Annotated in this window: 49 protein-coding genes (2 of these 49 cut by a window edge); 22 read left to right on the top strand and 27 right to left on the bottom strand. The window is 64.4% G+C overall.

Features of this window, described 5'->3' with window-relative positions; translation table 11 throughout:
- Positions 1-1,081 carry the 5' portion of an ABC transporter ATP-binding protein gene (locus PVZ78_RS10640; protein ID WP_009049798.1) on the bottom strand. The gene continues 14 nt to the left of window position 1, outside the view, so 1,081 of the gene's 1,095 nt are visible here — the first part of the coding sequence; its start codon is at positions 1,079-1,081; its stop codon lies beyond the left edge, outside the window.
- A 327-nt stretch (positions 1,082-1,408) separates the two neighbouring features.
- Here PVZ78_RS10640 and PVZ78_RS10635 point away from each other — a divergent pair, with 327 nt between their 5' ends.
- On the top strand, positions 1,409-3,259 hold the full coding sequence (locus tag PVZ78_RS10635; protein WP_273828664.1) for a sigma-54-dependent Fis family transcriptional regulator: 1,851 nt from the start codon (positions 1,409-1,411) through the stop codon (positions 3,257-3,259).
- A gap of 81 nt (positions 3,260-3,340) precedes the next feature.
- Here PVZ78_RS10635 and cysS read toward each other — a convergent pair whose 3' ends face one another.
- The gene (cysS, locus tag PVZ78_RS10630) at positions 3,341-4,723 is read right to left on the bottom strand and encodes a cysteine--tRNA ligase (protein ID WP_273828663.1); all 1,383 of its coding nucleotides are present in this window, start codon (positions 4,721-4,723) and stop codon (positions 3,341-3,343) included.
- An 18-nt stretch (positions 4,724-4,741) separates the two neighbouring features.
- Positions 4,742-6,439, bottom strand: coding sequence for a glutamine--tRNA ligase/YqeY domain fusion protein (locus PVZ78_RS10625; RefSeq protein ID WP_009049801.1), 1,698 nt, complete (start codon positions 6,437-6,439; stop codon positions 4,742-4,744).
- Positions 6,440-6,716: 277 nt separating this feature from the next.
- Between PVZ78_RS10625 and PVZ78_RS10620 the strand changes: the two genes are divergently transcribed.
- Complete coding sequence (locus tag PVZ78_RS10620; RefSeq protein ID WP_007929634.1) at positions 6,717-7,220, top strand: peptidylprolyl isomerase; 504 nt, start codon at positions 6,717-6,719, stop codon at positions 7,218-7,220.
- On the top strand, positions 7,217-7,972 hold the full coding sequence (gene lpxH, locus PVZ78_RS10615) for a UDP-2,3-diacylglucosamine diphosphatase (RefSeq protein ID WP_038633659.1): 756 nt from the start codon (positions 7,217-7,219) through the stop codon (positions 7,970-7,972). Before PVZ78_RS10620 ends, lpxH begins: the two co-directional genes overlap by 4 nt.
- Before the next feature lie 156 nt (positions 7,973-8,128).
- Here the strand turns inward: lpxH and PVZ78_RS10610 are convergent, their stop codons facing one another.
- The 7 genes from PVZ78_RS10610 to PVZ78_RS10580 all read right to left on the bottom strand — a co-directional run bounded on the left by PVZ78_RS10610 (position 8,129) and on the right by PVZ78_RS10580 (position 19,204).
- The gene (locus tag PVZ78_RS10610; RefSeq protein ID WP_009049803.1) at positions 8,129-9,658 is read right to left on the bottom strand and encodes a DHA2 family efflux MFS transporter permease subunit; all 1,530 of its coding nucleotides are present in this window, start codon (positions 9,656-9,658) and stop codon (positions 8,129-8,131) included.
- A 65-nt stretch (positions 9,659-9,723) separates the two neighbouring features.
- On the bottom strand, positions 9,724-10,926 hold the full coding sequence (locus PVZ78_RS10605; RefSeq protein WP_041986262.1) for an efflux RND transporter periplasmic adaptor subunit: 1,203 nt from the start codon (positions 10,924-10,926) through the stop codon (positions 9,724-9,726).
- A gap of 15 nt (positions 10,927-10,941) precedes the next feature.
- On the bottom strand, positions 10,942-12,411 hold the full coding sequence (locus PVZ78_RS10600; RefSeq protein WP_273828662.1) for an efflux transporter outer membrane subunit: 1,470 nt from the start codon (positions 12,409-12,411) through the stop codon (positions 10,942-10,944).
- On the bottom strand, positions 12,412-12,885 hold the full coding sequence (locus PVZ78_RS10595; protein ID WP_009044607.1) for a MarR family winged helix-turn-helix transcriptional regulator: 474 nt from the start codon (positions 12,883-12,885) through the stop codon (positions 12,412-12,414).
- Between the two features lie 206 nt (positions 12,886-13,091).
- Complete coding sequence (locus PVZ78_RS10590) at positions 13,092-16,766, bottom strand: translocation/assembly module TamB domain-containing protein (RefSeq protein ID WP_273828661.1); 3,675 nt, start codon at positions 16,764-16,766, stop codon at positions 13,092-13,094.
- On the bottom strand, positions 16,763-18,490 hold the full coding sequence (locus PVZ78_RS10585; protein ID WP_273828660.1) for an autotransporter assembly complex protein TamA: 1,728 nt from the start codon (positions 18,488-18,490) through the stop codon (positions 16,763-16,765). The genes PVZ78_RS10590 and PVZ78_RS10585 overlap by 4 nt, the downstream gene beginning before the upstream one ends.
- A gap of 63 nt (positions 18,491-18,553) precedes the next feature.
- Positions 18,554-19,204, bottom strand: a complete 651-nt coding sequence (locus PVZ78_RS10580; protein WP_273828679.1) for a GNAT family N-acetyltransferase — start codon at positions 19,202-19,204, stop codon at positions 18,554-18,556.
- Positions 19,205-19,427: 223 nt separating this feature from the next.
- On the opposite strand from PVZ78_RS10580, the gene xthA reads away from it, so the two are divergent.
- Positions 19,428-20,240, top strand: coding sequence for an exodeoxyribonuclease III (gene xthA / locus PVZ78_RS10575; RefSeq protein ID WP_016701913.1), 813 nt, complete (start codon positions 19,428-19,430; stop codon positions 20,238-20,240).
- A gap of 56 nt (positions 20,241-20,296) precedes the next feature.
- Here the strand turns inward: xthA and PVZ78_RS10570 are convergent, their stop codons facing one another.
- On the bottom strand, positions 20,297-20,623 hold the full coding sequence (locus tag PVZ78_RS10570; protein WP_009049811.1) for a YegP family protein: 327 nt from the start codon (positions 20,621-20,623) through the stop codon (positions 20,297-20,299).
- Positions 20,624-20,873: 250 nt separating this feature from the next.
- Here PVZ78_RS10570 and PVZ78_RS10565 point away from each other — a divergent pair, with 250 nt between their 5' ends.
- Positions 20,874-22,256, top strand: a complete 1,383-nt coding sequence (locus tag PVZ78_RS10565; RefSeq protein WP_273828659.1) for a phosphate ABC transporter substrate-binding/OmpA family protein — start codon at positions 20,874-20,876, stop codon at positions 22,254-22,256.
- A 93-nt stretch (positions 22,257-22,349) separates the two neighbouring features.
- Here PVZ78_RS10565 and PVZ78_RS10560 read toward each other — a convergent pair whose 3' ends face one another.
- Positions 22,350-23,579 (bottom strand): acyl-CoA dehydrogenase, encoded by a 1,230-nt coding sequence (locus PVZ78_RS10560; protein ID WP_009049813.1) that lies wholly within the window; start codon positions 23,577-23,579, stop codon positions 22,350-22,352.
- A gap of 177 nt (positions 23,580-23,756) precedes the next feature.
- Here PVZ78_RS10560 and PVZ78_RS10555 point away from each other — a divergent pair, with 177 nt between their 5' ends.
- The 3 genes from PVZ78_RS10555 (at position 23,757) to PVZ78_RS10545 (ending at position 26,313) form a co-directional block, all read left to right on the top strand.
- Positions 23,757-24,683, top strand: coding sequence for a LysR family transcriptional regulator (locus PVZ78_RS10555; protein ID WP_009044615.1), 927 nt, complete (start codon positions 23,757-23,759; stop codon positions 24,681-24,683).
- A 168-nt stretch (positions 24,684-24,851) separates the two neighbouring features.
- A complete protein-coding gene (locus tag PVZ78_RS10550; protein WP_007929654.1) occupies positions 24,852-25,256 on the top strand; it encodes a MerR family transcriptional regulator in 405 nt (134 codons plus the stop codon).
- Positions 25,257-25,413: 157 nt separating this feature from the next.
- The gene (locus tag PVZ78_RS10545; RefSeq protein ID WP_273828658.1) at positions 25,414-26,313 is read left to right on the top strand and encodes a hydroxymethylglutaryl-CoA lyase; all 900 of its coding nucleotides are present in this window, start codon (positions 25,414-25,416) and stop codon (positions 26,311-26,313) included.
- 656 nt (positions 26,314-26,969) lie between these two features.
- On the opposite strand, the gene PVZ78_RS10540 is transcribed toward PVZ78_RS10545, so the two are convergent.
- Positions 26,970-28,664: an AMP-binding protein gene (locus PVZ78_RS10540; RefSeq protein WP_273828657.1), complete on the bottom strand. Its 1,695-nt coding sequence runs from the start codon at positions 28,662-28,664 to the stop codon at positions 26,970-26,972.
- Between the two features lie 253 nt (positions 28,665-28,917).
- Here PVZ78_RS10540 and PVZ78_RS10535 point away from each other — a divergent pair, with 253 nt between their 5' ends.
- The 4 genes from PVZ78_RS10535 to PVZ78_RS10520 all read left to right on the top strand — a co-directional run bounded on the left by PVZ78_RS10535 (position 28,918) and on the right by PVZ78_RS10520 (position 34,568).
- Entirely contained in the window at positions 28,918-30,081 is a 1,164-nt protein-coding gene (locus PVZ78_RS10535) for an isovaleryl-CoA dehydrogenase (protein ID WP_016701919.1), read from the top strand.
- 106 nt (positions 30,082-30,187) lie between these two features.
- Complete coding sequence (locus PVZ78_RS10530; RefSeq protein ID WP_009049817.1) at positions 30,188-31,792, top strand: carboxyl transferase domain-containing protein; 1,605 nt, start codon at positions 30,188-30,190, stop codon at positions 31,790-31,792.
- A gap of 17 nt (positions 31,793-31,809) precedes the next feature.
- Positions 31,810-32,625, top strand: coding sequence for a gamma-carboxygeranoyl-CoA hydratase (locus PVZ78_RS10525; protein WP_016701921.1), 816 nt, complete (start codon positions 31,810-31,812; stop codon positions 32,623-32,625).
- Positions 32,625-34,568, top strand: coding sequence for an acetyl/propionyl/methylcrotonyl-CoA carboxylase subunit alpha (locus PVZ78_RS10520; RefSeq protein WP_273828656.1), 1,944 nt, complete (start codon positions 32,625-32,627; stop codon positions 34,566-34,568). The genes PVZ78_RS10525 and PVZ78_RS10520 overlap by 1 nt, the downstream gene beginning before the upstream one ends.
- Positions 34,569-34,624: 56 nt before the next feature.
- On the opposite strand, the gene PVZ78_RS10515 is transcribed toward PVZ78_RS10520, so the two are convergent.
- Entirely contained in the window at positions 34,625-35,290 is a 666-nt protein-coding gene (locus PVZ78_RS10515; protein ID WP_009049820.1) for a LexA family protein, read from the bottom strand.
- A gap of 131 nt (positions 35,291-35,421) precedes the next feature.
- Between PVZ78_RS10515 and PVZ78_RS10510 the strand changes: the two genes are divergently transcribed.
- Positions 35,422-35,763 carry a DUF6124 family protein gene (locus PVZ78_RS10510; protein ID WP_009049821.1) on the top strand — a complete coding sequence of 114 codons (342 nt, stop codon included), beginning with the start codon at positions 35,422-35,424 and terminating at the stop codon, positions 35,761-35,763.
- Positions 35,764-36,275: 512 nt separating this feature from the next.
- Entirely contained in the window at positions 36,276-37,427 is a 1,152-nt protein-coding gene (locus PVZ78_RS10505) for a M14 family metallopeptidase (RefSeq protein ID WP_273828655.1), read from the top strand.
- 39 nt (positions 37,428-37,466) lie between these two features.
- Here the strand turns inward: PVZ78_RS10505 and PVZ78_RS10500 are convergent, their stop codons facing one another.
- Entirely contained in the window at positions 37,467-37,913 is a 447-nt protein-coding gene (locus tag PVZ78_RS10500) for a winged helix-turn-helix transcriptional regulator (protein ID WP_009049823.1), read from the bottom strand.
- A 97-nt stretch (positions 37,914-38,010) separates the two neighbouring features.
- Between PVZ78_RS10500 and PVZ78_RS10495 the strand changes: the two genes are divergently transcribed.
- A complete protein-coding gene (locus PVZ78_RS10495) occupies positions 38,011-39,222 on the top strand; it encodes an MFS transporter (protein WP_273828654.1) in 1,212 nt (403 codons plus the stop codon).
- Between the two features lie 38 nt (positions 39,223-39,260).
- Here PVZ78_RS10495 and PVZ78_RS10490 read toward each other — a convergent pair whose 3' ends face one another.
- Both PVZ78_RS10490 and PVZ78_RS10485 read right to left on the bottom strand, forming a co-directional pair.
- A complete protein-coding gene (locus PVZ78_RS10490) occupies positions 39,261-39,800 on the bottom strand; it encodes a cytochrome b (protein ID WP_273828653.1) in 540 nt (179 codons plus the stop codon).
- Complete coding sequence (locus PVZ78_RS10485; RefSeq protein WP_101282842.1) at positions 39,797-40,882, bottom strand: catalase family peroxidase; 1,086 nt, start codon at positions 40,880-40,882, stop codon at positions 39,797-39,799. Before PVZ78_RS10485 ends, PVZ78_RS10490 begins: the two co-directional genes overlap by 4 nt.
- Positions 40,883-41,063: 181 nt before the next feature.
- On the opposite strand from PVZ78_RS10485, the gene PVZ78_RS10480 reads away from it, so the two are divergent.
- Together PVZ78_RS10480 and PVZ78_RS10475 are read left to right on the top strand one after the other, a co-directional pair.
- Positions 41,064-41,570 carry an RNA polymerase sigma factor gene (locus PVZ78_RS10480; RefSeq protein ID WP_009044629.1) on the top strand — a complete coding sequence of 169 codons (507 nt, stop codon included), beginning with the start codon at positions 41,064-41,066 and terminating at the stop codon, positions 41,568-41,570.
- Complete coding sequence (locus PVZ78_RS10475) at positions 41,567-42,322, top strand: anti-sigma factor family protein (protein ID WP_009049827.1); 756 nt, start codon at positions 41,567-41,569, stop codon at positions 42,320-42,322. The genes PVZ78_RS10480 and PVZ78_RS10475 overlap by 4 nt, the downstream gene beginning before the upstream one ends.
- A 216-nt stretch (positions 42,323-42,538) precedes the next feature.
- Here the strand turns inward: PVZ78_RS10475 and PVZ78_RS10470 are convergent, their stop codons facing one another.
- The 7 genes from PVZ78_RS10470 to PVZ78_RS10440 form a co-directional block, all read right to left on the bottom strand.
- Positions 42,539-43,528, bottom strand: a complete 990-nt coding sequence (locus PVZ78_RS10470; protein ID WP_038633673.1) for a Csu type fimbrial protein — start codon at positions 43,526-43,528, stop codon at positions 42,539-42,541.
- A 32-nt stretch (positions 43,529-43,560) separates the two neighbouring features.
- Complete coding sequence (locus tag PVZ78_RS10465) at positions 43,561-45,918, bottom strand: fimbria/pilus outer membrane usher protein (protein WP_273828652.1); 2,358 nt, start codon at positions 45,916-45,918, stop codon at positions 43,561-43,563.
- 115 nt (positions 45,919-46,033) lie between these two features.
- Positions 46,034-46,825, bottom strand: coding sequence for a fimbrial biogenesis chaperone (locus PVZ78_RS10460; RefSeq protein WP_028682799.1), 792 nt, complete (start codon positions 46,823-46,825; stop codon positions 46,034-46,036).
- A 27-nt stretch (positions 46,826-46,852) separates the two neighbouring features.
- On the bottom strand, positions 46,853-47,353 hold the full coding sequence (locus PVZ78_RS10455) for a Csu type fimbrial protein (protein WP_009049831.1): 501 nt from the start codon (positions 47,351-47,353) through the stop codon (positions 46,853-46,855).
- 4 nt (positions 47,354-47,357) lie between these two features.
- Positions 47,358-47,891, bottom strand: coding sequence for a Csu type fimbrial protein (locus tag PVZ78_RS10450; RefSeq protein WP_009049832.1), 534 nt, complete (start codon positions 47,889-47,891; stop codon positions 47,358-47,360).
- 20 nt (positions 47,892-47,911) lie between these two features.
- The gene (locus PVZ78_RS10445; protein ID WP_009049833.1) at positions 47,912-48,451 is read right to left on the bottom strand and encodes a Csu type fimbrial protein; all 540 of its coding nucleotides are present in this window, start codon (positions 48,449-48,451) and stop codon (positions 47,912-47,914) included.
- Positions 48,452-48,551: 100 nt separating this feature from the next.
- A complete protein-coding gene (locus PVZ78_RS10440; protein WP_443218355.1) occupies positions 48,552-49,052 on the bottom strand; it encodes a Csu type fimbrial protein in 501 nt (166 codons plus the stop codon).
- A gap of 309 nt (positions 49,053-49,361) precedes the next feature.
- Between PVZ78_RS10440 and zapE the strand changes: the two genes are divergently transcribed.
- Positions 49,362-50,507, top strand: a complete 1,146-nt coding sequence (gene zapE, locus PVZ78_RS10435; protein WP_273828650.1) for a cell division protein ZapE — start codon at positions 49,362-49,364, stop codon at positions 50,505-50,507.
- A 93-nt stretch (positions 50,508-50,600) separates the two neighbouring features.
- The gene (locus tag PVZ78_RS10430; protein WP_273828649.1) at positions 50,601-51,914 is read left to right on the top strand and encodes a leucine-rich repeat-containing protein kinase family protein; all 1,314 of its coding nucleotides are present in this window, start codon (positions 50,601-50,603) and stop codon (positions 51,912-51,914) included.
- A gap of 84 nt (positions 51,915-51,998) precedes the next feature.
- Here the strand turns inward: PVZ78_RS10430 and PVZ78_RS10425 are convergent, their stop codons facing one another.
- Both PVZ78_RS10425 and PVZ78_RS10420 read right to left on the bottom strand, forming a co-directional pair.
- Positions 51,999-52,703 (bottom strand): YebC/PmpR family DNA-binding transcriptional regulator, encoded by a 705-nt coding sequence (locus PVZ78_RS10425; protein ID WP_009049837.1) that lies wholly within the window; start codon positions 52,701-52,703, stop codon positions 51,999-52,001.
- A 360-nt stretch (positions 52,704-53,063) separates the two neighbouring features.
- Positions 53,064-53,927: a LysR substrate-binding domain-containing protein gene (locus PVZ78_RS10420; RefSeq protein WP_273828648.1), complete on the bottom strand. Its 864-nt coding sequence runs from the start codon at positions 53,925-53,927 to the stop codon at positions 53,064-53,066.
- Between the two features lie 128 nt (positions 53,928-54,055).
- Between PVZ78_RS10420 and PVZ78_RS10415 the strand changes: the two genes are divergently transcribed.
- The 3 genes from PVZ78_RS10415 to PVZ78_RS10405 all read left to right on the top strand — a co-directional run bounded on the left by PVZ78_RS10415 (position 54,056) and on the right by PVZ78_RS10405 (position 56,843).
- The gene (locus PVZ78_RS10415) at positions 54,056-55,162 is read left to right on the top strand and encodes a 2-aminoethylphosphonate--pyruvate transaminase (protein WP_273828647.1); all 1,107 of its coding nucleotides are present in this window, start codon (positions 54,056-54,058) and stop codon (positions 55,160-55,162) included.
- Positions 55,163-55,295: 133 nt separating this feature from the next.
- Entirely contained in the window at positions 55,296-56,123 is an 828-nt protein-coding gene (gene phnX, locus PVZ78_RS10410) for a phosphonoacetaldehyde hydrolase (protein ID WP_041986309.1), read from the top strand.
- A gap of 171 nt (positions 56,124-56,294) precedes the next feature.
- The gene (locus tag PVZ78_RS10405; RefSeq protein ID WP_009049841.1) at positions 56,295-56,843 is read left to right on the top strand and encodes a cytochrome b; all 549 of its coding nucleotides are present in this window, start codon (positions 56,295-56,297) and stop codon (positions 56,841-56,843) included.
- Here PVZ78_RS10405 and PVZ78_RS10400 read toward each other — a convergent pair.
- On the bottom strand, positions 56,840-57,018 hold the end of the coding sequence (locus tag PVZ78_RS10400; RefSeq protein ID WP_273828646.1) for a 1-aminocyclopropane-1-carboxylate deaminase/D-cysteine desulfhydrase. The gene runs 742 nt beyond the window's last position; the window shows 179 of its 921 coding nt (coding positions 743-921); its start codon lies beyond the right edge, outside the window — the gene reads right to left on this strand; the stop codon is at positions 56,840-56,842. The two genes, PVZ78_RS10405 and PVZ78_RS10400, sit on opposite strands and share 4 nt — an antisense overlap.

Below are 57,018 nucleotides of genomic sequence, written 5' to 3'. Positions count from 1 at the left end.
CGACGCGTCGCCCCGGCGCCTGGACCAGACGGCCCTGGGCATCGAAGACGAACAGTTTGTGGGTGGGGATATAAATGCGGATCGGCGCGTCGACGTCATATTCGTGCACGCCGGGCAAGTGCAGCACCAACAGGAATTGTTCGTTGCGCACATGCAGGAAGGTTTCCGAGCCGCTGATTTCCGCGACCTCGACGGTCACCGCAAGCTCCAGGTCGTCGTCGTTGCTCGGCACCAGGGAGATATGGCTGGGCCGCACGCCAAAGCGGAACTCGCCCTCGCCGACCGGGCGCAGATCGACGTTCAGCGGAAAGTGCACGAAATTGGCGAAGCTCACTTCATTGCCGGCGATGCGCCCCGGCATCAGGTTGATCGGCGGTTCGGAGAACAGCTCGGCGGCCAGCACCGTCTGCGGCTGGTGATAGACCTCGGCGGTCTTGCCGCTCTGCACCAGGCGCCCCTCGTGGAGGATGGTGGTGGTGCCACCCAGGGCCAGCGCCTCGTTGGGTTCGGTGGTGGCGTAGATGGCGATGGTATGGCGGGCCTGGAACAGCTCGCGCATCTCCTGGCGCAGCTCTTCGCGCAGCTTGTAGTCGAGGTTGACCAGCGGCTCGTCGAACAGGATCAGCTCGGCATCCTTGACCAGCGCCCGGGCCATCGCCGTGCGCTGCTGCTGGCCGCCGGACAGCTCCAGCGGATGGCGCTGCAGGAACTTCTCGATCCGCAACATCTTCGCCGTCTCCAGCACCTTGCTCTCGATCAATTGTGCAGCGACGCCGGCCTGGCGCAGCGGCGAGGCGATGTTCTCGAACACGGTCATGGTCGGGTAGTTGATGAACTGCTGATAGACCATCGACACGTTGCGCAGCCGCACCGGGCGCCCGGTGACGTCCACGCCATTCATCAGGATGCGTCCGCTGGCGGGCTTGTCGAGCCCGGCGATCAAGCGCATCAGGCTGGTCTTGCCGGACAGCGTACGTCCCAGCAGGACATTGAAGGAACCGGGTTCAAAGCGCAGCGAGATGTCATCGATCCAGGTCTGGCCCTCGACGACACGGCTGACGTGTTCCAGCGTTAATGACATGGCTCGGCCTTTTTTATTATTGGAGTCAAGCGACCGGAGCAGCAGAGCGACTTTCGTGCCAGAACCGCGGCAGCAAACCAAGCCACTGATAAGCCTGATATTTATTCCAAGACAGGTTATCCGCGGGTTCATAGCTGAACAGAAATGAACAACCCGCACTGAACAACTGAACAGTCCGGCGGTTGACAATGAACAAGAGTGAACAACACTGGATGGACGTTTTTGCCGGCAAGATTGCTTCTTGTAGCCGCTGCCGCGGGCTGCAACTACAAAGGCCAGGCCATACGCCAATAACAACAATAAAAGCGTTTTCAGAGACCTACCGCCATGAGCGCACCTGCCTCACCGCTGTCTCACGAGACCATCATCAAGGACTCCTGGAGCCGCTGCCGGGCCTTTGGCCTCAGCCACCAGAGCGCCCCCGCCTTCGATCAACTGCCCGCCGAGCGCATCGCCCAGTTGCTGGAAAGCCAGCATGCCCTGGTGCAGACCACCCACCAGGAAGTCCTGCCTTACTACGAGAACATCCTCAGCAACTCCAATTGCCTGATCATGCTCGCCGACAACCAGGGCCAGGTGCTGACCTCCTGGGGCACCCAGCGTTTTATCGAGCCGAGCCTGGCCCGTGGTTTCAGTGCCGGCGCCAGCTGGCTGGAACACTGCAGCGGGACCAACGCCATCGGCACCGCCCTGGCCTGCGAGCAGGCGGTGCATATCGAGCACGATGAACACTTTCTCAAGGCCAACCGTTTCATGACCGGCTCGGCCGCGCCGATCTTCGATGCCGAGCGCCGGGTGATCGCGGTGCTGGATGTCTCCAGCGACAGCTACCTGCCGCCCTCCCACACCCTGGGCATGGTCAAGATGATGAGCCAGACGGTGGAGAACCGGCTGATCCTCAACCTGTTCGAAGGCCGGCATTTCCAGCTGACCTTCAACACCGGCCTGAACAACCTCGACAGCCAGTGGGCCGGCCTGCTGATCTTCGATGAAAGCGGCCAGGTGCTCTCGGCCAACCGCCGCGCCGACAACCTGCTGGGCATCAGCCTGTCGCGGGTCGGCATCGAGAGCCTGTTCAAGGTGTCCCTGCTTGAGTTGCTCAACCAACCCGAAGGCCTGCCCTTCGCCCTGCAGGCCGCCGGTCGCAACCGCTTCCATTGCCTGCTCAAGCGTCCAAGGCAGGTGCCGATCCAGGCCCGGGTCTTCGCCGAGGCACCTGCTCGCCCGTCTCCCGCCAACGCCGATGCCATCGGCCTGAGCACCCTGCACTTCGGCGACAGCCGCGTGGAGAAAGCCGTGCGCCAGGCCGAACGGCTGCTGGAAAAGGACATTCCGCTGCTGATCCACGGCGAAACCGGGGTCGGCAAGGAAGTCTTCGTCAAGGCGCTGCACCAGGCCAGTTCGCGGAGCAAACAGGCGTTCATTGCCGTCAACTGCGCAGCGATCCCCGCCGAACTGGTGGAGTCCGAGCTGTTCGGCTACGAAAAAGGCGCCTTCACCGGCGCCAACCAGAAAGGCAGCATCGGCCTGATCCGCAAGGCCGACAAAGGCACGCTGTTCCTCGACGAAATCGGCGACATGCCCCTGCCGACCCAGGCCCGCCTGTTGCGGGTGCTGCAGGAGCGCTGCGTGCAGCCGGTGGGCAGCAGCGAACTGTTCCCGGTGGACATCCGCATCATCTCGGCGACCAACCGCTCCCTGCGCGAACAGGTGCAACTCGGGCGCTTCCGCGAGGACCTGTATTACCGCATCGGCGGCCTGACCCTGGAGTTGCCGCCCCTGCGCGAACGCAGCGACAAGCAGGCGCTGTTCAAGCGCATCTGGGAACAGCACCGCGAGCCCGGCCAATGGGCCGGGCTCAGCCGCGAAGTCCAGGACCTCTTCGAGCGCCACCCCTGGCCGGGCAACCTGCGCCAGGTCAGCAGCGTGATGCAGGTGGCGCTGGCCATGGCCGAAGACCAGCCGATCCGCGCCGAGCACCTGCCGGACGACTTTTTTGTCGACCTGGACATGGAGCCAGCCGCCAGCCACGAACCGCCCGGCGACATCGCCCTGGAAGACAGCGCCGACCTGCACCGCCAGCTCAAGGCCGTGGGCGGCAACATTTCCCAGCTGGCGCGACGGCTGGGGGTGAGTCGCAATACCCTCTATAAAAGATTGCGTCAGCAGGAGGATTGATCCCCCACCCCCTCCATCCCCAAATGGCAAGCAAACAAAAACCCGCACAAGGCGGGTTTCTGTTTGTAGCCAGTACCGCGATCAGTCAGCCAGACGCCAAGTAGTCCCGCCCTTGCCGTCTTCCAGCACCACGCCCATGGCGGTGATCTGGTCGCGGATGCGGTCAGACTCGGCCCAGTCCTTGTTGGCACGGGCCGCCAGGCGCGCCTGGATCAGCGATTCGACCTGCGCCGCGTCGACCCGGCCGGCGGCACCGGCCTGCAGGAAGTCGTCGGCTTCCAGTTGCAGCACACCCAGCACATCCGCCAGTTCCCGCAGGCGAGCCGCCAGACCGGCCGCCGCATCAAGATCGCTCTCGCGCAGGCGGTTGATCTCGCGCACCATCTCGAACAGCACCGCACAGGCTTCCGGGGTGCCGAAGTCGTCATTCATCACCTCGGTGAAACGCTCGACGAAGGCTTCGCCACCGACGGCCGGCACGCTCGGCAGGCCCTTGAGGGCATGGTAGAAACGCTCCAGGGCGCCCTTGGCGTCCTTGAGGTTGTCTTCCGAGTAGTTGATCGCGCTGCGGTAGTGGCTCGACACCAGCAGGTAACGCACCACTTCCGGATGGTACTTGTCGAGCACGTCGCGAATGGTGAAGAAGTTGTTCAAGGACTTGGACATCTTCTCGCCATTGATGCGGATCATGCCGCAGTGCATCCAGGCATTGGCGTAGGTCTTGCCGGTGGCCGCCTCGCTCTGGGCGATCTCGTTTTCATGGTGCGGGAACTCGAGGTCGCTGCCGCCGCCGTGAATGTCGAAGGTCTCGCCCAGGCAGCAGGTCGACATCACCGAGCATTCGATGTGCCAGCCCGGACGCCCGGCGCCCCATGGCGATTCCCAGCTCGGCTCGCCCGGTTTGGCGGCTTTCCACAGCACGAAGTCCAGCGGGTCCTGTTTCGACTCGTCGACTTCGATGCGCGCGCCGATGCGCAAGTCTTCGATCTTCTTGCGCGACAGCTTGCCGTAACCCATGAACTTGGCCACGCGGTAGTACACGTCGCCGTTGCCCGGCGCGTAGGCGTAGCCCTTGTCGATCAGGGTCTGGATCATCGCGTGCATGCCGGCGATATGGTCGGTGGCACGCGGCTCCATGTCCGGCTTCTTGATGTTCAGGCGCGCTTCGTCTTCGTGCATCGCCGTGATCATGCGCTCGGTCAGCGCTTCGAACGACTCGCCGTTCTCGTTGGCCCGATTGATGATCTTGTCGTCGATGTCGGTGATGTTGCGCACATAGGTCAGGTCGTAACCGCTGAAACGCAGCCAGCGGGTCACCAGGTCGAAGGCGACCATGCTGCGACCGTGGCCCAGGTGGCAGTAGTCGTACACGGTCATGCCGCACACGTACATGCGCACCTTGTTGCCATCGAGCGGCTTGAAGACTTCTTTGCTCTTGGTGAGCGTGTTGTAGATCGTTAGCACAAGGAGTTCCTTAACTGATCACTGACCCCAGGAGTCGCGCAGGGTCACGGTACGGTTGAATACCGGTGCGCCCGGTTTCGAGTCCTTGATATCCGCGCAGAAGTAACCTTCGCGCTCGAACTGGAAACGGTCTTCCGGCTGTGCGTTGCCCAGCGAGGGTTCGGCACGACAACCAGTGAGGACCTGCAGGGAGTCAGGGTTGATGTTGTCCAGGAAACTTGCGCTGTCTTCGGCCTTCTCCGGGTTCGGCGAACGGAACAGACGGTCGTACAGGCGCACTTCGCACTCGACGCTGGCGGCGGCCGGCACCCAGTGGATCACGCCCTTGACCTTGCGGCCTTCCGGGTTCTTGCCCAGGGTGTCCGGATCGTACGAGCAACGCAGCTCGACGATGTTGCCGTCGGCATCCTTGATCGCCTCGTCGGCGCGGATCACGTAGCTGCCGCGCAGGCGCACTTCGCCGGCCGGCTCCAGGCGCTTGTAGCCCTTTGGCGGCTCTTCCATGAAGTCGTCGCGGTCGATGTAGATTTCACGGGCGAACGGCAGTACCCGCACCCCCATGTCTTCTTTCGGGTGGCGCGGCAGTTCGAGGTTCTCGACCTGGCCTTCCGGGTAGTTGGTGATCACCACCTTCAGCGGACGCAGCACGCACATGGCGCGCGGGGCGCTGTGGTCGAGGTCGTCACGGATGCTGAATTCGAGCATGCCGAAGTCCACCACGCCGTCGGAACGGTTGGTGCCGACCATCTCGCAGAAGTTGCGGATGGATTTCGGCGTGTAGCCACGACGCCGGAAGCCCGACAGGGTCGACATGCGCGGGTCGTCCCAGCCGTTGACGTGCTTCTCGTCCACCAGTTGCTTGAGCTTGCGCTTGCTGGTGATGGTGTAGTTCAGGTTCAGGCGGCTGAACTCGTACTGGCGCGGCTGCGCCGGCACCGGCAGGTTCTCGAGGAACCACTCGTACAGCGGACGGTGGCTTTCGAACTCCAGGGTGCAGATCGAGTGGGTAATGCCTTCGATGGCATCCGACTGGCCGTGGGTGAAGTCGTAGTTCGGGTAGATGCACCACTTGTCGCCGGTCTGGTGGTGATGCGCATGGCGGATGCGGTACATGATCGGGTCGCGCAGGTTCATGTTCGGCGAGGCCATGTCGATCTTGGCCCGCAGCACGCGTGCGCCATCCGGGAATTCACCCGCCTTCATGCGGGCGAACAGGTCCAGGTTCTCTTCCACCGAACGGTCACGGAACGGGCTGTTCTTGCCCGGCTCGGTCAGGCTGCCACGGTATTCCTTGGCTTGCTCGGGGGTCAGGTCGTCGACATAGGCCTTGCCCGCCTTGATCAGCTCCACCGCCCATTCGTGCAACTGGTCGAAGTATTGCGAGGCGTAGCGCACTTCACCGGCCCACTCGAAGCCCAGCCACTTGACGTCGCTTTCGATGGCATCGATGTATTCCTGGTCTTCCTTGGCCGGGTTGGTGTCGTCGAAGCGCAGGTGGGTGACGCCACCGAATTCCTGGGCCAGCCCGAAGTTCACGCAGATCGACTTGGCGTGACCGATGTGCAGGTAGCCGTTGGGCTCCGGCGGGAAGCGGGTCACGATCTGTGTGTGCTTACCCGAGTCCAGGTCCGCCTGGATGATCGGGCGCAGGAAGTTGACCGGCACGGCCGGTCCGGTCTTGGAATTCGAGGTAGGGTCGACAGTGGGCTTGCTCATAGGATCCTTGAACGTACAAGTGCGCGGCCGGTGCGGCCTGATAAATCAAAACGGATATCATAGCCGATGCGGTCAAGCCCCTGACAGAGCGGGCTTTAAATCTGCCGTGATTAATCCGTCGCAAATGAAAAAACAGCCTCGAATTTCACGCTCGGCACGCTAAACTGCGCACCTTGGCGGATTTTTGCCAGCGCGGTTCCGGCCCGCGGGCCCCACGCCCGCCTCCCGGAACCCGGGAATTCCTTGAAAACGCTCCTCCTTATAAAGAGTACCGATCATGACTCAAGTCAAACTGACCACCAACCACGGCGACATCGTGCTGGAACTGAACGCCGAGAAAGCCCCGGTCACCGTGGCCAACTTCGTCGAATACGTTAAAGCCGGTCATTACGAAAACACCGTATTCCACCGCGTCATCGGTAACTTCATGATCCAGGGCGGCGGTTTCGAGCCAGGCATGAAAGAAAAGAAAGACAAGCGTCCAAGCATCCAGAACGAAGCCGACAACGGTCTTTCCAACGACAAGTACACCGTCGCCATGGCCCGCACCATGGAGCCGCATTCGGCTTCCGCGCAGTTCTTCATCAACGTCGCCGACAACAGCTTCCTCAACCACAGCGGCAAGACCGTCCAGGGCTGGGGCTACGCGGTATTCGGCAAAGTGGTCGCCGGCACCGAAGTGGTCGACAAGATCAAAGGCGTGGCCACCACCATGAAGGCCGGCCACCAGGACGTACCGGCAGAAGACGTGATCATCGAGAAAGCCGAGATCGTTGAGTGATACTGCTGATTTCAGATTTGCATCTGGAAGAGGAACGCCCGGACATTACCCGGGCGTTTCTGGATTTACTGGGCGGGCGTGCCCGCTCGGCGCAAGCGCTGTACATCCTGGGAGATTTCTTCGAGGTCTGGATCGGCGACGACGCCATGACCCCCTACCAGCTTTCCATTTGCCAGGCACTGCGCGAGCTCAGCGACAGCGGCACGCAGGTTTTCCTGATGCATGGCAACCGCGACTTCATGCTCGGCAAGGCCTTCTGCAAGGCCGCGGGCGCGACCCTGCTCAAGGACCCGAGCGTGGTCGACTTCTACGGCGAGCCGGTGCTGCTGATGCACGGCGACAGCCTGTGCACCCGCGACGAAGCCTATATGCGCATGCGCCGCTACCTGCGCAACCCGGTTTCGCTGTGGATCCTCAGGCACCTGCCGCTGCGCACCCGGCACAAGCTGGCGCGCAAGCTGCGCAACGAAAGCCGTGCACAAACCCGCATGAAGGCCAACGACATCGTCGACGTGACCCCGGACGAAGTGCCGCGGATCATGCAGGAATTCAAGGTGCGGACCCTGGTCCACGGCCACACCCACCGCCCGGCCATCCACAAGTTGCAGATCGGCGACCAGGCCGCCAAGCGCATCGTGCTGGGCGACTGGGACCGCCAGGGCTGGGCCTTGCAGGTGGATGAACAGGGCTTCCAGCTGGCAGCTTTCGACTTCGTCCCGTCGCCGTTGGCGTTGCCCCGCTCGAGCCTGTAGCCGCTGCCGCAGGCTGCGATAAGGCCCGGAGGGTCTTCCGGGGCCTTCCAGGCGAACGCTGCACGTTCTATCGCGAGCAAGCTCGCTCCTACAGAGGGACGTACCTTTTTGTAGGAGCGAGCTTGCTCGCGATAACGCCTCTGCCCCACCGCGATATCAATGCCCCGCCGACGCCGGCCCGGCCTTGGCCGTGAACGGCGGCTTGGCCAGCCACACCAGCAAAATCAGGCCCATGAAGCTCCAGCCCAGCAGCGTGAAGTAGTCCACGGTGGACATCATGTACGCCTGGCCGGTCAGCACCTGGTCCAGCTGCGCGTAGGCCTGGTTGCTGGCACCGCCCAGGGCGCCCAGGGCATCGCGGGTGGCCGGCTCGAAGGTGCTGATGTGTTCACTCATGTAGGCATGGTGCTCGTTCGCCCGACGGATCCAGATCCAGGTGGTCAGCGAAGCGGCGAAGCTGCCACCGAGGGTCCGCAGGAAGGTGGCCAGGCCGGCACCATCGGCGATCTGGTGCGGTGGCAGGTCCGACATCAGGATGCTCAGGGTCGGCATGAAGAACAGCGCCACGCCGATGCCCATGAACAGCTGCACCAGGGCGATGTGCTGGAAGTCCACTTCGTTGGTGAACCCGGCGCGCATGAAGCAGCTCAGGCCGATCGCCAGGAACGCCAGCCCGGCCAGCAAGCGCAGGTCGAACTTGTGCGCGTACTTGCCGACGAAAGGCGACATCAGCACCGGCAGGATACCGATCGGCGCCACCGCCAGGCCGGCCCAGGTCGCGGTATAGCCCATCTGGGTCTGCAACCACTGCGGCAGGATCAGGTTGATGCCGAAGAAGCCGGCATAACCGCCCACCAGCACGATGGTGCCGATGCGGAAGTTGCGGTGGGCGAACAGCCGCAGGTTGACCACCGGATGGCGGTCGGTCATTTCCCAGATCACGAACACCGCCAGGGCAATCACCGAAATCAGCGTACCGATAATGATGAAATTGGATTCGAACCAGTCCAGGTCGTTGCCCTTGTCGAGCACGATCTGCAAGGCGCCGACACCGACGATCAGGCTCAGCAGGCCGATGTAGTCCATCGGCTGGCGACTGGTCACCACCGGCCGTGCCTTCAGCTGTTGCTTGACCACCCAGGCGGCGAACAGGCCGATCGGTACGTTGATGAAGAAGATCCACGGCCAGCTGTAACTGTCGGTGATCCAGCCGCCGAGAATCGGCCCGGCAATCGGCGCCACCACCGTGACCATCGCCAGCAGCGCCAGGGCCATGCCCCTTTTCGCTGGCGGGTAGACCGCGATCAACAGGGTCTGGGTCATCGGGTACAACGGCCCGGCCACCACCCCTTGCAGCACCCGAAAGCCCACCAGCTCGGGCATGGAAGTGGAAATCCCGCAGAGGAACGAGGCCAGCACGAACAGCAGGGTGGCCCAGATAAACAGCTTCACTTCGCCGAAGCGCCGGCTCAGCCAGCCGGTCAGCGGCAAGGCGATGGCGTTGCTCACGGCAAACGAGGTGATCACCCAGGTGCCCTGCTCCGAACTCACCCCGAGGTTGCCGGAGATGGTCGGCAAGGCCACGTTGGCGATGGTGGTGTCGAGCACCTGCATGAAGGTCGCCAGCGACAGGCCGATGGTGCTGAGCAACAGGCTGGGCGGCGTGAAAGAGGCGTTATTGCTCATCGCGAATCCTATGAAGCGAGGCTGGCGCCGCGACCGCTAACGGCCGCAGCAGAGGGATCGGCGAATCAGCGCTGCGCGGTCTTGCCGATGGCGGCGCTGTTGTCGTGGATCAGGCGGGCGATCAGCGCATCAGCCTCGCTCAACTGGCGGTCGTAGACGTTGGTACTGAACGACGCCTTTTGTGGCGGCTGCTGGGCCAGCACCGGGCCGCTCTGGTCGTGCAGGTCGACGTTGACCACCGTCGACAGGCCGACCCGCAGTGGGTGCCTGGCCAGTTCTTCGGCATTCACGTGGATGCGCACCGGTACCCGCTGCACGATCTTGATCCAGTTGCCGGTGGCGTTCTGCGCCGGCAACAGGGCGAAGGCGCTGCCGGTACCGGCGCCCAGGCTGTCGATGGTGCCGCTGTACTTGACCTCGCTGCCGTAGATATCGGCCTCGATGTCCACCGGCTGGCCGATGCGCATGTCACGCAGCTGGGTTTCCTTGAAGTTGGCGTCGATCCACAGTTGGTCGAGCGGGATCACCGCCATCAACGCGGTGCCCGGCTGTACCCGCTGGCCCAGTTGCACGGTGCGCTTGGCGACATAACCGGTCACCGGCGCGATCAGCGTACTGCGGGCGTTGGTCAGGTAGGCCTGGCGCAGCTGCGCGGCGGCCGACTGCACGTCCGGATGGTTGGAGACCACGGTGTCGTCCACCAGCGCGTTGGTGGTGTTGAGCTGCTGCTGGGCATTGGCCAGGGCGTTCTGCGCCGAGGTCAGGTCATCGCGGGCGTGGGACAGTTCTTCCTGGGAAATCGCCCCGCTGGTGGCGAGGGTCCGGCGACGGTTGAAGTTGTCCTGGGCTTTCTGCACTTCGGCCTTCTGCGCCGCCACCTGGGCGCGCATGCCGTCGACGTTGCTGTACAAACCGCGCACCTGGCGCACGGTGCGGGCCAGGTTGGCCTCGGCGCTTTGCAGGCCGACCTCGGCATCGTTGGGGTCGAAGTTGATCAGCACCTGGCCTTCATGAACCAGGTCGCCATCGTCGGCGCCGATGCTGACCACCGTGCCGGTGACCAGCGGGGTGATTTCCACCACGTTGCCGTTCACATAGGCGTCGTCGGTGCTTTCATTCCAGCGTCCGTAGAGTTCATACCAGGCAAAGACCCCCAGCCCGCCCAGGGCGATCAGCGCCACCAGGCCCAGCAGCATGACCTTGCGTTTGCGCGGGTTGGCGCTGTCCGGCGTATTTTCAGGAGCGTTGTTGGTTTCGACAGTGGCCATGATGAGTACCTTGAATTATTGATTGCGCGAGGCTGGGGTCGGGGTGGCCGCGGCCAGATTGTCGGTCTGGAAACCACCGCCCAGGGCTTGCATCAGCTGGATCGACAGGTCGATCTGCTGGGCATTCAGGGTCGCCAGCTGACGCTGGGCCTGCAGCAATTGCTGCTCGATGCTGAGCACGTCCAGGTAATTGCCGATCCCCGAGCCGTAGCGCTGGACCACGGTGTCGTAGGAGTCCTGGGCGATGTCGGTGGCGTGTTGCTGGGCGGCGATCTGCCGACCGATGTCACGCAGCTGGGAGATGGTGTCACTGACATCCCCCAGGGCAGTCACTAGGCTCTTGTTGTATTGCGCCACGGCCAGGTCGTAGTCGGCGTCCCGGGCATCCAGGTCGGCGCGCAGGCGGCCACCGTCGAAGATCGGCAGCGACACGGTCGGGGCGATGTTGAAGAAGCGGCTGGCCGATCCGAACATCGCATCCCCCAGCAACGCTTGAGTGCCGGCGGCAGCGCTCAGGTTGAGGTTGGGGTAGAAGTTGGTCTTGCCGGCGTCGATGCTCTTGCTCGCCGCCTCGACCCGCCAGCGCGCGGCCACCAGGTCCGGACGGCGGCCCAGCAGTTCCGCCGGCAGCACCGATGGCAACGCCACCGCGCTGGCCTGGAGGACTTTCGGCCGGGCGATGTCGTTGCCCCGGTCGGGGCCTTTGCCGAGCAATACCGCGAGGGCGATCTTGGCGCTCTGCAGGTTTTTCTCGGCGTCGATCAGGCTGGCTTCGGAGCTGGCCTCCAGGCTTTCGGTCTGCTGGTACTGATACTGGCTGTCGATGCCCGAGCTCAGGCGCTTCTGGCTCAGCTCGAGCATCTGCCGGGTGCGCTTGAGGTCTTCATCGGCCAGGTCATGGACGATATGCGCCTGGCCCAGGTCGCTGTAGGCACGGGCCACATCGGCGGCCAGGGTCAGTTGCGCGGCCTGGCGATCGATCTCGGCGGCGCGCGCCTGGCCCAGGGCGGCTTCCCAGGTATCGCGCTGGCCGCCCCAGAGGTCGAAGGTGTAATTGAAGGTGCCCGTCAGGCTGCGCAGGGTGCTGTAGTTGTCGCCCTGCCCCCTCGGGTCCTGCGAGCGAGACAGGCGCGAGCGGCTGACACTGCCGCTGGCATCCAGGGTCGGCATGCGTGCCGCATCCGCGGCATAGGCCGCCGCGCTGGCCTGGTGCGCGCGGGCGCTGGCGATCTGCATGTCGGGGCTGTCGTGCAGGGCTTCGCGGATCAGGCCATCGAGCTGTGGATCGCCCAGGCTCTTCCACCAGTCGCTCTTCGGCCAGGCCGCCGGCGACAGGGTCACGCCACTCAGGGATTGTCCGGCCTTGAGGGATTTGGCATCGAGGCTCACCCCTTCGGTTGTCAGGCCGCTGTAGTTGGCACATCCGGCCAGGCTCATGGCCAGCAGTACCAGGCTGAAACGGGCACGCAAGGTTTTACTGCTCATTTACTTATCACCTACCCGCAACACGGTGATCGGGTCACCGGCCGCCAGCAAAATTTTCTTGAGGATCTGTTCCAGGGTTTTCAACTCTTCGGGGGTGATGGCGCCGGCCAGTTCGTTCATGGCGTTGGCGCCGATGTGCGGCAGGCAGTCGGCGAGCTTCTGGCCCTCCTCGGTGAGCACCAGGCGCACCTGGCGGCGGTCGTGCTCCGAGCGTTGGCGGGCGAGGAAGTCCTTCTGCTCCAGGCGATCGAGCATGCGGGTCATGGAACCGCTGTCGAGGGACAGGTGGCGGCACAGCTCGGCCGGGGTGTCGACGCCGAACTGGGCCATGATGATCAGCACCTTGAACTGCGCGGCGGTGATGCCGTGGGGTTCCATGTGGGTGTCGATAATCCGGTCCTTGAGCAGGGCCGCACGGCCCAGCAAGAGCCCAAGGTGGCAATTGTGGAAATCGTCTGGGGTGAAGTGCTTCATCTGACCACCTGTTAGCTGCCTAGGCAGCGAAAGTATGTCGAGATGTTACTGCCTAGGCAGCCAATATCCAAACAATAATTAGCATGCTCACTATCAAGCTAATTAATGGGAAAGCCTTGACGTCGAAAATCGGGGGGAGGAATACCGGTTGGAGGGGTGGCGAAAGCCCGTCCCCTCGCCAAAGGGGACTGGCTTGCCGACCGCTATCAGAAGTCGCGCTTGTAGAAGATGTCCAGCGAGCTGGCGACGCCGCTGGCCGCTTCCAGGTAGACCTTTTTGCTCAGTTTGTAGCGCAGGGCGATGGTGTTGGCCGGTTCGAAGACCCCCACCCCGTACCGCAGGCTGAGGCGCTCGGAGATATTGCCGCTGGCCACCACGCTGGTGGTGTTGCCACTGCCCTGGGTGTCGAGCTGGAAGTCTTCGATCCCCAGGTTCTTGGCCAGCCCGCCGGTGATGTTCGAGCTGCCCATCAGGCCAAGGCCCAGGGCGGCTTGCGCCAGCATGTTGTTGTCCTCGCCGGTGGTGCTCAAGGGACGCCCGAGCACCAGGTAGGACAAGGCCTGCTCCTGGCTCATCGCCGGCTCCGAGAAGATCTGCGTGGTCGGCTGTTCGGCGCTGCCACTGAGGCGGATCCCGGCGATCACGTCATCGGTCTGGCGGATCGCCTCGATGTCCAGGTACGGCTGGTCGATCGGCCCGGCGAACAGCAGGCGCGCCCGGCGCACGGTCAGGCGCTGGCCGTAGGCGCGGTAGCGGCCGTCGTTGAGCCACAGTTCGCCACGGGTGTCCATGTTGTCACCGATGTGCACGTGGCCTTGCAGGTTGGCGGTCAGGCCGAAACCGGTGAAGCTGAGCTTGTCCTCGCCGACCACCACGTCGATGTCCATCGCCATGGCCATCGGCGCTTTGCCCTCCTCGGTCTGGTGGCCGATGATCACCGTGTCGTCCGACACCTTGACCGTCGATGGCGGCAATTCGCGAACGGTGATTTCGCCCTTGGGCACGTGGACCTTGCCGGCGATCGCCAGCTTGTCGTCCTTCATCGAGATCTTCAGGTCCGGCGCCACGTCCAGCACCGCATAGGGCTCGACGGTGACCGGCAGCTGCGAGCCTTTCAGGCTCAGGTCCACCACCAGCGCCTGGCCCCAGGCGATATTGCCGTTCAGGCTGCCCTGCCCGGCCTTGCCGCTCTTCCAGCCACCGCTCAACTGCACATTTTCACCGGCGATCAGCGCCTGCAATTGCAGGTCCTGGAGGCTGATGGGCAATTCGGGACCGGAGACTTCGCCACCGCTGAGCGCCAGGCTGCCGTTGACCTGCGGCGCCAGCAGTCCACCGGAGATGCGCCCGCTGCCATTGAGGGTGCCGGCAAGCTTCTCGACCATCGGCACGAACGGCCGCGCCACCGCCAGGTCCAGGCCGCTGAGGCGGAACTCGCCGGACAGCGGCTTGTTTTTCGGCAACGGATTGATCTGCGCCTGCAGCATCAGCTCACCGAGCTTGCCGCCACTGAACGCCAGCTGCGTGTCGATACGCTTGGGGTTGAGGGTGGTGTCGAGTTTCAGCGTCTGGTACGGGAAGTCCAGCCACTGCTGCTTTTCCTTGACCCGCAAGGTGCCGCCGCTGGCGTCCAGCAGGATCCGCCCCTGCGGGCCGCCGGCCGGTACGTCCAGCTGGATATCGGCATTGAGCCGGCCCTTCCAGGCGAAGTCCTTGGGCAGCCACTGCGCAAGGCTGTCGATCGGGAACTGCTTGAGGTGGTAGCGCAACTTGGGCTCGGGCATCAGCCGCTGATCTTCGCCACACAGGCTGGCATCGCCGCTGGCCCAGCAATGGGCGCCGAAATTGAGCTTGCCGTCGGCCAGGTATTCGAGCTTCGCCGGGGCTTGCAGCCTCCAGTCCTGGCCACCGGTCAGGATATCGCCGCTGGCCAGGCGTCCGCGCCAGTTGCCCTGGTCCAGCTTGCCGTCCAGGCCCAGCGCCAGCTTGAGCTGCGGGCCTTGCAGGTCCAGTTGCAACTTCTGGCTCTTGATATCGCCCTGGCCGCTGGCCGTCAGCGTCCCCAGCGAGGTTTCGCCGACCTGGATGCCGGCCCCCTTGAGGTCGATCCGCGCCCGTTGCGCGCTGTCCAGGTTGGCATCGAGCTTGAGGCTCTGCAGGCGATTGTCGGCGAATACCAACTGCTGGCCTTGCAGGTCGAGCTTGCCCTGCGGCGCCTTCAGGGTGCCGGCCACATCGAGGCGGCCGTTGAGCTGGCCACGCAGCTCGGGCCACAGCTGGCCAAGGCGTGGCAGCTTGATATCGAGCTGCCCGGCCAGGCGTTGTTGCAGGCGGCCGGAACCGTTGATGCGGTTGTCGCCCAGGCGGATGTCCAGGGCGCTCAGGTTCCACTGCTCTCCAGCGCCATCGGCCTTGGCCTGCAGCACCACGGGCTGGCCGCGCAACTTGCCCTTGAGGTCGAGGTCGGCGTTGAGCTTGAGTTGCTCGTTCTTCATTTCGCCCTGGCTGCGCAGCGGTCCAGCTAACGTACCCGGCAGCTCGGCGACCCAGTACGCCGGGTTGATCGCCGACAGATCCAGCGCGATATCCCAGGCGATGCCGTCGGCGAATTGCAGGTTCAGGTGGCCTTCGGCCTTGCCCTGGCCGGCCGCCAGCTTGAACTGGGGCAGGAAGATTTTCGTCAGGTCGCCGCTGAACGGGCTGCTGAGGCTGAACGCCCCCGCCGGGCCATCGAGGTCGCCCTTGAAGTTGCCCAGGTAGTTGCCATCGCGGTAGGCGACTTCAGCATTGAAACGACGCACCGCCACCGCGGGTTCTTCGATCAGCGGGTACAGGCGATGCCAGGGGAAATCCAGCCAGTCGAGCTTGGCTTCGGCGTTCAGGCCCTGGCTCCAGTCCAGCTGGCCGGTCAGCTTGAGGTTTTGCTTGTCGTTGGCGGTCAGGTCCAGCGCGGCGATCTGCGCGCCCTTGGCGTCGACCTTGCCTTGCAGCGCCAGTGCCACCGGCCCCTGCTCGGCCGGCAAGGTGGCCTTGCCCAGCAGTTGGTAACCCGCCTTGAGATCGCCTTTGCCGGTCAGTTCCAGCTGATTGAGCATCAGGGTATCGGGCAGATCGGCGCTGGCCTTGAAGCCATCGGCGGTGATCCGCACCTCGGCCGGCAGGTTCTCCGCCAGCGGTTGCAGCTCACCGCTCAACCGTCCTTGCAGATAACCGCTGCTGTCGGCCGCAAGCTTGAGGGTCTTCAACAGGTCGCCGTCGACCTTCAGCGCCAGCGCCCAGGGTTCGCTGCCGGGCGCCGGCAGGGTCAGGGTACCGGTGGCGCTCAATGGCCAGTCGCCGCTGGGCGACAACAAGCCCGAAAGTTTGAGGCTGAGGTCGTCGCGTTGCAGGCTCACCGAGTCGATCTGCAAGCCCTTGGCCGTCCACTGCGCCGCCAGTTGCAGGCCCTTGAGCTCCTCGGCGCCATTGAACTGCAGGCTGCCGACCCGCACCTGACCCAGCTCGATAGCCAGGGGCAGTTGCAGATCCGGCAGGCTGATCGGGCCGCTGCTTTCTTCTTCCGCACCCGGCGGGAATTGCAGGCTGACCTGCTCCACGTCCAGTTGCTCGATGCACAGGGTCATGCGCATCAGGCACGCCGGCGACCAGGCGAATTTCGGCGCCTGGAGTTCGACCCGGCTGCTGTCTTGCTGCCACAACAGGTGATCGGCGCTCCACTGCCCGCCCAGGCGGCCGGCGAAGTTCTCCACCGTCAAGCCCGGCACCAGGCCCAGGGCCCAGCGACTGCCGGCCTGGGTGCCGAGTATCGAAGCCAGCGCCAGTATTAGCACCGCCACCAGTACAAGCAGCGCCAGCGCCGCGATCTTCAAACCACGCTTCACAGCTCTGGCCCCATGGAAAAGTGCAAGCGAATGCCGCCGTCGTCGTCCAGCGCACGGGCCAGGTCGAGACGGATCGGCCCCACCGGGGAGATCCAGCGCACACCGACACCGCCCCCGGTCTTGAGGTTCGGCAGTTCAAGTTTGTCGAAGGAGTTGCCCTGGTCGACAAAGGTCGCCAGGCGCCATTTTTCCGCGATGGAGTACTGGTACTCGACGCTGCCGGCCACCATGTAGCGCCCGCCGATCCGGTCGCCGTCGGAGTTCTCCGGCGACAGGCTCTGGTAATCGTAACCACGCACGCTCTGATCGCCACCGGCGAAAAAGCGCAGCGATGGCGGGACCTTCTTGTAACCATTGGTGGCGCTGCCACCGAACTGCACCCGGCCAAGAAACCGGTGGTTGTCCCACACCGTGGTCAGGCCCTTGAGCAGCACGGTGCCATACAGCAGGTTGGTGTCCGAGCCCAGCCCTTCCTTGGCCACCTTGCTGTCGAATTGCAGGCGATAGCCATTGTGCGGGTCGATGCGGTTATCGCTGCGCAGGTAGGAATAACTGATGCCGGGCATCAACAGGGTACTCAGGCCCGAGTCGTCGCCAAGGCGGTATTCCTCGCGCTGCCACTTCAGCGAGATGACCCGCTGCCAGCCGCTGGGTAACTTGCTGTGCCACTCGGGACCGAGGGTGAGCAGTTTACTCAGGGTGTCGGTATTGGAGATTTCTTCGTTCTGGTAGCCGCCGGCAAAACGCAGCTTGTCGGTCAGCGGCGGGTCCAGCGGTATGTCGTAGAACAGGCCGACGTTCTGCCGCGGCGCGGAGATTTCCGCCTCCCAGCCATAGCTGTGGCCTTGGGCATTGACCCAGTGCCGGGTCCAGTTGGCCTTGGCCCGCGGCCCGACGTCGGTGGAAAACCCCAGGCCCAGACCCATGGTGCGCGGCTTGCGGGTTTCCAGCTGGACCGCCACCGGAATCACCTCGGCGGCGGCCGCGGTCGGCGCCGCGTCGACCCGCACGCCTTCGAAGTAGCCGCTCGATTGCAGCGCCTGGTTGAGTTCGGCGATCAGTTCGGAATCGTAGGGCGTGCCGGCCTTGAACGGCACCATGCGTTGCAGCAGGTCTTCGTCGAACGGCGTATCGCCGGCAAAACTGACCTTGCCCAGGGCGTAGCGCGGACCGCTTTCGTACACCAGTTCGATGTCCGCCACCCCAGCCTGGGGGTCCACGGCCAGCTTCTGCCGGGTGAAACGCCCGCTGAAAAAGCCGTAGCGCGACGCCTGGTTCTGGATCAGCCGCTTGGCGTCTTCGTAATGACCGTGATTGAGGACCGCGCCGCTTTTCAGCTGATCACTTTTGGGCACACGAAAGCCCTTGAGGGAGGCCGCTGGACCGTCGACCCGGATGGTGACGTTGCGCAGGTGCACCGGCTCGCCAGGATCGATATTCAGCACCAAACGCGGCTTTTCGCCGCCTTTGACTTCGCTGCTGATCTGCGGCTGGTAGTAGCCCAGGGCCTGGGCGGCCTTGCGGGCCTGCTCCTCGGCGCCACGACTGAAGCGCAGCAGCGCCTCCTCGTCGCGATCGCCCACCCCGCCAATGTAGCCTTCCACATTGGCCTTGAGTTCATCGTTGGAGGGTTTGACCCTGACGTCCAATTCGCTTTGCGCCAGTGCCGCACAGCTTGTGAACAGCAGCAACAAGCCGCTGGTGAATCTTCCTGAAAACTTCATAGGCGCGAATGCTATCACGAGCTGGGAGCCCGATAGAGCGCACAAATGTGAGGAAAGTTCTGTTCAGCCGGTCGCGCTTTGCAGAACCTGCGGGTTGGCGTGAAAGAAAACGTGCTCACGGATCGGACCGACAGCGATCTCGCCAATCTCTTCGTAACCCTGGCGCTCATAGAACGCCAGGTAACGCGGATTGCCGGTGTCCAGCACCACGCCCTGGGAATGCTCGTCCACCGCGCACCAGTTGTGCACCGCCTGCAGCAACTGCTCACCGAAATGCCTGCCCTGGAACTGCGGGTGCACGCCCAGCAATGGCAGGACGTGCACCGAGTCGGTGGGCAGGCAACCCAGCACTGCCGCGTGATAGTCCAGGTAACGCCGGGTGCAACGGAAACCGGTACTGAGCACCATGCGCAAGCGCCAGGCCCAGCTCTCGGTAATGCCCAGGCGACGCTGGGGTGGCGCGATCAGGGCGATGCCGATCAGCCGGTCGTTGACCAGCAGGCCAATGGCCGGCAGGTCCTGAATAAAGTGCTGCTTGACCAGCTCCCGCACCGTGGCCCGCACCCGCTGCTCGTAACCCGGGCGTTCGGACTCGAACAGATAGGCGAAGGTCGGCTCGTGGCGATAAGTCTGGTACAGCAGGGAACGGGCTTCGCGCGCGTAGCCGCTGTCGAGCATATGAATGTCGGCGATGGCAGTCGAGGTTTCAGGCATGGCGATGGGTCTCCCCCCTGGGGCCGGCTTGAAGTGGCCGCGCTGAATGGCGGCGAACATGTGCCAGTTCTTGATGTGCTTCATAGCTACGAGCCTTCCAGGCCCGCGATCGTTCCACTACGCTGCGCTGCTCATGGACCTTAGCAGCGCAGCCGCCACGCCGCCACGCTGGCCGCCGCGCGACTTGTCGGCTAGCATCGCAGTTTTGCCAGGACTGCCGACCATGAAGATCGTCTCGTTCAACATCAACGGGCTGCGCGCCCGCCCCCATCAGCTGGCGGCGCTGATCGAAAAGCATCAACCGGACATCATCGGCCTGCAGGAAACCAAGGTATCAGACGACCAGTTCCCCCTGGCCGAAGTCCAGGCGCTGGGCTATCACGTGAATTTCCACGGGCAGAAAGGCCACTACGGCGTCGCCCTGCTTTCGCGCCAGGCGCCACTGGACCTGTACAAAGGCTTCGACGGTGACGATGAAGACGCCCAGCGGCGTTTTATCTGGGGCACCTTCGTCGACGCCAACGGCACCCAGGTAACCATCATGAACGGCTACTTCCCCCAGGGCGAAAGCCGCGACCACCCCACCAAGTTCCCGGCCAAGCAGCGTTTCTACAGCGACCTGCAGCACCTGCTGGAAACCCGTTTCAGCAACGAGCAGCCGCTGGTGGTCATGGGTGATGTGAACATTTCCCCGGAAGACTGCGACATCGGCATCGGCCCGGACAACATGAAACGCTGGCTGAAAACCGGCAAGTGCAGCTTCCTGCCGGAAGAGCGCGAGTGGATGGACCGCCTGAAGAACTGGGGCCTGGTCGACAGTTTCCGTCACCTCAATCCCGAGGTGGTCGATCGCTTCAGCTGGTTCGACTACCGCAGCCGCGGTTTCGAGGACGAGCCCAAGCGCGGCCTGCGCATCGACCTGATCATGGCCTCCCGCGGCCTGCTGCCACGGATCAAGGATGCCGGGGTCGACTACGACCTGCGCGGCATGGAAAAGCCTTCCGACCACGCACCGATCTGGCTCGAACTGAGCTGATCGCCAGGCACAAAAAAGCCCATCCTGCGATGGGCTTTTTTTATGGCTTCAGCGTCTCAACACAACTCGACCCGGGTGCTGGTGCCGGCCTGCATGATGGCCTCGATGGCGGACTCACGGGTCGGCTCCGAGTCATACAGGTGGCTGACCAGGATCACCTCCTTGCCGGCCTTGAGATTGAAGTAGGATTTGCCACCAGGGGCGATCTTCTTTTCGTAACTACCCGGGGACGTGCAGTGCTTGCGCAACAGCGCGATGGCTGCCTCGACACTCTCACGACAAGGGTAACGGTCGCTTTGAAGCATGGTCTGCGCGTCCTTGGACTTCAGCAAGAACCTGAAACCTCCGCTGCCATATTGCTTCAGCTCGAACCAGCCACTCATTTCATACTCCTTTGACACAAGCAAATTGCAGCCAGGGCTGCATCGACGCCTGGTGAAGACGAGAATCGGCTTGCGCCAATTCCCCTCCAGACAAAGTTTTCAACTGTACTGAGCCAGCCGTGCCGGGTCTTTAAGAGCATTCCGAAAAACCACGAGAAGACTCTGATTACCCGCATCAACCGTCATATCTCCGTCACCTCCCTGACTTAATCTCGCCGCACTCGCTCCCGCCATAGAAGGCCATTGCCGCATGTCACGCGTTTGTACCGTCAGTGAACGGGACCTCTGGTGCCGAACCCTCTGCCTGCTGCTGGTCGGCTTCGTTTGCTACGCCCTGCCCTGGTCGGTGTTCGCCGCCCTGCCCCTGGCCGGCGGCGACCAGCCGGTGCTGCGCATCCAGGGTTCCAACACCATCGGCGCCGCGTTGGGCCCGGCCCTGGTCAAGGGCCTGATGCAAGAACAAGGTTTGCTCGACATACGGATCGAGGCCTCAGGCAAAGACAACGAGCGTCGGGTGACCGGCCAGGATGCCCAGGGCCGGCGCGTTTTCGTCGAGATCGCCGCCCATGGCTCCAGTACCGGCTTTGCCGCGTTGAAGAACGCCAGCGCCGACCTCGCCGCCGCGTCACGGCCGATCAAGGACAGCGAACTGGTGGAACTGGAAGCCCTCGGCGACCTGAAAGATCCCGAGGCCGAACAGGTGATCGCCATCGACGGCCTGGCGATCATCCTCCACCCGCAAAACCCGCTGACGCGGCTGGACACCGAACAACTGGCGCGGGTCTTCAGCGGTGAGGTGAAAACCTGGGAAGAACTGGGCGGCATCGGCGGTGCCATTCACCTGTACGCCCGCGATGACCGGTCCGGCACCTACGACACCTTCAAGGAGTTGGTGCTGGCCCAACGCGGCAAGAACCTCAGCGCCACGGCGCAACGCTTCGAGTCCAGCGAGCAGCTCTCCGACGCGGTCAGCCACGATCCCCAGGGCATCGGTTTTATCGGCCTGCCTTATGTGCGCCAGGCCAAGGCCGTGGCGATCGTCGACGGCGGCTCGCAACCGATGTTGCCCCTCGACAGCCTGATCGCCACCGAGGACTACCCGCTGTCACGGCGCCTGTACTTCTACCTGCCACCCGACGAGCAAAACCCCTGGGCCCGCGCCCTGGTACGTTTCGCCCAGAGCCCCAGGGGCCAGGCGATAGTCGCGGCCAACGGTTTTATTGCGCAGACGGTGCTGGCCATGAGCGTCACCCCCGCCCCGCAGATGCCCGAGGGGTACCAGGCCATCGCCCGGCAGGCGCAGCGCCTGACCGTGAACTTTCGCTTCGAGGAAGGCAGCGCCACCCTCGACAACAAGGCGCACCAGGATCTGGCGCGGGTCCTGGATTTTCTCAAGCGCCACGACAAACTAGCCAAGCGCGTGACCCTGGTCGGCTTCGGCGACGCCAAGAACGATCCGGCACGCGCGGCGCTGCTGTCCAAGCTGAGGGCGATGACCGTGCGCCGGGAACTGGTGAGAAACGGTGTGGTGCTGCGCGAGATCCGCGGTTTTGGCGCGCAGATGCCGGTCGCGGCCAATACCGCGGACGAGGGACGGATCAAGAATCGGCGGGTGGAGGTCTGGGTGTATTGAGGGAGGGAAAATCGGCGGCGTAATCGAGGACGTTATCGCGGGCAAGCCTCGCTCCTACGGAAGATTCTGTAGGAGCGGAGCCCACGATCGTTTTTAATGCCCGCTGCGCAGCATTTCCTTGGGCACGTACTTGCCGATTTCGAACTTGCCGATAGCCGCGCGGTGCACTTCGTCCGGGCCGTCGGCCAGGCGCAGGGTGCGTTGCATGGCGTACATGTAGGCCAGCGGGAAATCGTTGGAGACCCCGGCCCCGCCATGAATCTGGATGGCCCGGTCGATCACCTTCAAGGCCACGTTCGGCGCCACCACCTTGATCTGGGCGATTTCGCTTTTCGCCACTTTGTTACCGACGGTGTCCATCATGTACGCCGCCTTCAGGGTCAGCAGGCGCGCCATGTCGATCTCCATCCGCGAATCGGCGATCTTGTCGACGTTACCGCCCAGGCGCGCCAGCGGCTTGCCGAACGCGGTGCGGCTCACCGCACGCTTGCACATCAACTCCAGTGCGCGCTCGGCCATGCCGATCGAGCGCATGCAGTGGTGAATCCGGCCCGGGCCAAGGCGACCCTGGGCGATCTCGAAGCCACGACCCTCGCCCAGCAGCACGTTCTCGTACGGCACCCGCACGTTGTCGAACAGCACTTCGGCATGGCCGTGGGGGGCGTCGTCGTAACCGAACACCGGCAGCGGCCGGACAATCTTCACCCCGGGGGTGTCGACCGGCACCAGGATCATCGAGTGCTGCTGGTGGCGCGGTGCGTCCGGGTTGCTCAGGCCCATGAAGATCAGGATCTTGCAGCGCGGGTCGCAGGCCCCCGAGGTCCACCACTTCTTGCCGTTGATCACCCATTCGTCGCCATCACGCACGGCGCGGGCGGCCATGTTGGTGGCGTCGGACGATGCCACGTCCGGCTCGGTCATGGCGAAGGCGGAGCGGATCTCGCCGCGCAGCAGCGGCTCCAGCCAGCGTTGCTTCTGCTCTTCATTGGCGTAACGCACCAGCACTTCCATGTTGCCGGTGTCCGGTGCCGAGCAGTTGAAGGGTTCCGGCCCCAGCAGGGAACGGCCCATGATTTCCGCCAGCGGCGCGTATTCGAGGTTGGTCAGGCCGGCGCCGAGCTCCGACTCGGGCAAGAACAGGTTCCACAGGCCCTCGGCCTTGGCCTTGAGTTTGAGCTCTTCCATGATCGCCGTCGGCTGCCAGCGATCGCCTTCGGCGACCTGGCGCTCGAACACGGCTTCAGCCGGATAGACATAAGTGTCCATGAACGCGGTCACGCGCTCACGCAGTTCCTGAACCTTGGGTGAATAGGCGAAATCCATGGGCAGCTACCTTCTTGGCAAGGTGGTTGAGGGCATGGAACCGATGCTAGAACAGCTTACGAAAATTTACCTAGCCTATTCTCGGCGTGTATTAACATTCATCACCGATATATGATTGACTGATCAGGCAGGCCATCAACCCATCCCTCCCGACCCTAACAATAAGAGTGCAGCGCAATGAATCTGAGCAAGGTCGACCTCAACCTTTTCATCGTCTTCGACGCGATCTACACCGAAGCCAACCTGACCCGCGCCGGGCAGATCGTCGGCATCACTCAGCCTGCTGTCTCCAACGCCCTGGCCCGCCTGCGCGAGACCTTCAACGACCCGCTGTTCGTGCGGACCGCCCAGGGCATGGTGCCCACGCCCATGGCGCAGAACATCATCGGCCCGGTGCGCAACGCCCTGTCGCTGCTGCGGGTGTCGGTGCAGGAAAGCCGCATCTTCAATCCCTTGCAGGCGGTCAAGACCTACCGCATCAGCATGACCGACCTGACCGAGGCGGTGATCCTGCCGCCGCTGTTCCAGCGCCTGCGGCGCCTGGCCCCCACGGTGATCATCGAGAGCTTCCTGTCCAAGCGCCGGGAAACCACCAAGGAACTGGCCGCCGGCCGCCTGGATTTCGCCGTCGATGCCCCGCTCAACACCGACCCGCAGGTCCGCCACGTCAAGCTGATGGAAGACCGCTACGTCTGCGCCATGCGCAAGAGCCACCCGCTGGCGAACAAGGAAAAACTCAGCCTCGACGACTACCTGTCGCTGACCCATATCCACATTTCCAGTCGCCGCAGCGGCCTGGGTTATGTCGACCTGGCGTTGGGCAAGATGGGCATCCAGCGCAAGATCGCCCTGCGCTCCCAGCATTACCTGATGGCCTCGCAAGTGTTGCAACAGACCGACATGGTCATGACCGTGCCCGAGCGCTTCGCCCGGCGCCATGACCTGCAGGCGTTCAACCTGCCGGTCAACGACGTGCCGCCGCTGGAAACCCACCTCTACTGGCACGAAAGCACCGACCAGGACCCGGCCAACCGCTGGATGCGCGAGCAGATGATCGAGTTGTGCCAGCAGGTGACGGCCCACGAGAAAAAACTCGAAAAGTAATCTGTAGGAGCGAGGCTTGCCCGCGATAAGGAAGAACGTGGTGGTTCAGGGAAACCTCAGCGTCCCCATCGTGGGCAAGCCTCGCTCCTACGGATAGGGTTTCATCTTGCTTGACGTATACGTCAACCTCGAATTAGCTTAACGCCAAGACCTTTTTCGAGTGCCCCCATGAGCAGCCAGACCTACAGCATTTCCGACCTCGCCCGCGAGCTCGACATCACCACCCGGGCCATCCGCTTTTATGAAGAACAAGGCCTGCTCGCCCCCGAACGCCGTGGCCAGGAACGCATCTACTCGCCACGGGACAAGGTCAGCCTGAAGCTGATCCTGCGCGGCAAGCGCATCGGCTTCTCCCTGGCCGAGTGCCGCGAGCTGATCGAACTCTACGACCCCAGCAGCGGCAATCTGAAGCAATTGCACAGCATGCTGGCGAAAATCGCCGAGCGCCGTGAACAGCTGGAACAACAGCTGCTGGACATCGAACAGATGAAGCTGGAGCTGGACACCGCGGAAGAGCGCTGCACCCAGGCGCTGGAGCAGACCATCCAGAATCAGAAAAGCGCCGTGCAGTAACCGCCCCAGGCTGCGGTCGCCCGCAAAGCGGCCGCACCAGTAACACAGACAATCTGCCAGACAGACCGTAGCGCCTGGTTTTGCGTCGACTTCGTCGCCGAGCGCAGCCTGCGGCAGCGGCTACATCAGCGGCCCTACATATAAAAGGTAAAGCCCCATGTCCCTCCCCACCCATGTGCGCCTGGTCGAAGTCGGTCCTCGCGACGGTTTGCAGAACGAAGCCCAGCCCATCAGCGTCGCCGACAAGGTGCAACTGGTGGATGCCCTGAGCGCGGCCGGGCTCGGCTATATAGAAGTCGGCAGTTTCGTCTCGCCCAAATGGGTGCCGCAGATGGCCGGGTCCGCCGAGGTGTTCGCGCAAATCCAGCGCAAGCCGGGAGTGACCTACGGCGCCCTCGCCCCGAACCTGCGCGGCTTCGAAGATGCCGTGGCCGCCGGGGTCAAGGAGGTCGCGGTGTTCGCCGCCGCCTCCGAGTCCTTCTCCCAGCGCAACATCAATTGCTCCATCAGCGAGAGCCTGGAGCGCTTCGTGCCGATCATGGACGCGGCGAAACAGCATGGCGTTACCGTGCGCGGTTACGTGTCCTGCGTGCTGGGCTGCCCTTACGAAGGCGAGGTGGCGCCGGAACAGGTCGCCGTGGTCGCCCGCGAGCTGTACAGCATGGGCTGCTACGAAGTGTCCCTGGGCGACACCATCGGCACCGGCACCGCCGGCGCTACCCGGCGGATGTTCGAGGTGGTGGCCGCCCATGTCCCGCGGGACAAGCTCGCCGGGCACTTCCACGACACCTACGGCCAGGCCCTGGCCAATATCTACGCCAGCCTGCTGGAAGGCATCGCGGTGTTCGACAGCTCCATCGCCGGGCTCGGCGGCTGCCCCTACGCCAAGGGCGCCAGCGGTAACGTCGCCAGCGAGGACGTGCTGTACCTGCTCAATGGGCTGGGCATCAAAACCGGTATCGACATGGAGCGCCTGATCCTCGCCGGCCAGCAGATCTGCTCCGTGCTGGGGCGGCCCACCGGCTCGCGCGTCGCCAAGGCCCGTTACCCAGGTTGAGGGGGTTGCCTGTTTCAGGGTGTTACCGACTGCTCTGGCGCACGCTCGAAACGGGTAACACGGAAACAGTTTGTCGATTTTCTAGCGGTACAGATGAAATGCCGTTTTTATCAAACCATTGATTTTAAAGGATTTTAAAAAGTTGGCATGGCTTCTGCTATATCTCTGGCATAACAAGAATAAAAAGCAGCAAAGCTAATAAAAATAAGACGAAACGACTCTGACATAACAAAAACAACACGGCAGAGACGCAGCTAACAGATTTTTTTGGAGAGGATGTGTTTTCCAGGGTGTCTTCAACAACAAGAGCCACCCGCAACCGGGCAGAGAACAATAAAACTACCCCAAGGTAGCTCCCGAACTGGTTGGTCGCTCAAGCGAGAAAATAGATCAGCGCTCAAAAAAATACGTTTGCTCTTGATCCCGGATGGGGATCGCCAAAAACAGCGGTAAAGGGTAACGGTTGCCAAAAACAACAACAGACCGCCCCTCAATAATAAAAAAAGAGCACGCAACGACAAAATTAAAGGGGAGCTTCGGCTCCCCTTTGTGCTTTCTGCCATTCCTGTTTTCTTCCCTGATTCGGCGGCGACCTTGGGGTCGCTATCGCGAGCAAGCTCGCTCCNCTACAAAGAGCGAGCTTGCTCGCGATGACATCAGGAATGCCCGCGCAACTCCTCGATGCTGATCTCGCGCATCCTGAACTTCTGGATCTTGCCGGTCACGGTCATCGGGAATTCCTCGACGAACTTGAAGTAACGCGGCGTCTTGAAGTGAGCGATACGCTCCTTGCACCAGGCCTGCAGCTCCTCCTCGCTGGCGCTGTGGCCGGGGTGGAACTTGATCCAGGCGACAATCTCTTCACCGTACTTCGAGCATGGAATGCCGATCACCTGCACGTCGGCCACCGCCGGATGGGTGAAGAAAAACTCCTCCAGCTCGCGCGGATAAATGTTTTCGCCGCCGCGGATGATCATGTCCTTGTTGCGCCCGGCAATGCACACGTAACCCTGCTCGTTCATGGTCGCCAGGTCGCCGGTATGCATCCAGCCGGCCTGGTCGATGGCTTCAGCCGTGCCCTGGGGGTTGTTCCAGTAGCCCAGCATCACGCTGTAGCCGCGGGTGCACAGCTCGCCGATGGTGCCGCGCGGCACGATATTGCCCGCCTCGTCGATGATCTTGCTTTCCAGTTGCGGCTGGGTGCGGCCGACCGTGGTCACGCGCAGCTCGAGGTCGTCCGCCGGGCCGGTCTGCAATGACACCGGGCTGGTTTCGGTCATGCCGTAGGCGATCTGCACTTCGCTCATGTGCATCTCGCTGATCACCCGACGCATCACCTCGATCGGACAGGTGGCCCCGGCCATGATCCCGGTGCGCAGGCTCGACAGGTCGAACTCGGCCCGTTGTGGCTGGTCGAGCATGGCGATGAACATGGTCGGCACGCCATACAGCCCGGTGGCCTTTTCCTCGGCCACGGCGCTCAGGGTCAGCAGCGGATCGAAGGCATCGTTGGGGTAGATCATGGTGGTGCCGTGGGTCACGCAGCCCAGATTGCCCATGACCATGCCGAAGCAGTGGTACAGCGGCACCGGAATCACCAGGCGGTCCTCGTGGCCCAGGCCCAGGCTCTCGCCGACCATATAGCCGTTGTTGAGGATGTTGTAGTGGCTGAGGGTCGCGCCCTTGGGGAAACCGGTGGTGCCGGAGGTGTACTGGATATTCACCGCCTGGTCGGGGTCCAGGCTGTCCTGGCGTTCGCGCAGCGCTTCGACACTGACGCCGGCCCCCAGGTCGGCCAGCTGCGACCAGGGCAGAAAACCCGACGGCGGCTGCGCGTCGAGGCTGATCACGCCGCGCAAATCCGGCAGCCGCTCGCTCTGTAGCTGGCCGATGGACTGCTGCGCCAGCTCGGGTGCCAGGCCCTGCAACATGGCGTGGTAGTCGGAGGTCTTGAACGCACCGGCGCACACCAGCCACTGGCAACCGGACTGCTTGAGCACGTATTCCAGCTCGGAACTGCGGTAGGCCGGGTTGATGTTCACCAGGATCGCGCCGATCTTGGCGCTGGCGAACTGGCTGATGCACCACTGGGCACAATTGGGGGCCCAGATGCCCAGCCGGTCGCCGGTCCTGAGCCCCAGGGCCAGCAGCGCCCGGGCATGCAGATCGACGGTTTCGGCCAGTTGCTGCCAGCTGTAGCGCAGCTGCTGATGACGCACCACCAGGGCTTCGCCCCGAGGGTATGACGCCACCGTGCGATCGAACGCCTGACCGATGGTCAGCGCCAGCAAGGCTTTGTCCTGGGTGCCGCGAGTGTAGCTGCGCCCCGGCGCGGGTGCGGGTTGATCCATGATGACCCCCTATTGTCTTTATTGTAGGAGCGAGGCTTGCCCGCGATTGGAGCGCCGCGATGTCGCTATACGACCGCGTGATCCTTCATCGCCGGCAAGCTCGGCTCCTACAGATTCGCGCAAGTTGACGTTTACGTAAAGGGTGATTGACAGCCACCCGTCGCAGGCTTACGTTAACGTAAAGGTGAGAGCCGGATCAGCCGCTCTCCACAGCCCGACTCCCTTACATAAAAACAAGTTTGAAGGTGCCCCCATGAGCTATCCGACCCTGAACTTTGCCCTCGGCGAAACCATCGACATGCTCCGCGACCAGGTGCAGGCCTTCGTCAAGGCCGAGCTGGCGCCACGGGCGGCACAGATCGACATCGACAACCTGTTCCCCGCCGACATGTGGCGCAAGTTCGGCGACATGGGCCTCTTGGGTATCACCGTGCCGGAAGAATACGGCGGTGCCGGCCTGGGTTACCTGGCCCACGTGGTGGCCATGGAAGAAATCAGCCGTGGCTCGGCCTCGGTCGCCCTTTCCTACGGCGCCCACTCCAACCTCTGCGTCAACCAGATCAACCGCAACGGCAACCACGAGCAGAAAAGCCAATACCTGCCCAAGCTGATCAGCGGCGAACACATCGGCGCCCTGGCCATGAGCGAACCCAACGCCGGCTCCGACGTGGTCTCGATGAAGCTGCGCGCCGACAAGCGCGGCGACCACTACGTGCTCAACGGCAGCAAGACCTGGATCACCAACGGCCCCGACGCCAACACCTACGTGATCTACGCCAAGACCGACCTGGAAAAGGGCCCGCACGGCATCACCGCGTTCATCGTCGAGCGCGACTGGAAAGGCTTCAGCCGCAGCAACAAGTTCGACAAGCTGGGCATGCGCGGCTCCAACACCTGCGAGCTGTTTTTCGATGACGTGCAAGTGCCGGAAGAAAACATCCTCGGCGTGCTCAATGGCGGCGTGAAGGTACTGATGAGCGGCCTGGACTACGAGCGCGTGGTGCTCTCCGGCGGCCCGACCGGGATCATGCAGGCCTGCATGGACCTGGTGGTGCCCTACATCCACGACCGCAAGCAGTTCGGCCAGAGCATCGGCGAGTTCCAGCTGATCCAGGGCAAGGTCGCCGACATGTACACCCAGCTCAACGCCAGCCGCGCCTACCTGTATGCCGTGGCCCAGGCCTGCGAACGCGGCGAGACCACGCGCAAGGACGCCGCCGGGGTGATCCTCTACAGCGCCGAACGCGCCACCCAGATGGCCCTGGACGCGATCCAGATCCTCGGCGGTAACGGCTACATCAACGAATTCCCCGCCGGCCGCCTGCTGCGCGACGCCAAGCTGTATGAAATCGGCGCCGGCACCAGCGAGATCCGCCGCATGCTGATCGGTCGCGAACTCTTTAACGAGACGAAGTAAGAGCAGCTGCAAGTTGCGAGCTACAAGCGGCAAGCCATAGCTGCCGTAACGCCGATTTACTCTTGCAGCTTGAAGCTTGTCGCTTCGAGCTGCGCTGGGAGCCCCAATGATTCTGAAGTCTCAGCTCAACCCGAAATCACCAGAGTTCGCGCAGAACGCTGCCAGCATGCTGGCCCAGGTCGATGCCCTGCACACCCTGCTCGCCCAGGTCCAGCAAGGTGGCGGCGCCAAGGCCCAGGAACGGCACACCTCGCGCGGCAAGCTGCTGCCGCGCGAGCGTATCAACCGCCTGCTCGACCCCGGCTCGCCCTTCCTCGAAGTCAGCCAGTTGGCGGCGTATGAGGTGTATGGCGAAGACGTGCCGGCCGCCGGGGTGATTGCCGGCATCGGCCGGGTGGAAGGTGTCGAATGCATGATCGTGGCCAACGACGCCACGGTGAAAGGCGGCTCCTACTACCCGTTGACCGTGAAAAAACACCTGCGCGCCCAGGCCATCGCCCAGCAGAACCGCCTGCCCTGCATCTACCTGGTGGACTCCGGCGGCGCCAACCTGCCGCGCCAGGACGAGGTGTTCCCCGACCGCGAGCACTTCGGGCGGATCTTCTTCAACCAGGCCAACATGAGCGCCCAGGGCATCCCGCAGATCGCCGTGGTCATGGGTTCCTGCACCGCCGGCGGGGCCTACGTGCCGGCCATGGCCGACGAAGCGATCATGGTCCGCGAACAGGCCACCATCTTCCTCGCCGGCCCGCCGCTGGTGAAGGCCGCCACCGGTGAAGTGGTCAGCGCCGAAGACCTCGGCGGCGCCGATGTGCACTGCAAGATCTCCGGTGTCGCCGACCACTACGCCGACAGCGACGAACACGCCCTGGCCCTGGCCCGGCGCAGCATCGCCAACCTCAACTGGCGCAAGCAGGGCGAGTTGCAGCAACGCGCGCCGATCGCCCCGCTGTATGCCAGCGACGAGCTGTACGGGGTGATTCCGGCGGACGCCAAGCAGCCCTTCGATGTGCGCGAAGTCATCGCGCGGCTGGTGGACGGTTCGGTCTTCGATGAGTTCAAGGCACTGTTCGGCACCACCCTGGTGTGCGGCTTCGCTCACTTGCACGGCTATCCGATCGCCATCCTCGCCAACAACGGCATCCTCTTCGCCGAGGCCGCGCAGAAAGGTGCGCACTTCATTGAACTGGCCTGCCAGCGCGGCATCCCGCTGCTGTTCCTGCAGAACATCACCGGCTTCATGGTCGGGCAGAAATACGAAGCCGGCGGCATCGCCAAGCACGGTGCCAAGCTGGTGACCGCGGTGGCCTGCGCCAAGGTGCCGAAGTTCACGGTGATCATCGGCGGCAGCTTCGGCGCCGGTAACTACGGCATGTGCGGCCGTGCCTACGACCCACGCTTCTTGTGGATGTGGCCCAACGCGCGGATCGGCGTGATGGGCGCCGAGCAGGCCGCCGGGGTGCTGGTGCAAGTCAAGCGCGAGCAGGCCGAACGTGGCGGACAGACTTTCAGCGCCGCCCAGGAAGCCGAGATCAAGCAGCCGATCCTCGATCAGTACGAGCACCAGGGCCATCCGTATTACTCCAGCGCCCGGCTGTGGGACGACGGCGTCATCGACCCGGCGCAGACCCGCGACGTGCTGGCGCTGGCCTTGTCCGCGTCCCTCAACGCCCCTATCGAACAGAGCCGCTTCGGCGTGTTCCGCATGTGACCCGGAGCGCAATCGACATGAACGACTTCAACACCCTGGAACTGCTGAAAGACCCGCGTGGTTTCGCCACCCTGTGGCTCAGCCGTGAAGAAAAGAACAACGCCTTCAACGCCGAAATGATTCGCGAGCTGATCCTCGCCCTGGATCAGGTGCAAAGCGATCCGGCCCTGCGTTTCTTGCTGGTGCGCGGCCGCGGCAAGCACTTCAGCGCCGGCGCCGACCTGGCCTGGATGCAGCAGTCGGCCGAACTCGACTACCACACCAACCTCGACGACGCCCGCGAGCTGGCCGAGCTGATGTACAACCTGGCCAAGCTGAAGATCCCGACCCTGGCCGTGGTGCAAGGCGCGGCCTTTGGTGGCGCCCTGGGCCTGATCAGTTGCTGCGACATGGCGATCGGCGCCGACGATGCGCAGTTCTGTCTGTCGGAAGTCCGCATCGGCCTGGCCCCGGCGGTGATCAGCCCGTTCGTGGTGCAGGCCATCGGCGAACGCGCGGCACGCCGCTATGCCCTGACCGCCGAGCGCTTCAGCGGCCAGCGGGCCCGGGAAATCGGCCTACTGTCGGAAAGCTACCCGGCAACCGAGCTGGAGCAACAAGTGGCGTCGTGGATCGACAACCTGTTGCTCAACAGCCCGTGCGCCATGCGCGCCAGCAAAGACCTGCTGCGCGAAGTCGGCAACGGCGCCCTGACCCCGGCCCTGCGTCGCTACTGCGAAAACGCCATTGCCCGCATCCGCGTCAGCCCCGAAGGCCAGGAAGGCCTGCGCGCCTTCCTGCAAAAACGCCCGCCCAGCTGGCAGCCCGCCCCGACCACCAAGGAGCCGCGTTGATGAGCGCCCCTGTCCTGACCACCCTGCTGGTGGCCAACCGCGGCGAGATCGCCTGCCGCGTGATGCGCACCGCCAAGGCCCTGGGCCTGACCACCGTGGCCGTGCACAGCGCCACCGACCGTGACGCCCGCCACAGCCGCGAAGCCGACCTGCGCGTCGACCTGGGCGGCAGCAAGGCCGCCGACAGCTACCTGCAGATCGACAAACTGATCGCCGCCGCCAACGCCAGCGGCGCCCAGGCGATTCACCCCGGCTACGGCTTTCTCTCGGAAAACGCCGGCTTCGCCCGCGCCATCGAAGCCGCCGGCCTGATCTTCCTCGGCCCGCCGGCGTCGGCCATCGACGCCATGGGCAGCAAGTCGGCGGCCAAGGCGCTGATGGAAACCGCCGGCGTGCCCCTGGTCCCCGGTTACCACGGCGAAGCCCAGGACCTGGAAACCTTCCGCGTCGCCGCCGAACGCATCGGCTACCCGGTGCTGCTCAAGGCCACCGCCGGCGGTGGCGGCAAGGGCATGAAAGTGGTGGAGGACGTCAGCCAGCTGGCCGAAGCCCTGGCCTCGGCCCAGCGGGAGGCGCAGTCGTCCTTCGGCGACTCGCGGATGCTGGTGGAAAAGTACGTGCTCAAGCCGCGCCACGTGGAGATCCAGGTGTTCGCCGACCAGCACGGCAACTGCCTGTACCTCAACGAGCGCGATTGCTCGATCCAGCGGCGCCACCAGAAAGTCGTCGAAGAAGCCCCGGCCCCCGGCCTGAGCGCCGAACAGCGCAAGGCCATGGGCGAAGCCGCGGTACGCGCGGCGCAGGCCATCGGTTACGTCGGCGCCGGCACCGTGGAGTTCCTGCTGGATGCCCGCGGCGAATTCTTCTTCATGGAAATGAACACCCGCCTGCAAGTGGAGCACCCGGTCACCGAAGCCATCACCGGGCTGGACCTGGTGGCCTGGCAAATCCGCGTGGCCCAGGGCGAAGTGCTGCCGATCACCCAGGATCAGGTGCCGCTGATCGGGCATGCGATCGAAGTGCGGCTGTACGCCGAGGACCCGGGCAACGACTTCCTCCCGGCCACCGGGCGCCTGGCGTTGTACCGCGAATCGGCGGCGGGCCCTGGACGGCGGGTGGACAGCGGCGTCGAGGAAGGCGACAGCGTGTCGCCGTTCTACGACCCGATGCTCGGCAAGCTGATCGCCTGGGGCGAGAACCGCGAGCAGGCGCGTTTGCGCCTGCTGGGGATGCTCGACGAGTTCGCCATCGGCGGGCTGAAGACCAACCTGGCGTTCCTGCGGCGCATCATCGCCCACCCGGCCTTCGCCGCCGCCGAGCTGGATACCGGCTTTATCCCGCGCTATCAGGATCAGTTGCTGCCACCGGCCACCGCCTTGAGCGACGAGTTCTGGCAAGCCGCCGCCCAGGCGTTCGCCCAGAGTCAGCCGGACCAGCTGCGCGCCGACGACCGTCATTCCCCCTGGGCCAAGGCCAATGGCCTGCGCATCGGCCTGCCGCGGGAAACCGTGCTGCACCTCGACTGCGAGGGCCAGGACCGGGCGATCAAGCTGGACACCAACGCGGCCATTGCCTTGCACGGCGAACAGCTGTCGATCGAACACAAGGGACTGCGCCAGCAGCACCGGGCGATTCGCCAGGGCGACAGCCTGTACCTGCAGTGGCAGGGCGAGATGCACCGGGTCACGGCCTATGACCCGATTGCCGCGGTGGAGGCCAGCCACAGTCATCATGGCGGCCTGACCGCGCCCATGAACGGCAGCATCGTGCGGGTCCTGGTGCAGGCCGGGCAGAGTGTCGACGCCGGCGCGCAACTGGTGGTTCTGGAGGCGATGAAGATGGAACACAGCATCCGCGCACCGCAAGCCGGGGTGGTCAAGGCGCTGTATTGCCAGGAAGGCGAGATGGTCAGTGAGGGAAGTGCCCTGGTGGAGCTGGAATAAGCTCCTGAGGCAGAAGATCGTTCCCGCAGCTTTGCGGGAACGATCGTATTTTTACGTCAGAATTTAGCGGTAGCCTGCACTACCACACCAATAATCCGACACTCATCGCTGTAAAGCGTCTTCGGATAAGTCGGATTCAACGGCACCAGATAACGTTGCCCACCCTCTTCCACCAGCTTGCGGAAAATCGCTTCGGTACTGCCCGGGCATTGCACGATCACCAGCTTGCCGGGAACCGCTTCCACCGCCGGATCCACCAGGATCAACATGTCCTGGGCGATGCTCAGGCCACTCGGGGCAATCATCGCGTCGCCCACCACGACCAGCCAGAACGCCGAGCCTTCGGCCTGGTAGTCGGAGAGCTCGTAACGCTCGGCGGCGTAGCCCGCACCACCGGCCTCGCGCACCTCGCCAACGCCCCGCCAGTCGCTGACCGGGTAGCGAAAGTACGGGTTGTACTTCTGCACCAGTGACGGCCCTTCCAGCAGCAACTGGCCCTCGTCATCCACCTGTGGTTTTTCGCGGATCACCAGCGCGACTTCGAGAAAACCCAGGCCGATTTCTTCCAGCACCCGGTTCATGTCTTCGATCTTCGGCTGGCGCCGTTTGCTCAGCCAATGGCCGATGCCGCCCTGGGACATGCCCAGGCGCTCCGCGAGCTTTTCTTGTGTGACCTTGCGGTCCTTCATGTTGGATTTAACCAACTCGATCCATTTGTCCATGGACCGGAACAATACGTTGTGTATTTCCGCCCTCAACACACAAGTTGTAGTATTTGAAACCTAGTCACAAATACATTAAGTATTACCATTCCTCAGACCCTCTTATTCCACGTCAAAGGATGGAACCGCTCATGAGCACAACCAGCAAAGATGCACCGGAACTGGAAACCGATGTCGGCTTCAACGCCCTCAAGGACAGCGAGGCCGCCCGCCGGGCCATGGACTACTACTTGAAGCCGGCTATTGCAGAAGCGTCGATCGACGAGAAGTTCTTCGAAGTCAAAGACAGCATCAGCAGCGAGGAAGCGATGATCCACGCTTCCGACCTGCTGCGTTGTGCCGCGGCCAGCGCCTACGAGGCCGCCGACCACCTGCGGGGAACCCGGCGGGACCTGGCGTTTTCCGTGGTGCACATGATCGACATGGCCAAGGCGCTGGTGGATCGCTCGCTGGACAGCCAGCGCCAGGAATGAGATGCGCGGCAGAATTCGCCCACGGCCGATCCGGCCGATGAACAAGGCTGACAACAGGGACAGGAAATTATTTTCTAAACGGGGGGGGAAAACATTTGACTTGCAAATGATAATGATTATTATTGCAAGCAACTGGTCGCGAGATCAGTCGATAACCCAAGAGACCTTAGGTCGGACTCCTGGATTATCTCCTCATCAGGCTAATCACGGTTTTTGACCCGGCTTTTTGCCGGGTCTTTTTTTTCTGCCAGTTTTTCTGGCTTGGCTTCAGGCTAATGAAGACTGGGTCCCGCTAAATTGGCGGCGATGATAGCAAAAGAATGCCTCATTGCAAGCCGACGCCCGCCGCAACGGCTCGCAAATGCAAAAACAGCGCTTGAGAATCAATCGCATAGCTTCTAAGCTGCTTTCGCGTCAAGGACGACGCCCCCCCTCTCCCGCGGAAATTACCCCGGTATTTTCCCTGCCTTGCTAAAGTAACGGCCATAAAAAATCCTGTTCAGGAATCGACCATGACCGTGGCTCAAAGCTCGTTTCAAATCTCTGCCAATTTCGACAGCGGCAATATCGAAGTACTGGATGCCAGCAACCCCTCGCAAGTCCTGCTGGCCATCAAGCCCGATACTCGCAGCGCGCATTTCCAGTGGTTCCACTTCAAGGCCAGCGGCCTGCGTGTCGGCCAGGAACACTGGTTCCGCCTGAGTAATGCCAGCAAGTCCTCGTACAACAAGGCCTGGAGCGGTTATCAGGCGGTGGCGTCCTACGACCACGTCAACTGGTTCCGCGTGCCGACGATTTTTGAAGGCGACACCCTGCGCTTCTGCCTTGAAGCCACCCAGACCCACGCCTGGTTCGCCTATTTCGAACCCTACAGCCGCGGCCGGCATGACTGGCTGATCGAGCAGGCGCTGACCAAGGCCGGCACCGAACTGCTGGCCACCGGCAAAAGCGTCGAGGGTCGCGATATCCAGCTGCTGCGCAAAGGCAGCGGCGGCGAAGGCCGACGCAAGGTCTGGATCATCGCCCAGCAGCACCCTGGCGAGCACATGGCCGAATGGTTCATGGAGGGCGTGATCGAACGCCTGCAGCACCGTGACGATGCCGAGCTGAACAGGCTGCTGGCCAGCGCCGATCTGTACCTGGTGCCGAACATGAACCCCGACGGCGCCTTCCACGGTCACTTGCGCACCAACGCCATGGGCCAGGACCTGAACCGCGCCTGGCAGAGCGCCAGCCAGGAGCTCAGCCCGGAAGTGCTGTTCGTCCAGCAGCAGATGGAGCAGTACGGCGTCGACCTGTTCCTCGACGTGCACGGCGACGAAGAAATCCCCCATGTGTTCACCGCCGGCTGCGAAGGCAACCCGGGCTACACGCCGCGCCTGGCCAAGCTCGAGGAGCACTTCCGCAGCCACCTGAAACACAAGACCCGGGACTTCCAGACCACCCACGGCTACACCAGGGACAAGCCCGGCGAAGCCAATATGACCCTGGCCTGCAACAGCGTCGGCGAGAAGTTCGACTGCCTGTCGCTGACCCTGGAAATGCCGTTCAAGGACCACGACGATAACCCCAACCCGCTCACCGGCTGGTCGGGCAAACGCTCGATGCAACTGGGCAAGGACGTCCTCAGCACCGTGGCCGACATGGTCGGCATCCTGCGCTGATCCTGCTGCGCTGGCCGCGGCGCGAACCGCGGCCGGCGCCTATTGCACCGGCACCCGCCGGCAATCCTCGGGCCCGAGCAAGCGCCCATCCGCCGAGCGCAGCTCCAGCGGTCGCAGCGGCAGTCCCTGCTCGCGGTCGACCATCAGCGAATGCGCTTCCCCCTCCTCGTAGAAATACGCCTCGCCCCACTGCCGCAGACCGATGATCAGGTTGAACAGGCCGTTGCCCTTCTGCGTCAGCACGTACTCCTGATAGGCACTGCCGTCGGACGCCGGCAGCACCTCGAAGATGCCGTGGGCCACCAGGGTCCGCAGGCGGGCGGCGAGGATGTTCTTGGCCATCCCCAGATTGCGCTGGAACTCGCTGAAGCGGCGGATGCCGTCAAAGGCATCGCGAATGATCAGCAGCGACCACCAGTCACCGATAGCGTCCAGCGAACGGGCCACCGGGCACTCGGCGCCCTCCAGGCTTGTGCGTTTGACCATGATGCAGACTCGCGACAGGAAAGTGGTTGCAATATAAAACCAGCCTCTCTACCGTACAACTGGTTTCATAAAGCAACCAGAACTCACGGAGCCGAGCATGACAGCCGCAATCGCCCCTTTGCCATCCGCCACCATTCCGGCGTCGGTGGTGCTGCTCTTTGCCATTGCCTGCGGGCTGGCGGTGGGCAATGTCTATTACGCCCAACCCCTGCTCGATGCCATGGCCCACAGCCTGGACATGCCGCGAGCGACCATCGGCCTGGTCATCACCCTGACCCAGGTCGGCTACGGTCTCGGCCTGCTGTTCCTGGTGCCGCTGGGCGACCTGCTGAACCGCCGGCGCCTGATCGTCGGCCAGACGAGCTTGTCGGTCGTGGCCCTGTTGATGGTGGCGCTGGCGGCGGACAGCACTTGGCTGTTGCTGGGCATGGCCCTGACCGGGCTGCTCGCGGTGGTGACCCAGGTGCTGGTGGCCTATGCCGCCAACCTGGCCGCGCCAGGCGAACGTGGCCAGGTGGTGGGTAGCGTGACCAGCGGCATCGTGCTCGGGATCCTGTTGGCGCGCACGGTCTCGGGAACCATGGCCGACCTGGCCGGCTGGCGTTCGGTGTACCTGCTGTCGGCCGGGCTGACCCTGCTGATGGCGCTGCTGTTGTGGCGGGTGCTGCCCAAGGTCGAGCAACCGGCGGCAATGCACAGCTACGGCCAACTGATCCGTTCGCTGTTCGGTCTGTTCCGCGAAGAAAAGGTCCTGCGCGACCGAGCGGTGCTGGCGATGCTGATCTTCGGTGCCGGCACCGTGTTATGGACCCCGCTGGTGCTGCCCCTGAGCGCCCCGCCGCTGTCGCTGTCGCACACCGAGATCGGCCTGTTCGGCCTCGCCGGGGCGGCCGGAGCCCTGGGCGCCTCGCGTGCCGGACGCTTGGCCGACCGTGGCCTGGGACAATGGACCAGCGGCCTGGCGCTGAGCCTGATGCTGGCCTCCTGGTGGCCGATCGCCTACACCCAATCGTCGCTCTGGGCCCTGCTGCTGGGGGTGATCGTCTTCGACCTGGGTTTGCAGGCGGTGCATGTCACCAGCCAGAGCCTGATCTACAGCACCCGCCCCGAGGCCCAGAGCCGCCTGGCCGCGGGCTACATGCTGTTCTATTCGATCGGCAGCGCCAGCGGCTCGATCGGCGCCACCGCTATGTACGCCTGGGCGGGCTGGACCGGGGTGTGCCTGCTGGGCGCCACGATCAATGGCGTGGCGCTGCTGTACTGGCGGTGGAGCCTGAACCCGCGCAAAGCACCGGTGTGTGCCGGTTGAAACACATTGCCAGGGCTCTTGAGCGCACCGCCCTGCTCTCAGTCCTTGCCGCGCAGCATGCTTTCCAGCACCCCGTCGCGGCGCACCCAGCCATGGAACAGCGCCGCCGCCAGATGCAGCAGCACCGTCAGGAACAGCAGGTAGGCGAGAAAGCCGTGGGCCTTGCGCAACCAGGCGAACAGCGGGGCATTGGCCGGCAGGAGCGACGGCAGCTGCAGCGAACTGCCAAGCATCACCGGATCACCCGCCGCCGAAATCATCGCCCAGCCCAGCAGCGGCAGGATCAGCATCAGCGCGTACAGCAGCACATGGGAGGCCTTGGCCGCCAACGCCTGCCAGCCCGGCAGGTCCGCCGGCAGTGGCGGTTGCCGGGTGGAAAAGCGCACGACCAGGCGCACGATCACCAGCAGCAGAATGGCAATGCCCAGCGGCTTGTGCAGGTGGATCAACCACTCATGGCGCTCGGACACCGAGGCCACCATGCCGGCGCCGATAAACAGCATGCCGATGATCATCAGCGCCATCAGCCAGTGCAGCAGGCGCGCCAGTGGCGCGAAATGATTCGGTTGGGCGCTCATGGGCGGGACTCCTGGGCAGCATGGGGCAATTGATCGACTTCACTGGTGCGGCGCAGATAGGAACTGGCGTAGGCCGCCGAACGGGCCGCCAGCAGCGGGTCGTCGGAGGCGGCAATGCCACTCGGCAGCACCAGCGGGTCGTAGTTGATGTCGCGGCATTCGCCCTCGTTCTGCGGCTGGCTGCGCTCCAGCACCAGGGTCCCGGCATTCAGCACCTTGCGCTCGCTGGGCCAGGCCTTGCTGGCATCGTCGGTCGGGTCGCCCGGGTTGGCCAGGGTGATGCTCAAGCGCCAGCGCAACGGCCCCGCGGCCAGGCGCTGCACCAGGTCTTTTTCCAGGAAGTCGTTACCCTCAGGCACCACCGCGCCGGGCGCGTCCTGGGTCAGCGGCACCACGCCCCAGCGCACCGCCTGGCGTTGCCCGGTGGCGCTCACCAGGTAAAACGCGTTGATGCCGTTGTAGGTTTCGGTGGCGTAGCTGGCCGAGGGCTTGGCGCTTTTGATCCATTGCAGGAACGGCATGGCTTCCGGGTGGGCGGCGAAAAACGCCGGCACGCTGGCCGGGTTCGGCTTGCCGGTCGCCGGGTCTGGCGCACTGGCCTGCTGCAACTGGTAAAACGCTTCGGGGGTGCCCACCGGGAACACCGGCATGCTGTTCATCCCGGTGCGCCATTGCTGGCCGTTGGCCTGAGTGAAACGCAGCGCCAGGCTGCGGATCGGCACACTGCCGTCAGGTGCATAGGGGTTGCCGGGGGGCAAGGCGAAACGCCCGACCACCGGGGTCCGCGCTTCGTTGAACACCTGGGCGCTGGAATAGCTGCGGGCTTCGCCGCTGCTCTCGAAATAACCGACCACGCACACACCCTTGGCGTGGTTGCGACGGAAGCCCGGATGTACGCCGTTGTTTTTCTCCAGCACATCCACCAGGGCCTTGGGGGTCAGGCGCTGCGGATCGAAAGTGCCGTTTACATAAGCCATGGCGCCGGCCAGGGCCGCGACCACCAGGGCGATCCCGCCCAGACGCAGGCTCAGGCTGGCCGCGCTCAAGGGCGGACGATCAGGGGGTGATGGACGATCTACCATGAATATCTCCAGGGCCGCGGGCCACAGGTGGAAAGGACAGGTCAGACGTACCCCGGCAAGCTTTATTCCCGTCGCCGATATTTATTTTCCGAGCACTGGAATAACCTGCACGACCAGGCGTCTGGCTGTTGCAAGCACGCTGTTGCAAGCGTAGCGACTGGCCAACGATCCGCAGGAACCCATGAACGATATCGACGAACAGCTGCGTGAAATCATCCCCCGGTTGCGGCGTTTCGCCCTGTCCCTGAGCCGTCAGCCCAGCAGCGCCGACGACCTGGTGCAAGCGAGCCTGGAACGGGCGCTGTCGAGCTGGGGCGAAAAACGCCCCGAGGGCGATCTGCGGGCCTGGCTGTTCGCCATTCTCTACCGCCAGTTTCTCGACGCGCACCGCCGCTCACGGCGTTATGCGCGCATGCTGGAATTCTTCACCGGGCGCGACGACGCCCAGCCTTCGGTGGAACGCAGCGTGGTCGCGCAATCGACCCTGGAAGCCTTCGACCGCCTGCCCGCCGAACAGCGCGCGCTGTTGCTCTGGGTCTCGGTGGAAGGCCTGAGCTACAAGGAAGTCGCCACTATCCTCGACGTGCCCACCGGCACCGTGATGTCCCGCCTGTCCCGGGCGCGCCAGGCCCTGCGCCAGCTCAGCGACGGCGAAATCAGCAGCCCTTCTTTGCGGATACTCAAATGATCAGCCTGCCCCCCAGCGAACGCGATCTGCACGCCTACGTCGACCATCAGCTCAGCGAGAGCGACCGGCGCCTGCTGGAGACCTACCTGAGCAGCCACCCGCAGCTCGCCGCCCAGGTCCAGGCCTGGCAGCAGGACGCCCAGCAGCTGCGCGCGGCCCTCGGCGGCGCTCTGCAGCAACCGGTCAACCCCAACCTCGACCCGGCGCTGATTCGCCAGCGCCTCAAGCGCCAGTCGCGCCGCCACCTGGCCAGCGCCGCGCTGCTGTTGATCGCCCTCGGCGTCGGCGGCCTGAGTGGCTGGCAGGCGCGGGAAATGACCCTGGCCAGTGCTCTGCCGCTGCCAATGACCGACGCCCTGCAGGCCTATCGCCTGTTCGCCCAGCAAGGCGTCCTCCCGGCCGACCTCGAAGTCCGGGGCAACGGCGCCATGCAGGCCTGGCTCGATCGCTACTTCACCCAGGCCGAGCGCCTGCCGGACCTGCGCGAGGCCGGGTTCCAGGCGGTCAGCGGGCGTTTGCTGAGCACCGATCAAGGACCGGCGGCGATGGTGCTGTACGAGGACCAGGGTGGGCACAGGATCAGTTTCTATATCCGCCCGCCGGGACCGAAGAACTACCTGCTGCCCCGGGGCAGCCGCAGCGATGGCGAACTGCAGGCCGACTACTGGTCCGACAGCGGCTACAACTACGCCATGGTCAGCCCCAGCGGTTCGGCGGTGGCGCAGCGGCTGCAGGATACCCAGAAGTTCTGACCCATGGCAGCCGCATCCCCGTGGGCCGGCCTTGAGACCGCCAGAGGTCCTTCGGACCTATCGCAGCCTGCGGCAGCGGCTACCTCGACCCCGTCATCTGGGCCATCACCTTCTCCTGTAGCCGCTGCCGTAGGCTGCGATCGGCAGCGAAGCAGCCGCAGGATCTGCGCCACGCCACAAACACCTGCGACTAGCACAATAGGGTCACTCCCCCCTTTAAAACCCCACATCCAGCACCACATTGTCGATATAGGTCCCCGCCGGCGGCGTGGCCTGGTCGGTGTAGATCCGGGCGTTGTAGTTGAACACCTGGCTGCCGGTGCCCAAGCCGTTGCCGGGGTTCACCTCGGCGTCGGAACTGGCCCGCCGCGCCGCGCCCACGCTGCCCCAGCGGGTGGTGCCGGCGCTTTTGAAGATGTCGTAGGCCAGGTAGTTGCCCCCCGAGATCATCCGCCGCCGCCCGCCGACGCTGACGGGCTGCTGGCCATCGTCCAGGCCCACGGTGTAGGCACTGCCCTTGGTACAGGCGAGGTTGATGGTCTGCCCGCTGACAGTGGCGAAGGCGCTGATCACCGGCGCGCTGCCGAAGCTGATGTTGGGCGCGGTGATCACGCAGTCGTTGGCCACCGTCAGGTTGACCGTCAGGCTGGCGACGCCGCTGCCGATATCGCGCCCCAGGCATGCGCCCAGCGCACCGATCCCCGCGCAGTAGTTCCAGCTCCAGGCAATGCTCAGGGTCTCGGTGTAGATGCCGGCGGCGACGTTGCTGCCGGTGATGCTGCCCAGGTAGATCGGTATGGCCTTGGCCACGGTCGGGCTGCCCAGCAGCCCCAGGGCGTCGACGATGGAGTTGCGCGCGAAGTCGAACTGCACGCCGCGGGTGATGGGGTAATTGGTGCTGTTGTCGCCGTAGATCGTGTAGCCGATGACATCGCCGGTGGGGCCCAGCAGCCCGCTCTGCGAGGAGGTGATGGTGGCGTAGAAATGGTCGTTGCTGGCCATCAGGGTCGCCAACGAGCCGGTGCAGGCCAGGCCGGCGTTGGTGCTGGAAGCAGGTTGCGAGGTGGTGCGCACCAGGATCGAACTGAGGGTGCCGAAACTCGCCGGCGAGGTACTGACCACCGAGCACAGGGCCTGGGCCGCCCCTGGCAACAGCAGCGCCAGCAGCAACAACCCCCGCCCCCAAAAACGACGCAACCTGTCCATGTTCACTGACTCCCGATTCCGTTCATGCATCCTCACTGACACACCAGCGGCCCAATCAACGGCACCTGTTCCTGCTCCGGCTCCAGGGCAAAGCTCACCTGGCAGCTGCTGCCGTCGGTGAGGCTGACCCGCAGGTTGTTGTTCGGCGCCAGGTTTTCCAGGTACACCAGGCCGTCCCAGCCCACCACCGTCTGGGCGCCGCTCTGCTCGTGGGTCACCAGGCTGCCCAAGGGCAGCTCATGGTGCCGGGCATCCACCAGGACCAGGCTGGCGGCGAGGATGCGGGTCAAGGGGAACTCCACCAGGTAACCGCTGCCACGACGCACCGCGACCCGCTGTTCGACCAGCGGGCTCTGCACGTTGGCCGGCAGGTTCAGCGGGTCGATCTCGTATTTGCCGCGGTAATAGGCGCTGCTCCAGGGCACCAGCAGATGGCCATTCTTATCGGTGCTTCCTACCAGCTGGTTTTCGTAGCGCACCGGAATATCCCGGTAGCCGTCGGTGCTGACCACCACGAAGGCATCGTCGATGCGGTTGGCGGCGAACACCTGGCGGTCCATCCACACCAGCGAACCGCTGGCATCGGCCCAGCGGGTTTGCGCCTCGCTGGAACCATAGACCCCGGCCTGCAATTGCACCGACTGCAAACGCCAGGTCAGGTCGGCCTGGCGGTAGGCCGGCGCATCGCCCTGGGCATATCCGAGATTGAAGCCGAAGCCGCCCTCGCTGGGCACCGCCCGGCTGTAGTTGACCCGCTGCCGGTTCTGCCCGTCCTTGCTGCGTTCGCTGCTCAGGCTGAGGCTGCCGTGGAGGTCGAACGGAATCACCAGTTGGGCCTGGACCGCCCAGTTGCTGTCGCCGATCTCGCGGTTGGCCGACAGGTAGAAACTGCTGCTGCGCCACAGCGGCTTGCTCCAGGTCAGGTTGAGCAGGCGGGTGCGCGAATCGTCCGCGGCGCGCACATCGAAATAGCCGGCGCCGAGGCTGCCGTAGCGCTCGAGGTTGAGGCTCAGGGTCAGCTGTTCGCTGCGCTGGCTGAGGCTGGCGTAGGGGCTATCCACCAGCGTCAGGTCGGCATAGCCGTCGCGGCGCTGCATGCGCTGGTAGGAGAGGCTGTAGCGTTGGCTGCTGTACTGATAACCGAGGCTGATCTGCTGCCCGCCCTGGCCGTCGAAGCGGCTCTGGCTGATGGCGCTGTTGAGCACGCCGAAATTGCCCAGGCGCAGGTTGCCGCCGAAGCCGCCGAGGGTCAGGGACTCTGCAGCTTCGGCATGGCCTTCCAGGGTCAGGTTATCGCTCAGACCGTAGCGCAGGCTGCCGGAGGTGACGCCTGGGCCATAGCTGAAATCCTTTAGCGTGTAGTCGCGGCGCAGGGTCCCGGCGGCCACCGAGAAATCGCTCAGGCCTTGTTGCAGCAGGCTGCTGGTGACATAGAACGGCACGGTGGTGGACACCTGTCGCCCCAGGGCATCGGTGGTCACCACCACCGCTTCGCCGGCACCGTTGATGAACGGGATATTGGTCAGGGTGTAGGGCCCCGGCTGCAGGTCGGCGCTGCTGGACTTGTAGCCGTTGATAAACAGGTCCACCGAGGACGGCACCGCCGCCTCCCCGGCGAACTGCGGCAAGGGGTAGGTCACCAGATCCGGGCGCACGGCAAAGTCGCGGGACAGTTGCACGCCGCCCAGGCGCACCGCGTTGCTCCAGGGCAAGGCGCCGCTGACCAGGTCGCCGGCCTCGTAGGTCAGCAGGCGTTCGTCGTCGGAGTAACGCCAGGTCGTGTCGTAGCGGCGGTAGCCGTTGTTCAGCGTGCCCTCGCCGAGGCCGGAAAAGGTCCGCCGGTACTGGCCGGTGTTGGACAGGGTGCCCCAGCTGTCGAACAGCCGCACCTCGTTCCAGGCGGCCAGGTAGGTGCCGGCATCGTCGGTGTCGTTGAGGTACAGATCGTAATTGAGCAAGGCGCCGAAACTGCTCAGCGCCGGGGTTCGTGGATAGGCCTGGCGGCTGCCGATCCGTTGCTCCGGCAGCCAGTCCGGCGGCACCTCCAGCAACAGGCGCTGGCCCTGGCTGTCGTAGTCGCTGTGCAGCCCTCGCAGGCTGTCGAGGGCGACCTGCGCATCGAGCCCTTCGGGCAATTTCATCCCGCTTTCCCGCAGGGCCTGGGCCGGCACGAACAGGCGTCCGGCACGTTGCTCGACAGCGATCACTCGCCCGGTATTCATCTGATTGACCACCAGTTCCAGGAACAGCTGGGCATCGCTGATCGCTTCCATGCCGCTGGGCGGCGGCGGCAGTTCGCCCCCCAGGCTGGCGGAGGCGAACACCCAGCAACACAGCCCGCTCGCCGCCCACCCCGGGCGCCAGAAACGACGAGCTGCGCCGAGGCTCATTGTGGCTTTTCGTCCATCGATGGAGACCTTTCTTCCATGGTCAGCCGTGGTTCCCGTTACCGGTCAGCCCGAGCGGCAGCTCTGCAACCCCGCCTGTCCGCGGCGGCAAGCGGCTTTAGCGGGCCGGCGCAACGCTCTGCACCTGCGGCGCGCCATTGACCCGCACCTGCAGCACCGCGTCCGTGGTCGGCGCAGCGGGCAACGGCCAGCGCATGATCGCCCCCGGCAGCACGTAGCCCAGCAGCCCTTCCACCAGGGGCCGGGTCTGCCCCGCCTGCTTGAACGCCACGTCGGTCAGGCGCGCATGCACCGCGCCCTGGTTGCGCACCTCCACGTAATTGCGCCCATCCACCGCCACCTTGCGCCAGCTCAGCTCGGGCACGCCGGCGCTTTTCGGGTCGCGCTGGCGGGTGCTGTCTTCCTTGCTCCAGAGCCCGGCACCGTAGGCGAACAGCGGCACCGAATAGCGCATCTGGAACCGGATGGCCGCCGCCGTCTTGCCCTCGCCTTCGGCAATCGGCGGCTGGGCCGAGGGGATTTCATCGATGATGATGCGGTAGGCCAGCTCCTGGCCGGGCGGGACTTCGCGGGTCCGGGTCAGGCGTACCAGTTGCTTCTGCCCGGGCGCGATCTTCGCCACCGGCGGGCTGCCGATCACCTCCCGCTGGTTCTGGTACTGGTCCTCGAAGCCGCTCTGGCTCCAGGCAAAGACCCGGATCTGCAGGTTGGCGGTTTCCGTGCCGCGGTTTTCCAGCCACAAGGCGCTGGCTTGCTGGTCGGCCTCCAGTACCGGGTCGATCGGCCAGATCAGCACCGAGCTGGCGGCGCTTGCCTGGGCCGCCCCCAGCAACGCCATGGCCAGCACGGCACAACGAATGGCCTGCAAGCGCCGGGAAGTCGAATACATGCTGCTACTCCTTATGGTCTTGCCCCATCACCACGACAGCTGCACCTGCAGCACATCGCTGTACGTCCCCCCAGGCTGGTTACCCGGTAATTGCACCTGGCCGTAGATCGGCAGGCTGATGTCGTTCGCGTCGCTGTAGGCCACCGCCACGCTCTGGCCAATGCCCAGGCTCTGGCTGAACGCGGCGTCGCGAAACAGCTGATAAGCCACCCGCGCACTGCCGCCATCGAGCTGCATGTGCCGTCCGCTGCTGTTGTACTGGCCGCCGTCGACACTCATGTTCAGGGTCACCCCCGGTGTGCATTGCAGCTGCACGCTGCTCGCCAGGGCGACCTGCAACGTGCTGGTGGATAACGCCGACTGGCTGCCGAAGTCCAGGCTGCCGTAATTGCTCACCCCGCCCACCACCAGGCACCCGGCGACCACCGTGGCGCTGACCTGGAAGCTCTGGCTGGTCACCGCTGCCAGGGGCAGCGGCAGGCTGCTGGCACCGAACAGCACCAGCGCCGCGCAGGCGTGACGGGCCATGGCGTCAGAAGGTCAGTTCGACGGCGACGGTATCGGTGTAGGTCCCCGCCGGCAGGCCGGCCTTGCCAAGCGCCTTGCCGTAGATATTGACGGTCTGCGCCACACCGGTGCTGGTGGCCAGGTTGATGACATCGTCGATGGCCAGGAGCTGCGAGTGGCCGGAGTCGGTGTACAAGTCGTAAGGCACGAAGTTGCCGCTGCCATCGGCCAGGGCCCGGGTACCGCCGGCGGACTCACCGTCATGGGCGCCCGCGCGGACCTTCACCACCGGGCTGGTGCCGCTGGAGCAGAGGATCGACAAGGCCCCGCCGCCGCCACCGAGCACCTGGGCCGTGGCCTGGGTGAACAGGCTGTCGGTGGTGCCGAAGTTCAGGGCGCCGAAGTTCAGGCCGCTGCTGCCGCCTGCGCCGTTGACCTGGCAACTGCTGGTGAGAATCAGGCTGGACGTGATCTGGCCGGTGACCGTCGCGGCCTGGGCACTGGAGAAGATCGCGAGGCCAAGCAGGGCCAGGGCCATCCGGGATACAAACATATGCATGACATTCGTCCTCTTGGGGTTTACCAATCCAGCGTGACCGTCAGGGTGTCGGTGTAGACCCCTGCCGGCAGCGCGCGGGTATTCGCGACCACCGAGCCAAACACCGGGATCGGTACCTGGGCTCCACTGGTAACGGCGAAATTGTGTTGTTGACCGATGCTGTAGCTGTCGCTGCCGGACGCATCGAGGAACAGCCGATAGGCAATGGTCTGGCGGCCATTGCTCAGGCGCCGGGTGCTGCCGTCGCCGTTCAGGCCGCCGTCGATGGTCACGGTGAACCCGGTCACCGAAGGGTTGCAGGCGACTTCCAGGTGGCCATTGCCAGCGCCGCTGAGGCTGGCATTCAGGGGATTGGCCCAGGTCGGGCCGTGCTGGCCGAAATCCAGCAGGCCGAAGTCGCTGAGCGGGCTTTCGGGGGTGCTGGTGGCGCCATTGGTCACTTCACAGCCGGCGATGATGGTCAGCCGCGCATGGATCTGCCCGCTGATCGCCGCTTGCGCGTGCTCAGCCAGCAGTAGCAGGGAACCCAGGGCCGCCAGCGCCCAGCGTCTACTTGTCATACCGCATCCATCCCAGATCCATCAGGACTCTCCCTTGACCGCTCATGGCGAGCGACTTCCCTGTACCGCCCGGACCCACCGGACGGCTCCTTCACGGTCACTACCAGGTAACCGTCACTTTCAGCAGGTCGGAATAACGACTGACCCGCGGGATCTCGGCCAGCGGTTCGATCCGCCCGTACAACGGCAGCTCCACCGAACCCGAGTCCGGCACCCGGCCGCTCACCGGCACGTTCACCGGCAGAGGAATGCGCCGGGCCGCGTCCTGGTACAGGCGATAGGGAATAGGCTTGCTGTGTTCGGCCCTGCTGGCCAGGTAACGCACTTCGCCGACGCCTCCGTGTTGTCCGCCGTCGACGCGCAATTGATAAGGGGTGTCCGGGTTGCATTCGAGCCTGGGCAGGCGGGCGTCGAGCAACGCCGCGCTGAGGGGACCGGCGGGGTTGTCGAGGCGCGGGCTGCTGCCGAAATCCAGCACGCCCAGTTGCTCGATGCCGGCATCGCGCTGCTGCCCCACCAGCTGGCAGCCACGCTGCACGTTGACCCGGACCTCCACCTGGAGCTCCGCGGCCCATGCCGTCGCGCCAAGCAGCATGCTCATGACTGCGAAAACCAGCTTGCCATTCAACGCCTCAATCCTTTTGAGGAACGATAGGTACAGCTCAGGTTAGTCAGCGCTGGGGAAATCGCCAGCGTCGGGGGGCAAGCCGCGTGCCAATAAATCCGCCCCCTGAGCGCCCGGTGCACCGTGGTCGAACACAGTGACACGGGCAAAAAGCTGTACCGACCCGAGCTTTTCGTAGAACCAATCGGTGCCTTCAGACAGCGCTGGATGCCGGGCCGGGGATTGGTTAAATTACCGCGCCGGTTCCAGGGGGGGAGCGGGCCTGGAACAATCGGGGTGACACCATTGGCCGCTTTACCGCCAAACCGCTCGCTACGCCCATCGCGCTGGCCCAGGCTGCGCGCGTTCTTCGGCAAGGCCTTCGCCCGACCCGCCGCCAGCACCAGCCACGGCCGGGTGATTCACGAGTATTTCCGGCACAAGGCCCACGACCAGGGCTACACCCTGAGCCACAGCCAGCAGCGGGTGATCGACTACATGGCCCAGCAGGCCAACGCCCTGCTCCAGCCAGACGCCAGGCCAAACGCCAGCCGCAGCCTGTATCTTTATGGCGCGGTGGGACGGGGCAAAAGCTGGCTGCTGGACGGCTTCTTCCGCGCCATCCCGCTGGCGGAAAAACAGCGCCTGCACTTCCACGATTTCTTCGCCCAACTGCATCAGGGCATGTTCCGTCACCGTGAGCAGCCCGACGCCCTGGAGGCCACCCTCGACGAACTGCTCAGCCATTGCCGGGTGCTGTGCTTCGACGAGTTCCACGTCCACGACATCGGCGACGCGATGCTGATCACGCGGCTGTTCAAGGCCCTGTTCCAGCGCGGCATCCTGCTGCTGGTGACCTCCAACTACGCCCCCCAGGGTTTGCTGCCCAACCCGCTCTACCATGCGCGCTTCAAGCCGGTGATCGACCTGATCGCCAGCCGCATGCAGGTGATGGAGGTCGGCGGTCCCCACGACTATCGCAGCCAGCCCCGCAGCCATTCGCAGCAGGTATTCACCCAGGGCCGTTACCTGTGGCCCGGCAGCGAGCAGCAGCGCCAGAGCCTGGGCCTGCCACCACGCAACAGCCCGACCTCGGCGCTGATGGTCGGCGCGCGCCAGCTCCAGGTGCGGTTGTGCGAACAACACCGCGTGGGTTTTGCCTTCAGTGACCTGTGCGAACAGCCGACCGCGGTCATGGACTACCTGGAGCTGAGCCGGCGTTTCGACCACTGGATCATCGACGAGCTGCCCGAACTGGGCGAATGCCCGATTGCCGTGCAGCAGCGCTTTATCAACCTGATCGACGTGCTGTACGACCAGGACAAACACCTGACCCTGATCGGCGAACGCTCCCTGCGCGAGAGCTTGGGCGGCAACGCCATCGACCTGGCGCGCACCCGCAGCCGCCTGGGCCAGTTGCAGGAAATCGCCGCGGATACGCCACTACCCTGAACCGGCGGTCGCCACCCGCCGCCCCGCGCCGCTATCATGGCGGCCATTTCCAGGGCCACGCGCCCTCCTCCTGCCTGAGTGTCGAATCTGTTCATGGATACCCTTGCCCAACTGCGAGCCGGTCAATTGGCCGGGCTCAAGCGTCTGGACCTGTCTTGCGGGCTGACCGAATTCCCCCGGGAGATCTTCGACCTGGCGGACTCGCTGGAAGTGCTCAACCTCAGCGGCAACGCCCTGAGCAGCCTGCCGGACGACCTGCACCGCCTGACCCGCCTGCAGGTGCTGTTCTGCTCCGATAACCACTTCACGCAAATGCCGGCCTGCGTCGGCCAGTGCGCGCAACTGAGCATGGTCGGTTTCAAGGCCAACCGGATCGAACGGGTGCCCGCCGCCGCCCTGCCGCCCCTGTTGCGCTGGCTGATCCTCACCGACAACCGCATCGAGGAGCTGCCGGACGAGCTGGGCCAGCGCCCGCACCTGCAAAAGCTGATGCTCTCCGGCAACCGCCTGACCCGGCTGCCCCAGAGCCTCGGCCAATGCCACCGGCTGGAGCTGATCCGCATCGCCGCCAACCGCCTCAGCGCATTGCCGGCCTTCCTGCTGGGCCTGCCATGCCTGACCTGGCTGGCCTATGCCGGCAACCCGCTGGAATCCGAGGCCGACGCGGCGGCGCTGGAGTCAGTGGCGCAGATTCCCTGGGCCGAGCTGGAGTTGCAGCAGCGCCTGGGCGAAGGCGCCTCCGGGGTGATTCACCAGGCCCGCTGGCAGCGCCCCGGACAAGCGTCAGTCGAGGTGGCGGTCAAGCTGTACAAGGGCAGCATGACCAGCGACGGCTCGCCGCTGCATGAAATGAACGCCTGCATCAGCGCCGGCCGGCACCCGAACCTGATCCGGGTCGAAGGCCGGATCAGCGATCATCCCCAAGGGCAGAACGGCCTGGTGATGCAGTTGATCGAGCCGAGCTACCGCAACCTGGCGGCCTTGCCGAGCCTGGCCTCCTGCACCCGCGACATCTACGACGAGAGCAGCCGTTTCAGCGCCGACGCGGCCTTGCGCATGGCCCGCAGCATCGCTTCGGTCGGCGCGCACCTGCACCGCCAGGGCATCACCCACGGCGACCTGTACGGCCATAACATTCTGTGGAACCCGGAGGGCGAGTGCCTGCTGGGGGATTTTGGCGCGGCGTCCTTCCATGCGCTGGCCGACACCGAGGAAACCCGGGCGCTGCAACGCATCGAAGTACGGGCCTTCGGCATTCTGCTGGAGGAGTTGCTGGCAAGGATCGAGTCGGGCCTGAGCCCGCGGCAGCACGAACGCCTGCAAGCGCTGGTCAGCGACTGCTGTCAGCCGCAGGTGCTGGCGCGGCCGGGGTTTGCTGAAGTCGGGGACGTGTTGCGGGGGATTTGAAGAGCATCGCCAGCCAGCTCGCTCCTGCTGGAGCTTGCCGGCTGGCGCAAGAATCGCTTAGGTAGCGCGATTCACCGGGCTGGATTAACCCGCCAGGCCGACGAACATGTCCTGCACGTCGTCATGGTTGTCCAGGCCTTCGAGGAAGGCTTCGACTTCCGCCATCTGCTCGTCGGACAGGCCGCTGACCGGGTTCTTCGGCTGGTAGCCCAGCTTGGCCGACAGCACGGTGAAGCCTTGCTCGGGCAGGGCTTTCTGCACTGCGTCGAGGTCCGCAGGCTCGGTCAGGAACAGGGTCGCGCCCTCTTCGCCCGGCTCGAAATCCTGGGCCCCGGCTTCGATGGCTGCCAGTTCCGGATCGGCGTCCGGGCTGTCCGGCATGGCTTCGATCATGCCAACATGGTTGAAGTCCCAGGACACCGAACCCGAAGCGCCCAGCTGGCCCTTGCGGAAAGCCACGCGGATTTCCGCGACGGTGCGGTTGATGTTGTCAGTCACGCACTCGACGATCAGCGGCACCTGGTGCGGCGCGAAACCTTCGTAGGTCACGCGGTGGTACTGCACGGTCTCGCCGAGCTGGCCCGAACCTTTCTTGATCGCACGCTCCAGGGTCTCGCGGGGCATCGAGGCCTTTTTCGCCTGCTCCACCACCAGACGCAGGTGTGCGTTGGTGGCGACGTCAGCGCCGTTGCGGGCAGCAATGGTGATCTCTTTGACCAGCTTGCCGAAGATCTTGCCCTTGGCGTTGGCTGCTGCTTCTTTGTGTTTAACCTTCCACTGTGCGCCCATTACTCACTCTCTTTGATCTGTGGCGTCGAGTTGGATTTGGCCGACGCGATGGGCAAGTTTATACGGCCTGAAGGCACCAATCGACCAAAAAGTCAGATCCGCGACCACCTGTCCCGCCCCTCAGCCCTTGTCGGCCTTGCCCGCCACGGCGGCGAGCCGGGCCAGGCGCACGTTGCATCGACTGCGCACAGGAGCCGTGTTGGCACGAGGTGACGACCTTTCTCGATAGGCTGCGCGACCGCCCGGCTCGCTCCCTGTAGCCGCTGCCGCAGGCTGCGTTCGGCCCGGAACGGCACGCGCCCTTGAGGCCCCAGGAAGGCCCTGCGGGCCTTATCGCAGCCTGCGGCAGCGGCTACAGGTTCAATGCGTGGGCGCCAGCGCCAGGAAGGCCTGGATCAGGCGCAACTCCCGACGCCGCTCCAGGCAGCCGAGCATGTGCCGGTTCAGCAGCCCCTCGCCGATGATCGGCAGCGCCCGCACCCGCGGGTCGAGGCTGAGTTCCAGCGACGACACCACGCCCACCCCCAACTGCGCCGCCACCGCCTCGGTCACTGCCTCGCGGCTGTCGAGCTCCAGCAGCACCTTGGGGTTGATTCCGGCCTGGGCGCAGGCCGCATCAAAGGTGCGACGGGTAATCGAGCTGGGTTCGCGCAGGACCATGATCACCTGGTCCAGCAGCTCCAGCCGCACGCCCTTAGGCTCGGCCAGCCATGGATGGCCTTGCGGCACCAGCGCGCAGATCCGCGACTCGCCGAGGCTCTGCAGGTGCAGGCCCTTGCGCGGTTCGACCTCGGTCAGCACCGCCACATCGGCATGCTCCGAAAGCAGCGCCGCCAGGGTTTCCTGGGCATTGCCCAGGCGCAGGTTGACGGTAATCCCCGGATAGCGCTCGCGCAGGCTGGCGAGCATCGGCATCACCATATGTGGGCCGTCCGCCGCCACTTCCAGGCGCCCGGTGAGCAGTTGCAGGTTGGCTTCGAGCATGGCCTGGGCCTCTTCGGCCAGGCCGAACAGGGCGCGGGTGATCGCCGCCAGCTTGATGCCCTCTTCCGTCAGTTCGACCCGGCGCGCGGTACGCCGCAGCAGGGTGATCTGGTAGTGCTCCTCCAGCGCCTTGATATGCCCGGTGACCGCCGGCTGGCTGATGAACAGCCGCGCGGCGGCCCGGGTGAAGCTGCCTTCACGGGCCACGGCATCGAATGCGCGCAGTTGGAACAGATTCATATCTATCGGCCTTACTTATGGCTGGCATAACAACAAACAATTTGATTGATAGCGAGGCAAACTGCAATTTAAGCCCCGTAGTTTTTATCCCAAGCGCATCCCATAACGCTTTTGCGAGGACACCCGAATTGAGTACTGCCGCGCCCATCCTGCTCACTCCCGGCCCCCTGACCACTTCGGCCCGTACCCGCCAGGCGATGCTGCTGGACTGGGGTTCATGGGATGACCGTTTCAACCAGCTGACCGCCAGCGTCTGCGAACAATTGCTGGCCATCGTCAACGGCGCCGCCAGCCACCACTGCGTGCCCCTGCAAGGCAGCGGCACCTTCGCCGTGGAAGCCGCCATCGGCACCCTGGTGCCACGCGACGGCAAGGTGCTGGTGCTGATCAACGGCGCCTACGGCAAGCGCCTGGCGAGGATCTGCGAAGTGCTGGGCCGCGATTTCAGCACCTTCGAAACCGCCGAGGACCAGCCCACCGCCGCCGACGTCGATCGCCTGCTGCATGCCGATGCCACCATCAGCCATGTGGCGCTGATCCACTGCGAAACCAGCACCGGGATCCTCAACCCGCTGCCGGACATCGCCCAGGTGGTCGCCGGTCATGGCAAACGCCTGATCATCGACGCCATGAGTTCCTTCGGCGCGCTGCCGATCGATGCCCGGCAGGTGCCGTTCGACGCGCTGATCGCCGCGTCCGGCAAGTGCCTGGAAGGCGTCCCCGGCATGGGCTTCGTCTTCGCCCGCAAGGACGCCCTGGCCGCGGCCGCCGGCAACTCGCACTCGCTGGCCATGGACCTGCACGACCAGCACAGCTACCTGCTCAAGACCGGGCAATGGCGCTTCACGCCGCCGACCCATGTGGTCGCGGCGCTGCACGAAGCCCTGCTGCAATACCACGAAGAAGGCGGCCTGCCGGCGCGCCACCAGCGTTATGCCGCCAACTGCCAGGCGCTGCTCGACGGCATGGTGCAACTGGGCCTGCGCAGCTTCCTGCCGGCGGCGATCCAGGCGCCGATCATCGTCACCTTCCACGCGCCGAAAGATCCGCGCTACCAGTTCAAGGAGTTCTACGAACGGGTCAAGGCCAAGGGTTTTATCCTCTACCCCGGCAAGCTGACCCAGGTCGAAACCTTCCGCGTCGGCTGTATCGGTCATGTCGATCCAGCCGGGATGCGCGCCGCGGTCCAGGCCATCGCCGATGTGCTGCGGGAAATGCAAGTGCTGGATATCTGATCCCGACACACAACCTGTAGGAGCAGGGGGGACGCCTAGTCCTTGCCCGCGATTGCGGGCACCGCGTTCCATCAGGTCAACCTCGTCATCGTTCATCGCGGGCAAACCTCGCGCCTACACAGGTCTTCAACACATGAACTACAACACCCCCAAGCAGCTGCAAGCCGCGATCCTCGACTGGGCCGGCACCGTGGTCGACTTCGGCTCCTTTGCGCCGACCCAGATCTTCGTCGAGGCCTTCGCCGAGTTCGACGTGCAGGTCTCCATCGAAGAAGCCCGTGGCCCGATGGGCATGGGTAAGTGGGACCACATCCGCACCCTGTGCGACCTGCCGCAGGTTGCCGAGCGTTATCGCCAGGTGTTCGGCCGCACCCCGACCGACGACGATGTCACCGCCATCTACCAGCGCTTCATGCCGCTGCAGATCGAAAAGATCGCCGAACATTCGGCGCTGATCCCCGGCGCCCTGGAAACCATCGCCAACCTGCGCCGGCAAGGCATCAGGATCGGTTCCTGCTCCGGCTACCCGAAGCAGGTCATGGACAAGGTGGTGGAACTGGCCGCGGCCAATGGCTACATCGCCGACCATGTGGTGGCCACCGACGAGGTGCCGAACGGCCGCCCTTGGCCGGCCCAGGCCCTGGCCAACGTGATCGCCCTGGGGATCGACGATGTCGCCGCTTGCGTGAAGATCGACGACACCGTGCCGGGCATTCTCGAAGGCCGTCGCGCCGGCATGTGGACTGTGGCCCTGATCTGCTCCGGCAACGCCCTGGGCCTGACCTACGAGGGTTATCGCGCCCTGGGCAGCGACACCCTGGCCAGCGAGCGCCAGCGCATCCACGGGCTGTTCGAGGGTTCGCGGCCGCACTACATGATCGACACCATCAGCGATTTACCGCAGGTGATCGCCGACATCAACCAGCGCCTGGCCAACGGCGAGATGCCCCAAAGCAGCTGATCGGCCATTGGCCTCCCCCGAGCGGCAGCCCGGCATGGAGCTGCCGTTTTTTTACCGGCACTTGCGCAAACCGCGCATTTGCCCCGGGCAGAGCCTCGGAAACAGGATTACAGTTACAGCACTCCGTCGTTAAGAACGGAGGCTACTGACCTGATGAACGAGGAAGGCTCTATGCCCTGGAAGAACTCCGACAACCGTTACAGCACGGTGTCGATTGCATTGCATTGGCTGATGCTGGTGTTGTTGATCGCGGTCTACGCCTGCATCGAATTACGCGGCATTTTTCCCAAGGGCAGCGGTGGCCGGACGCTGATCAAGGAAGCGCACTTCATGCTCGGCCTGACCGTGTTCGTGCTGGTCTGGCTGCGCCTGCTGGCCCGCAGCCTGGGGGTGGCACCGAAGATCCTGCCCACACCGCCAAGCTGGCAGATGCTGCTGTCCAAGCTGATGCACTGGGCCCTGTACCTGTTCATGATCGCCATGCCGATCCTCGGCTGGCTGATCACCAGCGCCGAAGGCCATCAGGTGATGTTCTACGGCATCGACCTGCCGCTGCTGGTGGCTGAAGACAAACAGTTCGCCAAGCAGGTCGAAGGCTGGCACGTGCTGCTGGGCACCGTCGGCTACTGGCTGATCGGGCTGCATGCGGTGGCCGGGCTTTACCACCACTACTTTATGCGCGACAACACCCTGCAACGCATGCTGCCCAAGCGCGGCTAAGCGGCGAAACCCCGGCGGCCCTGCAAGCCGCCGGTATGGACGAAGACCAGGCGGCTGCCGGCGGCAAAGCGCCCGGCCTCCACCTGTTGCTTGAGGGCCAGCAAGGCCTTGCCGGTGTACAGCGGCTCCAGGGGGATGCCGCTGTGGCGTTCAGTCTCTTCGATAAACGCCAGCA

Origin of the sequence: Pseudomonas sp. SBT1-2 (assembly GCF_028640875.1) — a bacterium.
Lineage (GTDB): Bacteria > Pseudomonadota > Gammaproteobacteria > Pseudomonadales > Pseudomonadaceae > Aquipseudomonas > Aquipseudomonas chlororaphis_I.
The sequence above is the reverse complement of the archived record's forward strand: the minus strand, read 5'-3'. Positions and strand labels throughout refer to the sequence as shown.

Coding starts and splice junctions, on each gene's coding strand:
- PVZ78_RS10405 (WP_009049841.1), top strand. CDS start 56,295: ATGCCCTGGAAGAACTCCGACAACCGTTACAGCACGGTGTCGATTGCA.
- PVZ78_RS10600 (WP_273828662.1), bottom strand. CDS start 12,411: ATGAGCAGTAAAACCTTGCGTGCCCGTTTCAGCCTGGTACTGCTGGCC.
- PVZ78_RS10540 (WP_273828657.1), bottom strand. CDS start 28,664: ATGGATCAACCCGCACCCGCGCCGGGGCGCAGCTACACTCGCGGCACC.
- PVZ78_RS10510 (WP_009049821.1), top strand. CDS start 35,422: ATGAGCACAACCAGCAAAGATGCACCGGAACTGGAAACCGATGTCGGC.
- PVZ78_RS10605 (WP_041986262.1), bottom strand. CDS start 10,926: ATGGCCACTGTCGAAACCAACAACGCTCCTGAAAATACGCCGGACAGC.
- PVZ78_RS10545 (WP_273828658.1), top strand. CDS start 25,414: ATGTCCCTCCCCACCCATGTGCGCCTGGTCGAAGTCGGTCCTCGCGAC.
- PVZ78_RS10450 (WP_009049832.1), bottom strand. CDS start 47,891: ATGCATATGTTTGTATCCCGGATGGCCCTGGCCCTGCTTGGCCTCGCG.
- PVZ78_RS10480 (WP_009044629.1), top strand. CDS start 41,064: ATGAACGATATCGACGAACAGCTGCGTGAAATCATCCCCCGGTTGCGG.
- PVZ78_RS10505 (WP_273828655.1), top strand. CDS start 36,276: ATGACCGTGGCTCAAAGCTCGTTTCAAATCTCTGCCAATTTCGACAGC.
- PVZ78_RS10430 (WP_273828649.1), top strand. CDS start 50,601: ATGGATACCCTTGCCCAACTGCGAGCCGGTCAATTGGCCGGGCTCAAG.
- PVZ78_RS10475 (WP_009049827.1), top strand. CDS start 41,567: ATGATCAGCCTGCCCCCCAGCGAACGCGATCTGCACGCCTACGTCGAC.
- PVZ78_RS10530 (WP_009049817.1), top strand. CDS start 30,188: ATGATTCTGAAGTCTCAGCTCAACCCGAAATCACCAGAGTTCGCGCAG.
- PVZ78_RS10520 (WP_273828656.1), top strand. CDS start 32,625: ATGAGCGCCCCTGTCCTGACCACCCTGCTGGTGGCCAACCGCGGCGAG.
- PVZ78_RS10585 (WP_273828660.1), bottom strand. CDS start 18,490: ATGAAGTTTTCAGGAAGATTCACCAGCGGCTTGTTGCTGCTGTTCACA.
- PVZ78_RS10470 (WP_038633673.1), bottom strand. CDS start 43,528: ATGGACAGGTTGCGTCGTTTTTGGGGGCGGGGGTTGTTGCTGCTGGCG.
- PVZ78_RS10635 (WP_273828664.1), top strand. CDS start 1,409: ATGAGCGCACCTGCCTCACCGCTGTCTCACGAGACCATCATCAAGGAC.
- PVZ78_RS10500 (WP_009049823.1), bottom strand. CDS start 37,913: ATGGTCAAACGCACAAGCCTGGAGGGCGCCGAGTGCCCGGTGGCCCGT.
- PVZ78_RS10560 (WP_009049813.1), bottom strand. CDS start 23,579: ATGGATTTCGCCTATTCACCCAAGGTTCAGGAACTGCGTGAGCGCGTG.
- PVZ78_RS10455 (WP_009049831.1), bottom strand. CDS start 47,353: ATGGCCCGTCACGCCTGCGCGGCGCTGGTGCTGTTCGGTGCCAGCAGC.
- PVZ78_RS10440 (WP_443218355.1), bottom strand. CDS start 49,052: ATGAGCATGCTGCTTGGCGCGACGGCATGGGCCGCGGAGCTCCAGGTG.
- PVZ78_RS10495 (WP_273828654.1), top strand. CDS start 38,011: ATGACAGCCGCAATCGCCCCTTTGCCATCCGCCACCATTCCGGCGTCG.
- PVZ78_RS10610 (WP_009049803.1), bottom strand. CDS start 9,658: ATGAGCAATAACGCCTCTTTCACGCCGCCCAGCCTGTTGCTCAGCACC.
- PVZ78_RS10425 (WP_009049837.1), bottom strand. CDS start 52,703: ATGGGCGCACAGTGGAAGGTTAAACACAAAGAAGCAGCAGCCAACGCC.
- PVZ78_RS10535 (WP_016701919.1), top strand. CDS start 28,918: ATGAGCTATCCGACCCTGAACTTTGCCCTCGGCGAAACCATCGACATG.
- PVZ78_RS10460 (WP_028682799.1), bottom strand. CDS start 46,825: ATGTATTCGACTTCCCGGCGCTTGCAGGCCATTCGTTGTGCCGTGCTG.
- PVZ78_RS10515 (WP_009049820.1), bottom strand. CDS start 35,290: ATGGACAAATGGATCGAGTTGGTTAAATCCAACATGAAGGACCGCAAG.
- PVZ78_RS10550 (WP_007929654.1), top strand. CDS start 24,852: ATGAGCAGCCAGACCTACAGCATTTCCGACCTCGCCCGCGAGCTCGAC.
- PVZ78_RS10595 (WP_009044607.1), bottom strand. CDS start 12,885: ATGAAGCACTTCACCCCAGACGATTTCCACAATTGCCACCTTGGGCTC.
- PVZ78_RS10490 (WP_273828653.1), bottom strand. CDS start 39,800: ATGAGCGCCCAACCGAATCATTTCGCGCCACTGGCGCGCCTGCTGCAC.
- PVZ78_RS10465 (WP_273828652.1), bottom strand. CDS start 45,918: ATGAGCCTCGGCGCAGCTCGTCGTTTCTGGCGCCCGGGGTGGGCGGCG.
- PVZ78_RS10580 (WP_273828679.1), bottom strand. CDS start 19,204: ATGCCTGAAACCTCGACTGCCATCGCCGACATTCATATGCTCGACAGC.
- PVZ78_RS10555 (WP_009044615.1), top strand. CDS start 23,757: ATGAATCTGAGCAAGGTCGACCTCAACCTTTTCATCGTCTTCGACGCG.
- PVZ78_RS10620 (WP_007929634.1), top strand. CDS start 6,717: ATGACTCAAGTCAAACTGACCACCAACCACGGCGACATCGTGCTGGAA.
- PVZ78_RS10420 (WP_273828648.1), bottom strand. CDS start 53,927: ATGAATCTGTTCCAACTGCGCGCATTCGATGCCGTGGCCCGTGAAGGC.
- PVZ78_RS10625 (WP_009049801.1), bottom strand. CDS start 6,439: ATGAGCAAGCCCACTGTCGACCCTACCTCGAATTCCAAGACCGGACCG.
- PVZ78_RS10565 (WP_273828659.1), top strand. CDS start 20,874: ATGTCACGCGTTTGTACCGTCAGTGAACGGGACCTCTGGTGCCGAACC.
- phnX (WP_041986309.1), top strand. CDS start 55,296: ATGAACTACAACACCCCCAAGCAGCTGCAAGCCGCGATCCTCGACTGG.
- PVZ78_RS10485 (WP_101282842.1), bottom strand. CDS start 40,882: ATGGTAGATCGTCCATCACCCCCTGATCGTCCGCCCTTGAGCGCGGCC.
- PVZ78_RS10525 (WP_016701921.1), top strand. CDS start 31,810: ATGAACGACTTCAACACCCTGGAACTGCTGAAAGACCCGCGTGGTTTC.
- xthA (WP_016701913.1), top strand. CDS start 19,428: ATGAAGATCGTCTCGTTCAACATCAACGGGCTGCGCGCCCGCCCCCAT.
- PVZ78_RS10570 (WP_009049811.1), bottom strand. CDS start 20,623: ATGAGTGGCTGGTTCGAGCTGAAGCAATATGGCAGCGGAGGTTTCAGG.
- PVZ78_RS10445 (WP_009049833.1), bottom strand. CDS start 48,451: ATGACAAGTAGACGCTGGGCGCTGGCGGCCCTGGGTTCCCTGCTACTG.